The organism is Rhodococcus sp. MEB064, assembly GCF_000834565.1.
GTDB lineage: Bacteria > Actinomycetota > Actinomycetes > Mycobacteriales > Mycobacteriaceae > Rhodococcoides.
Genome location: NZ_JXQS01000008.1, coordinates 115,344 through 173,014 on the forward strand (window position 1 = coordinate 115,344; position 57,671 = coordinate 173,014).

55 protein-coding genes (2 of these 55 cut by a window edge) are annotated in these 57,671 nt (G+C 68.4%); 24 read left to right on the plus strand and 31 right to left on the minus strand.

Features of this window, described 5'->3' with window-relative positions:
- Both RU01_RS03825 and RU01_RS03830 read left to right on the plus strand, forming a co-directional pair.
- Positions 1–1,186: the 3' portion of a serine hydrolase domain-containing protein gene (locus RU01_RS03825; protein ID WP_042573174.1), read on the plus strand. Its footprint begins 122 nt before the window's first position; the window shows 1,186 of its 1,308 coding nt (coding positions 123–1,308); the start codon falls outside the window, past its left edge; the stop codon is at positions 1,184–1,186.
- A 36-nt stretch (positions 1,187–1,222) separates the two neighbouring features.
- Positions 1,223–1,876, plus strand: coding sequence for a PadR family transcriptional regulator (locus tag RU01_RS03830; protein WP_042573369.1), 654 nt, complete (start codon positions 1,223–1,225; stop codon positions 1,874–1,876).
- Between the two features lie 13 nt (positions 1,877–1,889).
- On the opposite strand, the gene RU01_RS03835 is transcribed toward RU01_RS03830, so the two are convergent.
- The 3 genes from RU01_RS03835 to RU01_RS03845 all read right to left on the minus strand — a co-directional run bounded on the left by RU01_RS03835 (position 1,890) and on the right by RU01_RS03845 (position 7,972).
- Positions 1,890–2,669: a DNA-formamidopyrimidine glycosylase family protein gene (locus RU01_RS03835; RefSeq protein WP_042573175.1), complete on the minus strand. Its 780-nt coding sequence runs from the start codon at positions 2,667–2,669 to the stop codon at positions 1,890–1,892.
- A 4-nt stretch (positions 2,670–2,673) separates the two neighbouring features.
- On the minus strand, positions 2,674–7,233 hold the full coding sequence (locus RU01_RS03840; protein ID WP_042573370.1) for an ATP-dependent helicase: 4,560 nt from the start codon (positions 7,231–7,233) through the stop codon (positions 2,674–2,676).
- Between the two features lie 136 nt (positions 7,234–7,369).
- Positions 7,370–7,972 (minus strand): hypothetical protein, encoded by a 603-nt coding sequence (locus tag RU01_RS03845; RefSeq protein ID WP_082042889.1) that lies wholly within the window; start codon positions 7,970–7,972, stop codon positions 7,370–7,372.
- A 71-nt stretch (positions 7,973–8,043) separates the two neighbouring features.
- Here RU01_RS03845 and RU01_RS03850 point away from each other — a divergent pair, with 71 nt between their 5' ends.
- The 3 genes from RU01_RS03850 to RU01_RS03860 are packed head-to-tail and all read left to right on the plus strand — an operon-like array spanning position 8,044 to position 10,443.
- Positions 8,044–9,198, plus strand: a complete 1,155-nt coding sequence (locus tag RU01_RS03850; RefSeq protein ID WP_042573176.1) for an NAD(P)H-binding protein — start codon at positions 8,044–8,046, stop codon at positions 9,196–9,198.
- A 34-nt stretch (positions 9,199–9,232) separates the two neighbouring features.
- On the plus strand, positions 9,233–9,943 hold the full coding sequence (locus RU01_RS03855) for a CPBP family intramembrane glutamic endopeptidase (protein ID WP_042573177.1): 711 nt from the start codon (positions 9,233–9,235) through the stop codon (positions 9,941–9,943).
- Between the two features lie 23 nt (positions 9,944–9,966).
- On the plus strand, positions 9,967–10,443 hold the full coding sequence (locus RU01_RS03860) for an Lrp/AsnC family transcriptional regulator (protein WP_042573178.1): 477 nt from the start codon (positions 9,967–9,969) through the stop codon (positions 10,441–10,443).
- On the opposite strand, the gene RU01_RS03865 is transcribed toward RU01_RS03860, so the two are convergent.
- The 3 genes from RU01_RS03865 to RU01_RS03875 are packed head-to-tail and all read right to left on the minus strand — an operon-like array spanning position 10,431 to position 15,320.
- Positions 10,431–13,133 (minus strand): molybdopterin-dependent oxidoreductase, encoded by a 2,703-nt coding sequence (locus RU01_RS03865; RefSeq protein WP_042573179.1) that lies wholly within the window; start codon positions 13,131–13,133, stop codon positions 10,431–10,433. The two genes, RU01_RS03860 and RU01_RS03865, sit on opposite strands and share 13 nt — an antisense overlap.
- Positions 13,130–13,939: an FAD binding domain-containing protein gene (locus RU01_RS03870; RefSeq protein WP_042573180.1), complete on the minus strand. Its 810-nt coding sequence runs from the start codon at positions 13,937–13,939 to the stop codon at positions 13,130–13,132. Before RU01_RS03870 ends, RU01_RS03865 begins: the two co-directional genes overlap by 4 nt.
- A gap of 4 nt (positions 13,940–13,943) precedes the next feature.
- Complete coding sequence (locus RU01_RS03875) at positions 13,944–15,320, minus strand: 8-oxoguanine deaminase (RefSeq protein ID WP_042573181.1); 1,377 nt, start codon at positions 15,318–15,320, stop codon at positions 13,944–13,946.
- A 141-nt stretch (positions 15,321–15,461) separates the two neighbouring features.
- Here RU01_RS03875 and RU01_RS03880 point away from each other — a divergent pair, with 141 nt between their 5' ends.
- Positions 15,462–17,015 carry a helix-turn-helix domain-containing protein gene (locus RU01_RS03880; protein WP_042573182.1) on the plus strand — a complete coding sequence of 518 codons (1,554 nt, stop codon included), beginning with the start codon at positions 15,462–15,464 and terminating at the stop codon, positions 17,013–17,015.
- Here RU01_RS03880 and pucL read toward each other — a convergent pair.
- The 5 genes from pucL to RU01_RS22740 form a co-directional block, all read right to left on the minus strand.
- Positions 16,997–17,917: a factor-independent urate hydroxylase gene (gene pucL / locus RU01_RS03885; protein ID WP_042573183.1), complete on the minus strand. Its 921-nt coding sequence runs from the start codon at positions 17,915–17,917 to the stop codon at positions 16,997–16,999. The two genes, RU01_RS03880 and pucL, sit on opposite strands and share 19 nt — an antisense overlap.
- Positions 17,918–17,921: 4 nt before the next feature.
- The gene (gene uraH, locus RU01_RS03890; RefSeq protein WP_042573184.1) at positions 17,922–18,245 is read right to left on the minus strand and encodes a hydroxyisourate hydrolase; all 324 of its coding nucleotides are present in this window, start codon (positions 18,243–18,245) and stop codon (positions 17,922–17,924) included.
- Positions 18,242–18,757 (minus strand): 2-oxo-4-hydroxy-4-carboxy-5-ureidoimidazoline decarboxylase, encoded by a 516-nt coding sequence (gene uraD / locus RU01_RS03895; RefSeq protein ID WP_269430091.1) that lies wholly within the window; start codon positions 18,755–18,757, stop codon positions 18,242–18,244. The genes uraH and uraD overlap by 4 nt, the downstream gene beginning before the upstream one ends.
- 24 nt (positions 18,758–18,781) lie before the next feature.
- Positions 18,782–20,686 carry a solute carrier family 23 protein gene (locus RU01_RS03900; protein ID WP_042573185.1) on the minus strand — a complete coding sequence of 635 codons (1,905 nt, stop codon included), beginning with the start codon at positions 20,684–20,686 and terminating at the stop codon, positions 18,782–18,784.
- 218 nt (positions 20,687–20,904) lie between these two features.
- Complete coding sequence (locus RU01_RS22740) at positions 20,905–21,201, minus strand: hypothetical protein (protein ID WP_156148784.1); 297 nt, start codon at positions 21,199–21,201, stop codon at positions 20,905–20,907.
- 95 nt (positions 21,202–21,296) lie between these two features.
- Between RU01_RS22740 and RU01_RS03905 the strand changes: the two genes are divergently transcribed.
- The 3 genes from RU01_RS03905 (at position 21,297) to RU01_RS03915 (ending at position 23,145) form a co-directional block, all read left to right on the plus strand.
- Positions 21,297–21,938: a pyridoxamine 5'-phosphate oxidase family protein gene (locus RU01_RS03905; protein WP_042573186.1), complete on the plus strand. Its 642-nt coding sequence runs from the start codon at positions 21,297–21,299 to the stop codon at positions 21,936–21,938.
- Between the two features lie 117 nt (positions 21,939–22,055).
- Complete coding sequence (locus RU01_RS03910) at positions 22,056–22,652, plus strand: nucleotidyltransferase family protein (RefSeq protein ID WP_042573187.1); 597 nt, start codon at positions 22,056–22,058, stop codon at positions 22,650–22,652.
- Complete coding sequence (locus tag RU01_RS03915; RefSeq protein WP_197074679.1) at positions 22,633–23,145, plus strand: class I SAM-dependent methyltransferase; 513 nt, start codon at positions 22,633–22,635, stop codon at positions 23,143–23,145. The genes RU01_RS03910 and RU01_RS03915 overlap by 20 nt, the downstream gene beginning before the upstream one ends.
- On the opposite strand, the gene RU01_RS03920 is transcribed toward RU01_RS03915, so the two are convergent.
- The 13 genes from RU01_RS03920 to RU01_RS03980 all read right to left on the minus strand — a co-directional run bounded on the left by RU01_RS03920 (position 23,139) and on the right by RU01_RS03980 (position 36,574).
- Positions 23,139–23,843, minus strand: coding sequence for a haloacid dehalogenase type II (locus tag RU01_RS03920; RefSeq protein WP_042573188.1), 705 nt, complete (start codon positions 23,841–23,843; stop codon positions 23,139–23,141). The genes RU01_RS03915 and RU01_RS03920 overlap by 7 nt on opposite strands.
- On the minus strand, positions 23,840–24,256 hold the full coding sequence (locus tag RU01_RS03925) for a DUF1707 SHOCT-like domain-containing protein (RefSeq protein ID WP_042573189.1): 417 nt from the start codon (positions 24,254–24,256) through the stop codon (positions 23,840–23,842). The genes RU01_RS03920 and RU01_RS03925 overlap by 4 nt, the downstream gene beginning before the upstream one ends.
- A gap of 36 nt (positions 24,257–24,292) precedes the next feature.
- Entirely contained in the window at positions 24,293–26,089 is a 1,797-nt protein-coding gene (locus RU01_RS03930; RefSeq protein ID WP_042573190.1) for an acetyl/propionyl/methylcrotonyl-CoA carboxylase subunit alpha, read from the minus strand.
- Positions 26,090–26,166: 77 nt separating this feature from the next.
- A complete protein-coding gene (locus RU01_RS03935; RefSeq protein ID WP_231568590.1) occupies positions 26,167–27,648 on the minus strand; it encodes a condensation domain-containing protein in 1,482 nt (493 codons plus the stop codon).
- An 85-nt stretch (positions 27,649–27,733) separates the two neighbouring features.
- Positions 27,734–28,153, minus strand: a complete 420-nt coding sequence (locus RU01_RS03940) for a SufE family protein (RefSeq protein ID WP_042573192.1) — start codon at positions 28,151–28,153, stop codon at positions 27,734–27,736.
- The gene (locus tag RU01_RS03945) at positions 28,150–29,040 is read right to left on the minus strand and encodes a sulfurtransferase (RefSeq protein ID WP_042573193.1); all 891 of its coding nucleotides are present in this window, start codon (positions 29,038–29,040) and stop codon (positions 28,150–28,152) included. Before RU01_RS03945 ends, RU01_RS03940 begins: the two co-directional genes overlap by 4 nt.
- A gap of 80 nt (positions 29,041–29,120) precedes the next feature.
- Positions 29,121–29,774 carry a Maf family protein gene (locus RU01_RS03950; RefSeq protein WP_042573194.1) on the minus strand — a complete coding sequence of 218 codons (654 nt, stop codon included), beginning with the start codon at positions 29,772–29,774 and terminating at the stop codon, positions 29,121–29,123.
- 5 nt (positions 29,775–29,779) lie between these two features.
- Complete coding sequence (locus RU01_RS03955) at positions 29,780–30,034, minus strand: acyl-CoA carboxylase subunit epsilon (protein ID WP_052493113.1); 255 nt, start codon at positions 30,032–30,034, stop codon at positions 29,780–29,782.
- A gap of 55 nt (positions 30,035–30,089) precedes the next feature.
- Positions 30,090–31,427 carry a condensation domain-containing protein gene (locus RU01_RS03960; RefSeq protein ID WP_156148786.1) on the minus strand — a complete coding sequence of 446 codons (1,338 nt, stop codon included), beginning with the start codon at positions 31,425–31,427 and terminating at the stop codon, positions 30,090–30,092.
- Positions 31,424–32,866, minus strand: a complete 1,443-nt coding sequence (locus tag RU01_RS03965) for a condensation domain-containing protein (RefSeq protein WP_042573197.1) — start codon at positions 32,864–32,866, stop codon at positions 31,424–31,426. The genes RU01_RS03960 and RU01_RS03965 overlap by 4 nt, the downstream gene beginning before the upstream one ends.
- On the minus strand, positions 32,863–34,320 hold the full coding sequence (locus RU01_RS03970; RefSeq protein ID WP_042573198.1) for a condensation domain-containing protein: 1,458 nt from the start codon (positions 34,318–34,320) through the stop codon (positions 32,863–32,865). Before RU01_RS03970 ends, RU01_RS03965 begins: the two co-directional genes overlap by 4 nt.
- Before the next feature lie 39 nt (positions 34,321–34,359).
- Positions 34,360–35,283: a glycosyltransferase gene (locus RU01_RS03975; RefSeq protein WP_082042868.1), complete on the minus strand. Its 924-nt coding sequence runs from the start codon at positions 35,281–35,283 to the stop codon at positions 34,360–34,362.
- Position 35,284: 1 nt separating this feature from the next.
- On the minus strand, positions 35,285–36,574 hold the full coding sequence (locus RU01_RS03980; RefSeq protein ID WP_042573199.1) for a glycosyltransferase: 1,290 nt from the start codon (positions 36,572–36,574) through the stop codon (positions 35,285–35,287).
- 451 nt (positions 36,575–37,025) lie between these two features.
- On the opposite strand from RU01_RS03980, the gene RU01_RS03985 reads away from it, so the two are divergent.
- Genes RU01_RS03985 through RU01_RS03995 form a run of 3 tightly spaced genes read left to right on the plus strand, consistent with a single transcriptional unit; the run spans position 37,026 to position 41,081 of the window.
- Entirely contained in the window at positions 37,026–38,345 is a 1,320-nt protein-coding gene (locus RU01_RS03985) for a glycosyltransferase (protein ID WP_042573200.1), read from the plus strand.
- Entirely contained in the window at positions 38,342–39,709 is a 1,368-nt protein-coding gene (locus RU01_RS03990; RefSeq protein WP_042573201.1) for a hypothetical protein, read from the plus strand. The genes RU01_RS03985 and RU01_RS03990 overlap by 4 nt, the downstream gene beginning before the upstream one ends.
- Entirely contained in the window at positions 39,696–41,081 is a 1,386-nt protein-coding gene (locus tag RU01_RS03995; RefSeq protein ID WP_042573202.1) for a hypothetical protein, read from the plus strand. Before RU01_RS03990 ends, RU01_RS03995 begins: the two co-directional genes overlap by 14 nt.
- Before the next feature lie 21 nt (positions 41,082–41,102).
- Here RU01_RS03995 and RU01_RS04000 read toward each other — a convergent pair whose 3' ends face one another.
- Positions 41,103–42,764: an acyl-CoA carboxylase subunit beta gene (locus tag RU01_RS04000; protein WP_042573203.1), complete on the minus strand. Its 1,662-nt coding sequence runs from the start codon at positions 42,762–42,764 to the stop codon at positions 41,103–41,105.
- Positions 42,765–42,884: 120 nt separating this feature from the next.
- Here RU01_RS04000 and RU01_RS04005 point away from each other — a divergent pair, with 120 nt between their 5' ends.
- The 4 genes from RU01_RS04005 to RU01_RS04020 are packed head-to-tail and all read left to right on the plus strand — an operon-like array spanning position 42,885 to position 46,365.
- Positions 42,885–43,766 carry a biotin--[acetyl-CoA-carboxylase] ligase gene (locus RU01_RS04005; RefSeq protein ID WP_042573204.1) on the plus strand — a complete coding sequence of 294 codons (882 nt, stop codon included), beginning with the start codon at positions 42,885–42,887 and terminating at the stop codon, positions 43,764–43,766.
- Positions 43,767–43,791: 25 nt separating this feature from the next.
- Positions 43,792–44,337: a PH domain-containing protein gene (locus RU01_RS04010; protein WP_042573205.1), complete on the plus strand. Its 546-nt coding sequence runs from the start codon at positions 43,792–43,794 to the stop codon at positions 44,335–44,337.
- Positions 44,338–44,346: 9 nt separating this feature from the next.
- Complete coding sequence (locus tag RU01_RS04015) at positions 44,347–45,030, plus strand: response regulator transcription factor (RefSeq protein WP_042573206.1); 684 nt, start codon at positions 44,347–44,349, stop codon at positions 45,028–45,030.
- 9 nt (positions 45,031–45,039) lie between these two features.
- The gene (locus tag RU01_RS04020) at positions 45,040–46,365 is read left to right on the plus strand and encodes a sensor histidine kinase (RefSeq protein WP_042573207.1); all 1,326 of its coding nucleotides are present in this window, start codon (positions 45,040–45,042) and stop codon (positions 46,363–46,365) included.
- Between the two features lie 16 nt (positions 46,366–46,381).
- Here RU01_RS04020 and RU01_RS04025 read toward each other — a convergent pair whose 3' ends face one another.
- Complete coding sequence (locus RU01_RS04025; RefSeq protein WP_042573208.1) at positions 46,382–46,963, minus strand: GtrA family protein; 582 nt, start codon at positions 46,961–46,963, stop codon at positions 46,382–46,384.
- 54 nt (positions 46,964–47,017) lie between these two features.
- Here RU01_RS04025 and RU01_RS04030 point away from each other — a divergent pair, with 54 nt between their 5' ends.
- Genes RU01_RS04030 through RU01_RS04050 form a run of 5 tightly spaced genes read left to right on the plus strand, consistent with a single transcriptional unit; the run spans position 47,018 to position 50,006 of the window.
- Positions 47,018–48,310: a 5-(carboxyamino)imidazole ribonucleotide synthase gene (locus tag RU01_RS04030; RefSeq protein WP_042573209.1), complete on the plus strand. Its 1,293-nt coding sequence runs from the start codon at positions 47,018–47,020 to the stop codon at positions 48,308–48,310.
- On the plus strand, positions 48,303–48,812 hold the full coding sequence (gene purE, locus RU01_RS04035; protein ID WP_042573210.1) for a 5-(carboxyamino)imidazole ribonucleotide mutase: 510 nt from the start codon (positions 48,303–48,305) through the stop codon (positions 48,810–48,812). Before RU01_RS04030 ends, purE begins: the two co-directional genes overlap by 8 nt.
- Entirely contained in the window at positions 48,809–49,237 is a 429-nt protein-coding gene (locus tag RU01_RS04040) for a fluoride efflux transporter FluC (RefSeq protein ID WP_042573211.1), read from the plus strand. Before purE ends, RU01_RS04040 begins: the two co-directional genes overlap by 4 nt.
- Positions 49,234–49,608, plus strand: coding sequence for a fluoride efflux transporter FluC (locus tag RU01_RS04045; RefSeq protein ID WP_042573212.1), 375 nt, complete (start codon positions 49,234–49,236; stop codon positions 49,606–49,608). Before RU01_RS04040 ends, RU01_RS04045 begins: the two co-directional genes overlap by 4 nt.
- A complete protein-coding gene (locus RU01_RS04050) occupies positions 49,605–50,006 on the plus strand; it encodes a hypothetical protein (RefSeq protein WP_231568591.1) in 402 nt (133 codons plus the stop codon). The genes RU01_RS04045 and RU01_RS04050 overlap by 4 nt, the downstream gene beginning before the upstream one ends.
- Here the strand turns inward: RU01_RS04050 and RU01_RS04055 are convergent.
- Both RU01_RS04055 and RU01_RS04060 read right to left on the minus strand, forming a co-directional pair.
- Positions 49,987–50,715, minus strand: coding sequence for a TIGR03089 family protein (locus tag RU01_RS04055; protein ID WP_156148787.1), 729 nt, complete (start codon positions 50,713–50,715; stop codon positions 49,987–49,989). The two genes, RU01_RS04050 and RU01_RS04055, sit on opposite strands and share 20 nt — an antisense overlap.
- 22 nt (positions 50,716–50,737) lie before the next feature.
- Positions 50,738–52,171: an LCP family protein gene (locus tag RU01_RS04060; protein ID WP_042573215.1), complete on the minus strand. Its 1,434-nt coding sequence runs from the start codon at positions 52,169–52,171 to the stop codon at positions 50,738–50,740.
- A gap of 351 nt (positions 52,172–52,522) precedes the next feature.
- On the opposite strand from RU01_RS04060, the gene rfbD reads away from it, so the two are divergent.
- The 3 genes from rfbD (at position 52,523) to RU01_RS04075 (ending at position 55,452) form a co-directional block, all read left to right on the plus strand.
- Positions 52,523–53,407 (plus strand): dTDP-4-dehydrorhamnose reductase, encoded by an 885-nt coding sequence (gene rfbD, locus RU01_RS04065; protein ID WP_042573216.1) that lies wholly within the window; start codon positions 52,523–52,525, stop codon positions 53,405–53,407.
- A 10-nt stretch (positions 53,408–53,417) separates the two neighbouring features.
- On the plus strand, positions 53,418–54,287 hold the full coding sequence (locus RU01_RS04070; protein ID WP_042573375.1) for a glycosyltransferase family 2 protein: 870 nt from the start codon (positions 53,418–53,420) through the stop codon (positions 54,285–54,287).
- Between the two features lie 88 nt (positions 54,288–54,375).
- The gene (locus tag RU01_RS04075; RefSeq protein ID WP_042573217.1) at positions 54,376–55,452 is read left to right on the plus strand and encodes a sugar phosphate nucleotidyltransferase; all 1,077 of its coding nucleotides are present in this window, start codon (positions 54,376–54,378) and stop codon (positions 55,450–55,452) included.
- On the opposite strand, the gene RU01_RS04080 is transcribed toward RU01_RS04075, so the two are convergent.
- The 3 genes in view from RU01_RS04080 to cofD are tightly spaced (each overlapping or abutting the next) and all read right to left on the minus strand, a layout consistent with a single transcriptional unit that may run on beyond the window.
- A complete protein-coding gene (locus RU01_RS04080; RefSeq protein ID WP_042573218.1) occupies positions 55,449–56,024 on the minus strand; it encodes an NUDIX hydrolase in 576 nt (191 codons plus the stop codon). The genes RU01_RS04075 and RU01_RS04080 overlap by 4 nt on opposite strands.
- The gene (locus RU01_RS04085; RefSeq protein ID WP_042573219.1) at positions 56,021–57,370 is read right to left on the minus strand and encodes a coenzyme F420-0:L-glutamate ligase; all 1,350 of its coding nucleotides are present in this window, start codon (positions 57,368–57,370) and stop codon (positions 56,021–56,023) included. The genes RU01_RS04080 and RU01_RS04085 overlap by 4 nt, the downstream gene beginning before the upstream one ends.
- Positions 57,367–57,671 carry the end of a 2-phospho-L-lactate transferase gene (gene cofD, locus RU01_RS23310; protein WP_042573220.1) on the minus strand. Its footprint extends 652 nt past the window's final position, so the window shows 305 of its 957 coding nt (coding positions 653–957); its start codon lies beyond the right edge, outside the window — the gene reads right to left on this strand; its stop codon occupies positions 57,367–57,369. Before cofD ends, RU01_RS04085 begins: the two co-directional genes overlap by 4 nt.

Below are 57,671 nucleotides of genomic sequence, written 5' to 3' on the forward strand. Positions count from 1 at the left end.
ATCGGCTCTCCTGCCACTCGATCCCGCAGCTCTCGATGCCATGGTCGAGGACGTCGCCACGACGTCGCGGGAGATCGGCATGGTCGTGCTGATCACCACGCCGGACGGTGAGTACGTCAAGACCTGGGGTTCGGTGGCGGCCGATCGGTCGGAGGCCCCGACTCTCGACACCAAGGTGCGGATCGGGTCGAACACGAAGACGTGGACGGGCACGGTCATCCTGCAGATGGTCCAGGAGGGGTTGCTGTCCGTCGACGATCCGGTGAGCAAGTTCCGACCCGATGTGCCGAACGGTGATGCCATCACGATCGGGCAGTTGCTCGACATGCGCAGTGGGCTCTACAGCTACACCCAGACCGTGGAGCTCAACGAGGCACTCGACACCGACCCCGGCCGGGTGTGGAGCGCCGAGGAACTCGTCGCACTGGGGCTGAGCAACCCGCCGAACTTCCCACCGGGAGAGGGCTACAGCTACTCCAACACCAACACCGTGCTGCTCGGACTGATCGCCGAGAAGCTCGACGGCAAGCCCATCGACCGGATCTTCCAGGACAGGCTCTTCGGTCCGCTGGCATTGGCGGGGACGTCGTATCCCGCCACCACCGATACGAGCATCCCGGCGCCGTTCACCCGCGGGTACAGCTACAGCGGCAATGTCGAAACTCTCGGGGAGGGCAAGGAAGCGCTGTCCCCGGACCGGATCGCTGCGATCGACGCCGGCTCGGTCCAGCCGAGGGACACCACGAACGACAACCCGTCGTGGACGAGTTCGGCCGGCCAGGGCATCTCGACGGCGAACGATCTGGCCACGTGGGTCCGGGCGTTGGTCAGGGGCGACCTGCTCGACGCGGACACCCAGACGGTGCGGATGGACAGTGTGCAGCCGACCGATCCCGACAACCCGTCCTCTGCCGGGTACGGCTACGGGCTCGCGCAGATGGGACCGATGTTCGGACACATCGGCGAGATGCCCGGGTACAACTCCTTCATGGGGTACGACCCGGTCAACGACCTGACGATGGTGGTCTGGGCGAACATGGCGCCCGGAACGGACGGGAGTGCGCCGGCGGCGGCGCTGGCCGGGTCGCTGGCGAAAGCCCTGTATGCGCAGCAGTCCGGGCCGTCTTCCGGCGCCGAGGACACAGCCGACGACATCGACGAGGTGGCGGAGGACACCGGCAAGTAGGCTCGCTACCGGGGGAGAAATCCAGAGGTGGAACCGGTGGCTCAGGGCGACCTCACCACGACGTCGTACGTCGTGCTCGGCATGTTGGTGTCGCGGGACCTGACCGCGTACGACATCTCGGAACTGTTCGGTCGTGGTGTCGGCGAACTGTGGCCTCGGGCGGGACGGCAGCACTACAACGCGCCGAAGAAGTTGCTCGAGCGCGGGCTGGTGACAGCGAGGGCCGATGCCGTGGGCGCGCGTCCCCGCACCGTCTACTCGATCACCGACGAGGGGCGCGCAGCCCTGACGGCGTGGCTGGCGGAGAGGTCCCGCCCGTCGGCCCTCGAGTTCGAGGGCATGATGCGGGTGCTGTTCGCCGACCAGGGCTCCCTCGAGGACCTGCGCGGCAACCTACGGACGATGCGGGAGCAGGCCGACGCCACCCGCAAACTCTTCGGGCGGCACGCCGTCACGCTGCGTGACACCACCGTCGCGACGTTTCCCGAACGTCAGCACCTGATGGCACTCGCCAATCGCTTCATGATCGGACACTTCTCGCACATCGTCGAGTGGAGCGACTGGGCGCTGGCGGAGATCGAGGACTGGCCGGACACCACGACTCCGGCCACCTCGCACCGCGATCGGACCGAGACGATGCTCGACGCCTCGGCGCGACTGGGTGCACCGGAGGTGCCCGAGAAATCGTGACCCGACAGTCGGTTCACGGAGCGGGTTGGCACCTCCGGCACCAGTAGATCTGCCGCTCCTCGAGAGGGTTGTCCCCGAGAAGTCCGTCGCGAATGCGTGTCCCGCAGCGACGACACGGCTTGTTCTCCCGGCCGTAGACCCAGAAGTGCCGGCCCGCGCGGAGATCCCCGGTGAAGGTGCGCGCGTTGCGGTTCTTGTTCGCCGTGATCGTGCGGTGCGACAGATCGATCATCTTCGCCAGGTTCCCCGCCGCGGAGACCGGCGTGTGCGGGTCCACTCCGCGGAGGAACAGGATCTCGTTGCGGTAGACGTTCCCGAGTCCGGCGATGACGCGCTGGTCGAGCAGAGCGAGGCCGATGGGTCGGTCGGGATCCGCTTCCAGGTTTCCGAGAGCGACGGCCGGATCCCACAGGGGCCCCAGCAGATCCGGCCCGAGATACCCGACCGCCTCCTCGACGGTATCCAGTATCTCGACGACACCGAGTTCGAATCCGACCGCGACTCGGTCATTCGTTCCCAGCACGATGCGCGCTTGGTAGGCAGGCCGTCGCCACGGTGTGTCCGGTTGGTAGACGTGCCACGCACCTTCCATCTTCAGATGGGAGTGGATGACTTTGCCGCCGACCTCGATGACGAGATGCTTTCCCGCCGACAGAACCGATTCCACTGTCTCGCCGGTGAAGTCGACCGTGGCGTAGCGCGGCACGCGGACATCACACGTGGTGAGGACCTTGCCGTCGAGTGCGTCGCGGAGACTGTTGGCCGTGCGCCAGACGGTGTCGCCTTCGGGCATGGAATCAGGCCCTGATCCGGAGGCCACGCGGCGTCGCCGAGAAGCCCGCCTCGGTGAGGATCGTCGCGAAGACGGAGCCGTGGATGTCGCTCCCGTCGGTGCGTTCGATCACCAGCTTGTCGACGGACCTGGTGGTCACCAACGACACGAGAGCCGACGCCGCGGTGACCAGCACGTCGCGCTCCTCGGTGAAGGTGAGCACCGTCTTGCCGCCGCGCTCGACGTACAGCACGAGTTCGCCGTCGACCATGACGACGAGGGCACCGGCCTTGCGTCCCGGACGGTGGCCCGAGGCGGCGTCCACGGGACTCTTGGGCCAGGGCAGTGCGGCGCCGTACGGGTTGGCGGGATCGGTCGCAGCAAGTGCCACGGCTCCGACAGGACGTTCGGACTCGCTGCGCAGTCGGTCGACGACGTCCGAGGTGGAGAACTGGGCGCCGCCGAGAGAGTCGACGAAATAGCCGCGTCGGGCCCGGCCGCTGTCCTCGAAGCCGGTGAGCACCTTGTAGACCCCGCCGAAGCCGCCGGGGACGCCCTCGTTCATGACGGAACCGCGGGTCACGACGCCGTACCGCTCGAGCAGGATGTCCGAGGTGGCATGTGCCCGGATGGTGGGGTCGGACTCCGCTTCGGGGAGCAGTGCCCACCGGCCACCCGCGGAGGGCGGGCCCGTTCGCGTCGGAAGGGAGGGTCGCGCGAAACGCTGGTAGGACCGTGCTCGCGGCGAGCGCCGCGCCGGGCGGTGGCTCGGTGCGGACCGGGTGGTGCCGTGCAGCAGCGAGCGCAGCGGAGCGAACGTGTCGTTGGTCAGGTGCCCGGTCCACACCAGATCCCACAGCGCCGCAACCAGAGTCGGGTCGTCGGCCGGCGCGCCGGACTCGGTCTGGTGCAGCTGCCCGACGGTGTCGGACAGCTGCCGGAAGAAGTACGCGCCGCCGCCCGAGAGCACCTGCAGCACGGTCTGCTGCAAGTCCGTCAGTTCGTCGTCCTTGGCGGGCGGCAGCGTGACCGGTGCGGCGTCGGCGGGATGGAGGCAGATCCACCCGTCCTTCGAGGAGATCGCGCCGTGGCCGGACCACACGACTTCGCCGGTAGCGGTCAGCTCGTCGAGCATCGCGGGGGAGTAGTCCCGCACACGCTGGGGCAGGATCAGCGATTCCCAGGCCGAGGCGGGCGCGGGGACGCCGGCGAGCTGGTCGATGACCGTGGCCACGCCGTCGAGTCCGCGGAGGGTGCCGCCGACGTGTTGCCAGCGCGGAAGGAAGCGGCCGAGGACGCCGGTGGACACGGGTTCGACGTCCTGGCGTGCGGCGGCGAGCGAACGCCGGCGGAGCCTGCGCAGCACCTCGGCGTCACACCACTCGCTGCCGGAACCGCCGGGCCGGAATTCCCCTTCCACCACGCGCTTCTGGGCGACGAGGCGCAGCAGCACGTCGCGGGCGACCGCCGACCCGATGCCGAAGCGGCCGGCGACGTCTGCGACCGAGAACGGACCGTGCGTGCGCGCGTAGCGGCTGACGAGGTCCCCGAGCGGGTCCTCGACGGGCTCGATGAACGCCGCCGGGGTGCCGATGGGCAACGGAACACCGAGGGCGTCACGGAGTCTGCTGGCGTCCTCGATGGCGACCCACCACTGCGACCCGGCGAACGAGACCTCGAGGGCGCGGCGCGCCGCGGTGAGCTCGCCCGCCCACTGCGCTGCGGAGCCGGGCGACTCGATGCGTGCCTCGATCTCCGCCGTCGTGAGCGGGCCGAGCAGGCGCAGCAGATCGGCCACGCCCTCCGCGTCACGTGCCTTGCGGTCGTCGACGAGGCGCTGCAGTTCCAGCTCGGTGTCGGTGACGACGTCGCCGTCGAGCAGGTCGCGCAGTTCGACGCGTCCGAGCAGCTCCGCCAGCAGCGAGGCGTCGAGAGACAGTGCGGCAGCGCGACGTTCGGCCAGCGGAGAGTCGCCCTCGTACATGAACTGGCCGACGTAGCTGAAGAGCAACGACGTGGCGAACGGTGACGGCGAGTCGGTCTCGACGTCGACGATGCGGATCTGGCGGCGCGCGATGCGGACGCACAGGTCTTCCAGCGCCGGCAGGTCGTAGACGTCCTGCAGGCACTCGCGCACCGTCTCGAGCAGGATGGGGAACGTGGGGTACTTCTTGGCCACGTCGAGAAGCTGCGCGGCGCGTTGACGCTGCTGCCAGAGTGGCGCTCGCTTTCCGGGGTTGCGGCGGGGGAGAAGCAGTGCGCGCGCGGCACATTCACGGAACCGCGATGCGAAGAGCGCGGAGCCACCGACCTGCTCGGTGACGATGTCGGTGATCTCGTCCTTCTCGAAGACGAACAGGTCCGGGCCCGGCGGCTCGTCGTCGGTGTCCGGGAGCCGCACGATGATGCCGTCGTCCGATGCCGTCGGTTGAGAGTCGATGCCGTACCGCTCGATGAGGCGGGCACCGATGGCGAGGGCCCACGGTGCGTGCACCTGCTGGCCGTAGGGGGAGTGCAGCACCAGGCGCCAGTCGCCCAGTTCGTCGCGGAACCGTTCGACGACCAACGTGCGATCGGTGGGCATGTGGCCCGTCGCCGTGCGCTGCTCGGTGAGCAGCGCGGACAGGTTGTTCACCGCGTTGACGTCGAGCCCACTCTCCTGCAGTCGGCCGCGCAGGGCGTCGTCGTCCGACGACTCGCGCAGGAACGCGCCCAGTGCCTCGCCGAGTTCGGCCGGGCGGCCGAGGCCGTCACCGTGCCAGAACGGAAGCCGGCCCGGTTGACCGTAGGCAGGGCTGACAAGCACACGGTCGTGGGTGATCTCCTCGATGCGCCAGCTGGTGGCACCGAGGGCGAACACGTCTCCGACGCGAGATTCGTAGACCATCTCCTCGTCGAGTTCGCCGACACGGCTGGCCTTCTCGCCGACCATGAACACGCCGAACAGTCCGCGGTCGGGAATGGCGCCGCCGGAGGTGACCGCAAGGCGCTGGGCGCCGGGGCGACCGGTGAGCGACCCGCCGTCGCGGTCCCAGACCAAACGTGGCCGCAGCTCGGCGAACTCGTCGGACGGGTACTTTCCCGACAGCAGGTCCAGCGTGGACTCGTAGGCGGACCGGGGGAGCGACCCGAAATTGCCGGTGCGCCTGACCATGTCGAACCACTCGTCGGCGTCGATGGGTTCGAGCGCGCACGCCGCCACGGTGTGCTGGGCCAGGATGTCGAGCGGATTGGCCGGCACCTTCAGCGCCTCGATGTGCCCGTCTGTCATCCGCTGCACGGTGACAGCACAGTGGATCAGGTCGGTGCGGTGCTTCGGGAACAGCACGCCGCGGGAGATCTCGCCGACCTGGTGGCCGGCGCGACCGACGCGCTGCAGACCACTGGCGACGGACGGCGGCGCCTCGACCTGCACCACCAGATCGACTGCGCCCATGTCGATCCCGAGTTCGAGGCTGCTGGTGGCCACGACGCATTTCAGTCGGCCGGACTTCAGGTCGTCCTCGATGAGCGCGCGCTGATCCTTGCTCACGCTGCCGTGGTGTGCCCGTGCCAGCAGTGGTTCGGCACCATGGACGACGTCGCCGGACGCGCCGATCTGCGAGGGCGGTGCGTGGTCGACGGGGGCGCCGTCACCGAGGCGTTCGGCGTAGATCTCGTTGAGCCGGGCGGTGAGTCGCTCCGAGAGCCGTCGGGAATTGGCGAAGACGATGGACGACCGGTGCTCCAGGACGAGGTCGACGATCTGCGCCTCGACATGCGGCCAGATGGACCCCTGCTGTGGGGCGGCCGACGCGGACCCCTCCTGCGGCTCGGTGGTGCCGAGTTCCGTCATGTCCTCGACCGGAACGCGCACCGAGAGGTCGAACGTCTTCGGCGACGGCGGGCACACGATGCTGATGGGTGCAGTCCCGGTGAGGAAGCGTCCCACCTCCTCGTGCGGACGGACGGTCGCGGACAGACCGATGCGCTGAGCGGGTTTGTCCAATCTCGCGTCGAGACGCTCCAGCGACAGCGCCAGATGCGCGCCGCGCTTGGTGCCGGCGACGGCATGCACCTCGTCGACGATGACGGTGTCGACGCGTTCGAGTGATTCCCGCGCCGCGGACGTCAGCATCAGGAACAACGATTCCGGTGTCGTGATGAGGATGTCCGGCGGCGTCTTGAGCATCAGACGACGATCGGCGGGGCTGGTGTCGCCGGAGCGCACGCCCACCGAGATCTCCGGCGGCGCGACCCCCTGCAACTTGGCCGTCTGGGTGATGCCGACCAACGGTGCGCGGAGGTTGCGCTCGACGTCGACAGCAAGGGCTTTCAACGGGGAGACGTACAGCACCCGGGTGCCCGGTGCCGTGTCCTCGGGATCACGGCTGACCAGCTTGTCCAGCGCCCACAGGAATGCTGACAGTGTTTTACCGGAGCCGGTGGGAGCGACGACCAAGGTGTGCGCGCCGCTGGAGATGGAGTCCCACGCGCCGATCTGCGCGGCGGTGGGAGCGGGGAAGGCACCGTCGAACCACGCACGCGTCGGAGCCGTGAATCGCGCGAGCACGTCCTCGGGCGACGGAGCGGTGGGGTTCTTCACCTCTCCATAGTGCACGGACCCACCGACACGGTTGCCGTGTGTGGTCCCCACCCCCCGCGAGTACGTCGATAAGGTCGCTGAGAAGGCCGGGATCACAGCACTCTGGACGTACTCGCGAGGTGTGGCGGCGCGACGATCAGTCGTGCAAGCGTTCCTCGCCGCGATTGCGGAAGAACTTGAAACCCGGGATACCGATGACGGCCTTGCGCACGTCCTTGGTGACCTCGAGCAATTCGTGGATCTCGGGGGACACCGTGTCGAGCGTGGCGAGGATCGGCATGATGCCCTCCATCCGCTGCACCAGCTCCGGCAGCTGGTCCACGAGCTTCACGGCCGCCTGAACCTCGGCCTCGGAGAAGTTGTCCACGAAGGTGCGGCCCAGCGGAATCGCGCGCTCGGTGATCGGTTCGAGTTCGGAAATCATCGCCAGCGCCTTGGACGAGGCCGACTCCGCCCCGACGATGACGCCCTGCGCGTCCTCGGTCGTGGCCGAGACCTTGCCGATGACGGTCTGAGCCTGGTCGGTGATGCGCTCGATCGCGGCGATCACCTCGTCGACACGCACGAACAGGTCGTCGATGCGCCGAGGCAGCTGGGCGACGAACGCGACGGTGTCGAGCGACCAGAGCACGGTGCCGCGGGCGAGTCCGAGCATGTTGCCGAGTGACGGTACGGGCAGCCGGACGGTGCGCACCGACAGATCGTTGTCGGGTGCTCGGTGTCGATCCACGTCGGCCATGAGCACAGTCTGCACGGTGACGCCTCTCACGCGGCGGTATGCGAGCGCACTGCACCCGTAATGTCGAGATCATGACTGCATTCGTGACCGGGGCCAGTGGCTACATCGGTTCTCGCCTCGTCGCTGCGCTGGTGAAAGACGGCGACGACGTGGTGGTGGGCTCCCGCACGCCGACGCGTCTGACGAATTTCGACTGGTACGACGACGTCCGCGCCGTGCGACTGGACGTCACGAGTGCCGACTCCTGCGCCGAGGCGCTGTCGTCCGGAGACATCGACGTGGCGTACTACCTGGTCCACGCGATCGGCGAGTCCGGATACCGGGCGACCGACCTGGCCTCCGCGCGCCATTTCGCCGAGGCCGCCAAGGCCGCGGGTGTACGCCGAATCGTCTATCTCGGCGGCTTCGTTCCCGAGGGCGAGAAGCTGTCCGAGCACCTTGCGAGCCGCGCCGAGGTGGGCGAGGCCCTGACCATCGACGGTATCGAGGTGGTCTGGCTGCGGGCAGCCATCGTCGTCGGCGCCGGGTCGACGTCGTTCGAGATGATCCGCTACCTGGCCGATCGGCTCCCGGTACTTCCCCTGCCGAGCTGGTTGAGCAAGCCCGTGCAGCCGATCGCCGTCGACGACGTCGTGCACTACCTGGTGGCAACCGCGTCGTCGGACGTCCCCGCCGGTGCCTACGACATCGCCGGACCGGAAATCCTGCCCTACAAGGACCTCGTGTTCGCCTATGTGCACGCCGCCGACCTGCACCGACTGGGTATCCCCACGCCGGGGATCCCGACGAAGCTGGCCGCGCTGGTCATCGGCCGACTCATTCCCGTCCCCGGCTTGCTGGCCGACGACCTGGTCCAGTCGCTGGTCAACTCGATGACCGCGTCGGAGAACCGCATCTCGGAGTTCGTACCGGAGCCGGAGGGTGGGCTGACCGGGGTCGACGATGCGATGCGGCGCAGCCTTCTCGGTGCGGCGACCCCCCGCGGGCTGGGCAAGACGCCCGACTCGCTCCGCCTGGTCGACTCCGACGCGGAGTGGACCGGCGGCGACGTCCGCAGCATCCGCCGCCGCGGCGCGGAACTGCTCACCGAGGACGGGTGGAAGCTGGCCGAGGCGTTGGGAGCGGGCGCCGTTCTGTACTCGTGGCCGGTCGCACCCGTCGTCCGCACCAATCTCGACGTGGTTGCGGGCGTGACGTCCCGGGTACGTTCCTTCCTGAAGCTCTGAAGCCCGACGACGCAACGAACCGGAGGAATGGTCCATGGTGTCCTGGCAGATGAGGGCCGAGTCCATCGTGCGCAACGCCTTGGTGGACAAGGTCGATCGTGATCATCACGAAACCGATCGGGCGTTCCTGCGTCGTCGGATCATCGTCGCGGTGGTCCTGGTCATCGGTGCCACCCTTCTCGGGGTGTCGCTGTCGACCGAGCCCGGCGACCCCATGTTCTACACACTCACGATTGCGCTGGCGTTCGTGTGGATCATCGGCGGCTTCCTCTCCGGACCGCTGCACCTGGGCAGGATCAACTTCCGCGGCACGCTCCGACGTCCGATCGTCACCCCCATCGCGATCGGACTCGCGGCGGGCGGAGTGTTCATCCTGGGCGCCCTGGTGGTCCGGGAAATTCCCCCGCTGCGGGACTTCACGGCCAACGTTCTCGATCATGCTCGCGTCGGACCGCTGGCACTGATCGTCTTCATCACCCTGTTCAACGGTGTCGCCGAGGAGATCTTTTTCCGCGGAGCACTGTTCTCCGCGATCGGGGTCAAGCGTCCCGTCGTCATCTCCACGATCGTCTACACGATCGCCACGCTGGCCACCGGCAACCCGATGCTCGGCTTCGCCGCGATCACCCTGGGATTCGTGCTGGGACTCGAACGCCGTGCATCCGGTGGCATCCTCGCCCCGATCCTCACGCACGTGGCGTGGTCGACGGTCATGGTGTTCGCGATGCCGCCCCTGTTCGCCTGACCGCGCATGGCAGGCTGTCACGCATGACGGGTGTCCGGGGTAAGGCCGCGAAGGCAACGGCCGCGCCGGACGATCTCGATCCCGTCGACCGCGTGCTGGTCGACGAGTTGATCGCCGACGGCCGTGCCACCCTCGCTCAACTCGCCGAGAAGGCCGGGCTGTCGGTGTCCGCCGTGCAGAGCCGTGTCCGCCGACTGGAAACGTCCAATGTCATCCTGGGCTACACCGCGCGTGTAGATCGCGAGGCGATCGGGCAGCTGCTCTCGGCGTTCGTTGCGATCACACCGCTCGATCCGACGGCACCGGACGACGCACCCGCACGTCTGCGACATCTGCCCGAAGTGGAGGCGTGTCATTCCGTCGCCGGTGAGGACAGCTACGTCCTCCTGGTGCGGGTGGCGTCACCGCGGGACCTCGAACGCCTGCTGCAGCAGATCCGCACGACTGCCAATGTGCAGACGCGCAGCACCATCATCCTGCAGACCTTCTACGACTCTTGAGAGCGCAACGCTCGCCAGACCCGGTCCGCCGACATCGGGAGCTCGTGCATCCGCACGCCCGTCGCGTCGGCGATGGCGTTGGCCAGAGCGGGGGCGACGGGGTTGTACGGAGATTCGCTCATCGACTTCGCGCCCAGCGGTCCGAGCGCGTCGTACGTGTCGGCGAACAGGACGCGGGTCGCGGGAATGTCCGCGATCTGCGGGACGTGATAGTTCCGCAGCGATGCAGTGGTGACCCGGCCCGCGTCGTCGATACGCATCTCCTCGTACAGCGCGGCGCCGAGTGCCTGTGCGACACCACCTTCCACCTGCCCGCGGCATTGGACAGGGTTCATGACCGTGCCCGCGTCCACTGCCTGCACCGACGTCAGGATCTCCACTCGACCCGACTCGGGGTCCACCGCGACGCGGAAGCCGTGCACGTTGAACACCACCGAGCGGGGCGACCCCCCGTGATACCCCTCGGCGATCAACGGCCCGTCGTGAGCGGAGACGATGTCGTCCAGTGAGACGAGGGTTTCCGACACGGTGACGCCCTCCGGGCCGAGCACACACTCTCCGGGCAGAGCACCCGATCGGGCTGCCGCCGCGTCGATCACCATCGTGCGCAACGCTTCTGCCGCCAGTGCGACAGCCTTGCCCGCTACGACGGTGCCGGCCGATCCGAACGCGCCGGTGTCGTGCGAGGTGACGTCGGTGTCGGACTGCGCGATCTCGATGCGATCGACGGTCGTGTTCAGGATCGACGCCGCGATCTGGCCGTGCACCGTCGTGGTCCCGTTGCCGAACTCCGCGGTGCCGACCCGCACGAGGTAGCGCGCACCCGGCAGAGCCGTCACGGATGCGTCGGACACATGTCCCCTCGGCGGAACAGTGGCGTTCATCCCGATCGCGAAGCCGACCCCCACGGACCACCCGGGGGGTGGTTCGGGGCCGGGGTCGTCCGCGAAGGCCCGATCGACCAGATCGAGGCACTGGTCGAGTCCGTAGCTGCCGAACAGCAGGTCGCCGTCGAGGGGGTGTGCAGCGACGAACGGATCGCCGGGGACCACGACGTTACGACGCCGGAATTCCAGGGGGTCGATATGCAGCTTCCGGGCGAGGGCGTCGAGCGCGGATTCGACGGCGAATCCGGTCTGCCCCACCCCGTAGCCACGGAACGCACCGGAGGGAATGTTGTTGGTGTACACCGCCTTCGCGTCGACGCGCTTGGCGTCGCATCGGTACAGCGCGACCGAGTCGGTCGAGTGATGCATGACGCCGGGACTGTGGTTGCCGTAGGCGCCCGCATCGCTGAGAACGTCGAGCGTCAGGGCGGTCAGCATGCCGTCCGCAGTGGCAGCGGCCGTCACCGACACCTCCATGGGATGCCGACACGGCGCGACGGTGAACTGATCGGCCCTACTGAATTCGAGTTGTACCGGCCGCCGCACGGTGAGTGCGGCCAGTACGACCAGATCCTCGGTCAGCATTTCCTGTTTGGCGCCGAAACCTCCGCCGACGCGGGTGGCGAACACCCGGACCGACGCGGGGTCGAGGCCGAAGACGTGGCACAACTCGTCCCGGACGAGGAACGGGACCTGCGAGCTGGTGCGCACGGTCAGCCGTCCGTCGTCGGCGAACCACGCCATCGACGCGTGTGTCTCGAGGTGCGTGTGCTGGACGCGCGCGGTGTGCCAGGTTCCGGTGACCACGGCGTCGGCGGCACGTATCGCGGCGTCGACGTTGCCGGTGGTGCCGTGTACCTCGGCCACGATGTTGCGGTCGGGGTCGGCGATCCGGGCGTCGGGCGACGCACCCGCGTGCACCGTCGGGGCACCGGGCGCGAGGGCGTCCCTCGGATGGAAGACGGCGGGTAGGACGTCGTAGACGACGCGGAGTCGGCGTCGTCCTTCCTCGGCCGCGTCGACGGACTCCGCGATCACCGCCGCCACACGCTGGCCGACGTAGCGCACGACCGAGTCGAGAACCCTGGTGTCGTCGGGATCGTCCTCACGAGACTCGTGGCGGGCGGTGGAGAACGCGACGTCGGGAGCATCCTCGTGCGTGAGGACGGCCACCACACCGTCGACGGCGAGCGCCTCCGACGTGTCGATGGAGACGATGCGCGCACTGGCGTGGGGGCTCCCGAGAACGGACAGGTGCAGGATTCCCGGCATCGCCACGTCGAGCGTGTAGGGCTCGGTTCCGGTGACGATGCGGGCACTCGCCGGGGCGGCGACGGACCGCCCGCACGCCGGGCCCTCGGTCGACTTGTCGATGGTGCGCACCCCCGTCACCGCGTCGGCAATCGCGCGATACCCGGTGCAGCGACACAGGTTGCCCTTCAGGGACGTGTCGAGGTCGCGGGTCTGTGACTCGTCGAGAGCGGACGCGGTGACGACCATGCCGGCCGTGCAGAAGCCGCACTGGAAGCCGGCCGCGTCGACGAAGCGCTGCTGCACCGGATGCATGTCGTCCGGTGTGCCCAGCCCGGCCACCGTGGTGACCTCGTGGCCCTCGGCGCGGTAGGCGGGGACGATGCACGAATGGACTGCACGCCCGTCGAGCAGTACCGAGCAGGCCCCGCAGTCACCCGCGTCGCACCCCTTCTTGACGTCGAACCGCTCGATGTCGCGCAGAGCGGTCCGGAGGCACTGACCCGGCCGCGGAGACATCTCGACGGCCTCGCCGTTGACGGTCACCTTCATGACAACTCCTCACAGATCTGCTGTGCGAGAACACCACTGACGTGTCGACGCCAGTCGGGCGCGCCATGGACGTCGTCGTACCAGGCATCGGCGGGCACGGCGTCCCGGACCCAGGTCGCGGCATCGAGGGGGAGCGTCGAGGCCCGTAGCTGGATCGGACGGTCGGTGGCCGCGGTGATGGTCAGGACGACGGATCCGTCCGCGTCGAGGCGTCCGATCACGACGGCGCCGGACCGCCCGCGCGGGGCGAGAGAAATTCTGCGGCAGGCGATCCGGGATCGCAGAACACTGTCGGCGATGTCGACTCTGCGGATGACCTCGCCTGTCGCCAATGAGGTGCGTTGTGCACCGACGACCAACTCCGCCACTGGAATTCTGCGCTCCTCGCCGTCCGGAGTCCAGACGAACGCGACACCGTCCAGACCGGCGACGAGCGAGGTCATCGCGCCGGCCGGAAGACCCAACGCGATGTTCCCGCCGACCGTGGCGAACTGCTGAACCTTCCAGGATGCGAGGAGTGCATCGGCGCAGAGCCCGACCGCGGACCCCAGATGCGACCACCGGTCCGGCCACGTCGCGCGACGGAGCTCGTCGACCGTGCAGGTCGCGCCGATCTCCAGGTGACCGTTGTGGACGACGATCGACGGCCAGCCGAGGTCGGACAGATCGACCAGACGTCGGACACCCACCTGAGGTTCGGAGAACACCCAGGTCCCACCCGCGACGATCGACGTCCGATCGTCGATCGTCGTCAGGTCGTTGCGGGACCTGGCTCGAACGACGTCCCGGACCGTGTTCAGATCCATGGCTTCACCGCCCTGCCTTGGCCACCAGCGCCGTATGCGCGGCGGCGACCTGGCCGGCCACCGTGTCTTCGTCCACCGTGACGACGACGCCCTTCTCGACGACCGTGCGGCCGTGGACGAACAGTCGCTCGAGAGGTGGGCGGTCGCCGAGCACCAGCGCAGCCACCGGATCCGTGATGCCCGCATGAGCGATCCCGTCGATCCGCCACAGGGCGAGGTCGGCCACCTTGCCCACCTCGAGCGACCCGATCTCGTTCTCACGGCCGAGGACTCGCGCACCGCCGATGGTGGCGAGCTCGAGACTCTCCCTCACCGTCATCGCCCGTGGGCCACCCCGCGCCCGCGCGAACAGTGCAGCGTGGTGCGCCTCTTCGAGAATGCTGCACGACTCGTTGCTGGCGGCACCGTCGACGCCGAGCCCCAGGGGAACCCGAGCGTCGATCAGATCGCGTGCTCGGGCGATGCCGGCGCCCAGCCGTGCGTTGGACGTGGGGCAGTGGGCCGCCCCGGTTCCGGTGGCCGCCATGGTCGCGATCGCGGCGTCATCGAGGTGCACGGCGTGCGCGTACCAGACGTCGGGCCCGACCCACCCCACGGATTCCATGTACTGCACGGGCGTCATACCGAAGTTGCTGCGGCAGAACTCCTCCTCGTCCAGCGTCTCGGCGAGGTGTGTGTGCAACCGGACGCCGAGCTCGCGCGCCAGCGTCGCCGACTCGCGAAGGAGATCGGCCGTGACGGAGAACGGTGAGCACGGCGCGAGGGCGATCTGCAGCATCGATCCGAAGGACGGGTCGTGCCAGCGCTCGACCGCGGCGGTGCTCGCGGCCAGGATCGCATCGAGCGACTCCACGACGTTGTCCGGTGGCAGGCCACCCTGACTGTGTCCCAGATCCATCGATCCGCGCGTCGGGTGGAACCGCAGACCGACCGTCCGCGCGGCGTCGATCTCGGCGCCCAACACGTCGCCGCCGTCGTGGGGGAAGACGTAGAGGTGGTCGGTGGTGGTGGTGCATCCGGTGGCGGCCAGTCGGGCCAGTCCACCCGTCGCGGCGACCCGGACCGAGTCGGCGTCGATGCCGGCCCACACCGGATACAGCGTCGTCAACCACTCGAAGAGCGTCGAGTCGGCCGCCAGACCGCGAGTGATCCATTGATAGAGATGGTGGTGCGTGTTCACCAGACCGGGAGTCAGGACGCAGCCGCGGCCGTCCACCACGACGGCGTCGTCACGCGAAATACCGTCGAGCGCAGGTGGGTCACCGGGGCCCAGAGCGGCGATCAGTCCGTCCTCGACCAGGAGCCATCCCGTCGGCCACTCGGACCGAGCAGGGTCCACGGTGATCACGTGGGCGCCCGTGATGAGAATGCGCTCCGGCACGTCGGTACTCCTGTCCTCGCTGTGACACCGAGTCAACACCGTGTCGGCCGCCTGCGCAGGACGCGCGCCGACGAAACGTGGCCGAAACGATCGCCGCTTATTGTCGGATCCTCCAACGGCGATGTGGACAGGTGAACGGGTGTGTTGATCCAGGACGTGCTCGACGTACGAGAGCTCGCGCTGCGGCGCGTCGTCGGTACCGACGATCAATTCGCTCGGGCCGTGCGGTGGGCCTTCGCGACCGACCTCACGGACCCGTCCCGCTACATCGTGGGTGGCGAGCTGGTCGTCACCGGCATGGTGTGGCGCCGAGCGCCGGAGGACAGTGATGCTTTCGTGGCGTCCGTCGTCGCGGCCGGCGCGGTGGCGCTCGCGGCGGGTGACGAGGTGTTCGGCTGCGTCCCCGACGATGTGGTCCGAGCCTGCGAGAAGTATTCGCTCCCGCTGCTGGCGGTGCCGTCGTCGGTCGCGTTCGCCGACGTCATCGAGGCCGTCACCAGCCGCGTGACCGGCGATCGGGTGGCGCGCCTGTCCGCCAGTCTGGCCCGCCAGCACCGATTGCTCACCGCGGTCGCCGACGGCCGCGCGCTCGCCGACCTCACACAGGAGACAGCGCGGGACACCGGGGTGACGTGCAGGATCATCACGGCGGTGGGACGGTCCGTGGTGTCCGCCGAGCCGTTGACCACGGAGGCGGTGGACGCTCTCGTTCGCACTGCGGCGCAGGGTGTTCCGTGCAGCGTGGTAGCGAGGGACACGGTGCGGTCGGTGCTGCCCGTCGGGTCGAGTTTCGGTCACCGCGCGACAGCCTGGTACCTCGTCGTCGACGGTGACCACGAGCGGATGGACCCGCAGGTTCTCGACACGCTCGCTCAGCTGGCCAGTATCGCGGCCCTCGATCGGGTGCGGCACGACGACGGCGCCCGGGTTCTGCGCACCATGGCCGACCAGGCGGCGGACCTTCTCGTCGCCGGGGCGGGGGAACACGCGCTGGACCGTGTCCGACAGATCGGGGTCGACCTGACAGGCGATGTCGTGGCCTTGGCCGCGACGTCGGATCTGCCGATCGAGGTACTGGCCGCGGTGCTCACCGATGCGGTGCGGACGTCGGTCGGCGGCGCGGTGAGCGTGGGTGTCACCGACGGGGACGTCGTGATCGGCGTCGTCGGATTGCCGCCGGGGGGCACGACCACCCGCGTGGCCGACGATCTGACCCGAGCGTTGGGACGACTGGGAGACGTTGTGACCGGGAGCATCGCCGTGGGCGTGGGTACGGCGTCCGAGGCCGCTGCCCTCGTCGGGTGCGTGCAGTCGGCGCAACACGCACGCGAGGTCGCCGCGGCGTCGGCCGACCGCATCGCGGTGCGGACCAGCGCGGACACCGGATCGGCCGCCGTTCTGCTCTCGGTGGTCCCGGACGGACTGCGCGCCGCCTACGCCCGGCGGGTGCTCGGCGCGGTGATCGAGCACGACACCCGCACGGACGCAGGACTTCTGGACACGCTGCGGGCATACCTCGACCACGACGGTTCCTGGAGTCGCACGGCCGACGCCCTCCACGTGCACGTCAACACGGTGCGATACCGCATCGGACGGGTGGAGGCGCTGACGGACCGAGACCTGGGGACGACGGAGGACCGCACCGACGTCTTCGTCGCGTTGGCCGTGCTGGGGCCTCAGCCGACGACGCTGTAACCCCGCCAGGCGGATCCTGCGTCGGGGGCGTCGTCTCGTTCGACGGTCGCCTGGATGAGTCCGTAAGGGCGGTCGTCGGCGTGGAACACCTCGCCGTTGTTCTCGACGCCGAACCGGTCGAGGTCGTAGAGGAAGTGGTGCTTGTTCGGTGCACTCATCCGGAGCTCCGCGATGAACGGGAATGCCTCCAGCGCAGCGCGTCCCATCGCGAAGAGTGTCTGCTGCAACGCGAGCGACTGCAGTGTCGCGAACTGCTCGATCATCACCGCCTTGACGCCGGCGTACACCTCGTCCCACGCCACGTCGGTGGTGGTGTAGCGCCACCGGGCCTCGAGCGAGGTGGCCATGACGCGGTCGTGGGTCGGCGCGAGCACGGTGTAGGAGTCCTCGAGGAACCCTGCGAACTCGGATCCCGTCGACTTCAGAATGACGAGGTCCTTGAAACCCGCAGTGACCCAGGTCTTCTGCTCCGCTCCGCTGCCCGCCACGGTGACCGAGGCGACCCGCGTCTCCTGACCCTTGCGTACCCACGTGTGATCGTGCGGACGGCCGTCGACGGTGACGCGCTCCCACGCGTACTCCTCCAACTCGATCCGCGCCTCCGTCACCGGCTCGACATCGTCGACGAAATGCCGTGCCAGATCGAGGCCGTACGACTCGAGATGTAGCAGGCCCTTCTCCTTCGCGTACGAATAGGCGGTCTGCTTCTGCGTGTCCGTCGGCAGGACGGCGCCCTGATCACCGACCAGATGGGCGGCGGAGAAATCACCCCGCAGTGCCGACGACACGGAGATGTCACGGATCTCGTGGCGGGCGGTGTCGCGATAGATGCGCACCACCCGGTTCTCGGCCTTGCCGTACTGGTTTGCTCCCAGGACGATGTTTCCGGTCAGGTCGGTCATGGCGTCAGCTTCCTCGATAGGTGGAGTACGCGAACGGAGACAACAACAGCGGAACATGGTGGTGCGCATCGACGTCGCGGACGGTGAAGGTGATGGACACCTCGGGGTAGAAGGTCTGCGTCCCGGACTGTTCGAAGTACGCGGCGGTGTCGAACACCAGCGTGTAGACACCGGCAAGGGCGTCGTCGGGCAGCAGTTCCTTGGCGCGCCCCTCCTCGTCGGTGATCCCCGTGGTGACCACGTCGCCGTGCTCGTCGACCACCGCCAGACCTACCCCCGTCGCCGGGGTTCCGTGCACCGCGTCGAGGACGTGGGTGCTGACACTCACAGTTCGGTCCGCTCGGTCAGCATGCGGGTCAACCTGATTCGATTGATCTTCGCCAGTTCTGTTCTCATCACGCGCCTCTCCGTCTCCGGATCGTTGTCGAGCCTCTCGGTGAGGATAGCGAGAAGCTCCGTCGCCGGTCGGCCGGTCGCACACACCAGGTACACGTGGCCGAACTTCTCCTCGTAGGTCCGGTTACCAACCGCGAGCGCGTCCTTGACACTCTGGTCCGCCTCGCTCACCGCGGCCTGCTCGCGCTGCGACGACGAGCCGGCGGTCACCGACGCACCGATGCGCGGATGACCGTCGAGAGCCCGGTCGATCTCGGTCTCGGACAACTCCACCAACTCGCTGTCGGCGCGGTCGAGAAGGGCTTCGGCGCTGTCGAAGGGGCGACCCGCCGCGACTCGGCGCGCCCAGATGGGCGACGAACAGCATTCGAACAGTGCGTGCATCGCGGCGCGATCGGTCGACCGGTTGAACGCGTCGAGCCCGAGTGCTTCGTGCAGGAACACGGGCGTTCCCTTCTGTGGTGGGGATCAGGACAGGTCGTTCAGTCTGCCGAAGCGCGCCGCGGCGATCGGGTTCGCATCGGCGACCAGGTCGTCGAACCGGTGATTCGCGATCTTCGCGACCTCGATCATCGCGAACGACCGCTCCGCGCCGGGCGAGTTCTCCATCCGTGACCACCCGTTGGCGAGCACCCTGTCGTAGTGCTCGGTCTCGGCGGCACAGATGACGAGGGGGAAGCTGAAGTGATCGCGGTAGGCGGTAGCAAGGTCGACAACCGAGCGATGCTCCTCGTCGCCGAGGTGCGCGAGCGAGACGTGGTCCTTGGCGAACGCCTCACCCGTGTCGTCCTCGCTACCCAGATCGGGGAAGGCGCTGATCAGCTCGACCTGCTCTTCCGTGGTTCCCGCGAGCAGGGAATCCTGGAACGCCTCCCGTAGTGCATGGGCATCCGCGAAGGGCCGCTGCTCGTATGCGCGACGCACCACCCAGTCGGATCCCTGCACGACGTCGCCGAAGGTCTCCGAGAACGCGTCGAGGCTCATCTCGTTGACGGCATCGAGAGTGATCGAGTCGCCGGGGGAGCCGGCCACCGTCGCACCGCGCGAGCCGCCCACGTGGAAGAACAGGATGTTGAGCACGATCGCGGTGAATGCACCGAGCACGATGCCGCTCGAGAACAGCAGCTCGAGCCAGCTCGGGACTCCCTCCGAGACGGTCGGCTGAATGGTGACCAGCAGGGCGAGGCCGAGACTGGTCGCGACGATGATGAGGTTGCGGTGATCGGTGAAGTCCACCTTCGACAGCGTCTGGATGCCCACAACCGCCACGGTGGCGAAGAGCGCCAACGCGGCGCCGCCCAGGACGGGTGACGGAATGGACGCGACCACCGCCGCCGTCTTCGGCAGCAGGCCCAGGACGATCATGATGGCACCGGCGGCGGCGACCACCCACCGGCTGCGCACGCGCGTCAGGCGCACCAGACCCACGTTCTCCGAGAAGGCCGTGTACGGGAACGAGTTGAAGGAACCGCCGATCACCGTGGCCACGCCGTCGGCACGCAGGGTGGCGGCGATGTCGTCCTTCGTGATCCGCTTGCCGACGATCTCACCCGTGGCGAAGACGCTGCCCGTCGACTCGACCGCCGTGATCATCAGGACCACGATCATCGAGATGATGGCGATGACGCTGAATTTGGGCGCACCGAACAGGAACGGCTGGGTGAACCCGACCCACGAGGCCTCGGAGACGCCGTCGAACGTCATGTCGCCCAACACGTACGCGGTGGCGCTGCCGATGACGAGCCCGAGCAGTACGGCGATGGTGGCGGTGAAGCCGCGGAAGAACCGCTGGATCAGCACGATGATCACCAGGGTGCCGATCGCGTAGGCCATCCAGCGACCGTTCGTCGGATCCTGTTCGTGCGTCGCAGGATTGGTGACGGCATCGTTCACGGCCACCGGCAGCAGCGCGATACCGATGATGGCGATGACCGTGCCGGTCACCACCGGCGGGAAGAACCTCAGCAGCCTGCTGAACCACGGGGCGATGAGGAACGTGAACAGCCCCGCCACGATGACGGCGCCGTACACGTACAGCAGGCCCTCGGTTCCGCCGCCGTTCGCCATCGCGATCGCGATGACGGGGCTGACGCCGGCGAACGTGACGCCCTGCAGAAGCGGCAGTTTCACACCGATCTTCCGGAAGCCGACCGCCTGGATGATCGAGGCGATGCCACACGTGAAGAGGTCGGCGTTGATCAGGTGGATCAACTGCTCGTTGGTGAGGCCGATGGCCCCACCGATGATGATCGGGACCAGCACCGCCCCGGCGTAGAACGCGACGACGTGTTGGAACCCGTAGGCCGCCAGCTTGTGGGCGGGGAGAACCTCGTCGACGGGGTGGCGCCGTGTGACGGCGGAGCGAACAGTCATGAGTGGGACCTGGTTCCAGGCGAGGGCCGTAGGGGCCTGTGGCGGTGCCCTGCGACGGTGCAGGGCGGCGAGTGACCGGAGTGCGGTGCGATCAGAATCCGCCATGCCGGGCCACCCCGCCAGTCGAGACCGCACAAAGTCGGGTCACCGGTTCGCGCTGGTCGTTGGGTGATCCGCCAACGGGTGGTGAAGGGACGCGCAGTCTCCCTGGCCGAAACTCAGAATGCCACGCCCACCCCAACTCCACCTCCACCGCCGCGGTAAACAAGAAAATGGTGAACTTGTACGAGTACGGGTACCCGAGTCTTCTTACCGAATCCGCCGCCGAGTTGCGCCTCTCCTTCCAGTACGAAGACGACCCATTTCATTCCGAAGTGCATCTTTCGGCCGCCAGGTGTTTCGAGTGACATGAATTCTGGGTTCGCATCAAGGAGCTTCACCGGTTCGAACTTCTCCGGTTTCTCGAAATTGACGCCTATTTCCTGACCCACGAATTGCTGAATTATCTGATGCATCGAAGTTCCTGTTCTGAGCGCGGATGTGAGGGTTGCGGGCGATGATGCCACGCCCCGAAGGTCACGAGCCGAGATCGATGGCAGAGTGACGGGCGATGAGCAACCACTACCACCATCTGGTCTTCGGAGCCTCGACGCTCGCACGGCAGCGTGAGAAGGGCAGTTACACGGCCTATGGTGCGCAGACGGAACGCGGCGACGACGGACCCGACGAACTCGACGGCCGCGAGAAGGTGATCATCCGCGCGGCGGACCAGTTCTACCTGTCGACGGTCACCGAGACCGGATGGCCCTACGTCCAGTACCGCAGCGGGCCGGCCGGGTTCCTGCAGGTGCTCGACGACCACACACTCGCGTTCGCCGACTTCGCCGGGAACAACCAGTTTGTGACGGCCGGCAATCTCGATGCGAACGATCGTGTGGCGCTGATCGTCGTGGACTACCCGCGCCGCCAGCGCGTGAAGATCTACGGGCGCGCGACGGTGGTCGAGGGGAGTGCGGACCCGGCGTTGCTCGAGCGACTCCGGCAGGTACCCGGCGGCACCGTCGAATCGCGGTGCGAACGCAGCGTCGTGATCTCCGTCGAAGCGATCGACTGGAACTGCACCCGCAGCATCATCCCGCGCTACGACCAGGACTACGTGAGCAGGATGGGGGCGCTCTACGAGCGTGACGCCGCGGCGCGGGAGAAGGTGCTGCTCGAGCGCATCGCCGAGCTCGAGGCGCGGCTGGAGTAGATGGCGCCCGGGAGATGGGGTTTTTGCTCCTCTCGGCGGCGACAGCAGCGGGATCCCGTCGACAATCAGCGCGACAGGAGCAGAAACTCCACCGTCCGGGGTGCCATAGTGGCAGGTATGACCTCGATCGGTGTGGTGCTCGCGGCGGGTGCGGGCACCCGCTACGGCGAACCGAAGATCCTGGCGCACGAGGGGCTGTGGCTCAGGCTCGCCGTCCGTGCACTGCGGGAGGGTGGCTGCGACGAGGTGCTGGTCGTCGTGGGTGCGGCGGCACCCGAGATGCCTGCCGGCGCGCAGTGCGTGGTGAACGACGAGTGGCGTACCGGCATGGGCAGCTCGGTCCGGGTGGGCCTGCAGGCATGTGCGACGACCGACGCCGACAAGGCCGTACTGCACCTGGTGGACACCCCCGACATCGGCGGCGACGTGGTCGGGCGCGTCATCGAGGCATCGCTCTCCACGGGTCTGGCGCGAGCGACGTTCGACGGCCGGCCGGGACACCCCGTCGTGCTTGCGCGGCACTGGTGGCCGCAGGCGGCCGGTGCCGCGGACGGAGACCGGGGAGCGCGGTCATTCCTGGCCGACAATCCCGACGTCGTCCTCGTCGACTGCAGCGATCTGGCGACCGGCCGCGACCACGACCACCGCAGCGACGGTTACGAAATGCCCGGGGTGGGCACACGAACCCATGCCGATGAGTTCGACAGAGGGTAAGAGCTGGATCCGTGACCGAGTGACCGCGCTGGGGGCCGACAGCCCGGTGACCGTGCTCGACATCGGGCCGGGGGTGGGAACGTACGCCAAACTGCTTGCCGGGCCCGCGGTCTCGCACATCACGGGCGTCGAGATCTGGCAGCCGTACGTCGACACGTACCGACTGCACGACTATTACGACGAGATCGTCATCGGTGATGCACGCAAGGTCGACCTACCGGCTGCGGACGTGGTGATCATCGGTGACGTCGCCGAGCACATGACCGAGGCGGACGCTCTCGCGCTGTGGGAGAAGTGTTCTGCTGCTGCGCGCCGCGCGGTGTACCTCTCCATTCCGATCGTCCATTACCCCCAGCACGAGATCGAGGGCAACCCGCACGAGATCCATGTCGACGAGGACTGGAATCACGAGCGCGTGCTGTCCACCTTCGCCGGGCTCGGTGACTGGGAAACGGGTTCCGAAGTGGGCGTGTACGAGCGGATCATTCACTGACGCAGCAGGACTCCGAGTTCGAGTAGATCGTCGACGACGTAGTTCCAGTCGTCGGTCGGCTCGGACGACGACTGTTCCGGGCCGTGTTCACGAGGTCGCCTGACGAAGGCGGTCCGCAGTCCGCACCCACGCGCGGCGGCGAGGTCGTCGTTGTGTGTGGCGACCATCAGACACTGGTCCGGTGCCAGGTCGAGGACCGCCGCCGTGCGGAGGTAGGACTCGGGCGTCGGTTTATATGCCCGCACCACCTCGGCCCCGAGGATCGCGTCCCACGGCAGGCCGGCATTCTTCGCCATGTCGAGCAGCAGCGAGATGTTGCCGTTCGACAGCGGTGCCACGATGACGGATTCGCGGATCGCCGAGATGCCGGCCACCGAGTCGGGCCATGGCGGAAGCCTGTGCCACGCACGGTTGAGGTCCTCGGCCGCATCGGTGGGCAACGCGCACTCGAGCAGGAGTTCCAGCAGACTTTCCCGATGGAGGACGTCGAGTGCGGTGAACTCGCGCCGACCCTCCCTGATCGGCTGCATCGACGGCTGATACTTCGCCCGCCACCTGTCCGCGAACTTTCCGGTATCGATGTCGGTCCGGTCCGGCGCATGGTTGTCGAGCCAGGTTCGGGTGGACGATGCGATGCCGCCGCGCCAGTCGACGACCGTTCCGAAGACGTCGAAGAGTGCCGCTCGAATCGCCGTCACGAGTCGTCCTTGCGGCCCGCATACAGGATCGCACCGGCGGCGGGGACGGCCAGGAACCACAGCCATGACCCGGTGACGAAGAAGAGCACGAGCGCTGCGAGCGGCATGATGCCCATCGCCACGGCTCGATAGTCCCGTCCACCGCTCACCGCGGGTACGTGTCCCGACGACGCGATCACCGGGCTCGAGTCGGGTGACGTCGGCTGGTCGGAGTGCAGCATCGCGGATCCACCCGGAAGGTCGCGGAACAGGGGCACGAGTTCCCCGCGCGTCACTGCTGCCGATACGGCAGCCGATCGTTCGTCGAACTCCGAGGTGCCCAACCGTCCCGCAGCGAAATGCTCGCTCAGCAACGAGAAAGCCCGCTCCCGTTCGGCGGTTCCGATTCTCACGTCAGGACTGTCGTCAGCCATGAGAGGAGCCTAACGGGGGCGGGCTGTCTCGGTGGATCACTTCAGTTCTGCGAGGACCGTTCCCTGGGTGATGGCGGAGCCGGGCTCGACGGACAGGCCGGTGACGACGCCGTCCTTGTGGGCGGTGACGGGGTTCTCCATCTTCATCGCTTCGAGGACGGCGATGAGGTCTCCGGCGACGACTTCCTGGCCTTCGGTGACGGCGACCTTGACGACGGTGCCCTGCATGGGTGCGGTGACGGCGTCACCGGACGCAGCTGCGCCGCCGGCGCCGCCGCGGGTGCGCGGCTTGGGCTTGCGGCGGATCGCGCCACCGTTGCCGGCACCACCACCGCCGCCGAGGGAGAACTGGCCGGGCAGGGAGACCTCGACACGGCGGCCACCGACCTCGACGACCACGTTCTGTCGGGGTCCGTTCTCGTCGTCCTCGATGGGGGCGCCGGCGGTGAACGGTTCGACGGTGTTGTCCCACTCGGTCTCGATCCACCGGGTGTGGACGTCGAAGGACTGACCGTCGCCGATGAAGGCGGGGTCGGAGACGACGGCGCGGTGGAACGGGATGACGGTGGCGAGTCCCTCCACCTTGAACTCGGCGAGGGCGCGACGCGAGCGGGCGAGGGCTTCCTCGCGGGTGGCGCCGGTGACGATGAGCTTGGCGAGCATGGAGTCGAACTGGCCGCCGATGACGGAGCCGGACTCGACACCGGAGTCGACGCGCACGCCGGGGCCCTCGGGGGCGATGAAGGTGGTGACCGGTCCGGGAGCGGGGAGGAAGCCGCGGCCGGCGTCTTCGCCGTTGATGCGGAACTCGAAGGAGTGTCCGCGCGGGGTGGGGTCCTCGGTGATGGAGAGTTCGTCGCCGTTGGCGATGCGGAACTGCTGCAGGACGAGGTCGATGCCGGAGGTTTCCTCGGTGACGGGGTGTTCGACCTGCAGGCGGGTGTTGACTTCGAGGAAGGAGACGAGTCCGTCCTGGCCGACGAGGTATTCGACGGTGCCGGCGCCGTAGTAGCCGGCTTCCTTACAGATGGCCTTGGCGGAGGCGTGGATCTCGGCGCGCTGGTCGTCGGTGAGGAACGGTGCGGGGGCTTCCTCGACGAGCTTCTGGAAGCGGCGCTGCAGGGAGCAGTCGCGGGTGCCGGCGACGACGACGTTGCCGTGCTGGTCGGCGATGACCTGCGCTTCGACGTGGCGGGGCTTGTCGAGGTAGCGCTCGACGAAGCATTCGCCGCGGCCGAAGGCGGAGACCGCTTCGCGGGTGGCGGAGTCGAAGAGCTCGGGGATTTCCTCGCGGGTGCGGGCGACCTTCATGCCGCGTCCGCCGCCGCCGAAGGCGGCCTTGATGGCGATGGGGAGGCCGTGCTCGTCGGCGAAGGCGAGGATCTCGTCGGCGTCCTTGACGGGCTCGGACGTGCCGGGCACGGAGGGGGCCTTCGCGCGGGTGGCGATGTGGCGGGCGGTGACCTTGTCGCCGAGGTCGCGGATGGACTGCGGGGACGGTCCGATCCAGATCAGGCCGGCGTCGAGGACGGCCTGGGCGAAGTCGGCGTTCTCGGAGAGGAAGCCGTAGCCGGGGTGGATGGCGTCGGCGCCGGACTTGGCGGCGGCGTCGATGATCTTGTCGATCGCGAGGTAGGACTCGGCGGAGGTCTGACCGCCGAGGGCGAAGGCTTCGTCGGCGAGGCGGACGAAGGGTGCGTCGGCGTCGGGTTCTGCGTAGACGGCGACGGAGGTGTAGCCGGCGTCGGCCGCAGCTCGGATCACGCGAACCGCTATCTCGCCCCGATTGGCGACGAGAACTTTACTGATGCGGGCAGTGGCGTGGCTGGGCACGAAGCCTCCTGTGAGGGTCGGATAGGCCGTCGCGAGGTATCGCTCCGGCGGGCATACGCGGGTTCTCGCCCACGAGATTAGATGGACATCCTTGTTTCGGAGTCTAGGTGGGGTGTTTCCGGCGCGTGCACCAGGTATGTCCCCGTGCTCGCGACCGCGGTCAGCACGGCCCTCAGCTCGCCGACGAACCGGTGCACCGCGGCGGCAGCGACCTCGGTGCCGGCGAACCGTGAGGAGATGTTGACGCCCTGCGGCGTGCGATGGATCCACAGGTAGACGTCGTGGTCGTACTTCTTGCTGCGGAGAGCTCGCGCGTTGATGTCGGGCCACGTGCGGGCGTCCGGAGCGAAGCGGACGTCCATGAACGACACGACGAACCGCGGCAGCACGTCGACGCCGGTGGCATCGGCGATCAGATCGAACGGCACCTTCGATACCGGTTTGGTACGGGCCAGTTCCGATCCGGCGCGCACGACCAGGTCGCCGAACGATTCACCGTCGGCGACGTCGAACGCGAGCGGAGCGACCCCGACGAACCATCCGAGGGATGCGGCCCACGACGGGTCGTGCCGGGTGTGCATCGGGGTGACGGTCCGGAAGCGGGGTGCCCCCGACACGGCGTAGGACGCCGCGCCCATCGCCGCCATCAAGCCGGCGAGGAACCCGGGCCCCGTCTTACGGCATGCGACGGTGAACGACTCGGCTTCCTCCGGCGTCATGATCCAGGCGGACAGCCCGTTCTGCGGGACCCGGACCTCGGGAGCGGGGCCGATGTCCAGAGGGAACGACGGGAACTGCCCGCCGTTCTCGGCGAGGAATCGAGACCACTCCACAGCGGCGTCGTGTGTGTGATCGACGCCGCTGCACAGGGTGCGTTCGAGTTCACCGAAATCGAGGTAGCTGCCGGTGGGGAACAGACCGGCGTGGACGCCGGTCGTCTCCTCCTCGTACAGCCGGGTCAACTCGTGCGCGATGAGCACGATGGAGAGACCGTCGATGATCGAGTGGTCGGCCGCGAAGAACACCGTGACGTGGTCGGGAACGTCGTCGGTCGAACGGGGCTCGAGGGTCACGAACGCGTACGACGGCCACACCAGCGGCGAGGTGTACTCGTCGAACAGATGCTGGAGATGTTCGTACACCTCGTCGGCGCGCGTGCACTCGTCCTGCTGGATCACCCATATGTCGGTGGCACCCACGGGGGCCGTGACCCGCGACAGAACCCCGCTGTCCGGATCGATCGTGGCATTGGAGCGCATGCCCTCGTGGCGGTCGATCCACGCCAGGACAGCCCGCCGGAACGCCGCCTTGTCCAGGGTGCCGGGGATGTCGAACGCCGTTCCGAGCCACGACTCGCGGCCGGCGGACGGATCGGCGATGGTCCGCCGCAGGTGGGCTTCGTGAACGAACGACGTGGGCCGGTCGTCCTCGAGCCACCCGGCGTCCTCGGGGGTGGAGGCATGCGGTCCGACGCTGGGAATCCACTCGGTGATGGTGCCTGCCGGGATCGGGTAGTCGACCAGCTCGGTGAACTCCACTTTCGGGACTGCCCCTCCCACACCCGGCGCGCGACCCCTGACGGACTGCGCTCTCGGTACCTCAGTCTACCGCCGAGACCGAGATTGTCAGTACATATCGACGCTCTCAGCCGCGAAGATGCTTCTTGACCCGACTCAACATCGCCGACATTCCGCGCAGCCGTAGAGGACTCACCGTGTCGGCGAGCCCCAACTCGGTGTAGAAGTCGTCCGGTACCCCGAGGATGTCGTCCGCCGGCAGGCCGTCGAGCCCCTGCGCGAGGATCGACGCGAACCCGCGGGTGGTCGGTGCCTCCGGCGGAGCGCTGAAGAACAGCCGCACCGCCGAACGGTCGGACGAGTCGACGGACAGGAACAGCGGCGACTGGCACTCCGGCACCGGCTCCATCGCCGCCTGCTCGAGTCCGGCAGGAAGCGCGGGGAGTTCGTTGCTGAACTCGAGCAGCAGAGTGATCTTGTCCTGACCCTCGACGGCCCCGAAGTCCTCGACGATCTCCGCGAGGGGAGCGGGAAGAGCGCCGGTCACTGCAGTACCCCGGTCTCCTCGCCGCGGGCGATGGGTGTGCGGACCGCGTTGCCCCACTCCGTCCACGAACCGTCGTAGTTGCGGACGTTCGAGTATCCGAGGAGGTGCGTGAGTACGAACCAGGTGTGGCTCGAGCGCTCGCCGATGCGGCAGTAGGCGATGACCTCGGCGTCGGACGACACGTCGGCGTACACCTCGTCGAGCTGGTCGCGGGACTTGAAGCGTCCGTCGGGAGCTGCGGCCTTCGCCCACGGGATGCTCACTGCGGACGGGATGTGACCGCCGCGCAAGGCGCCCTCGTCCGGGTAGTCGGGCATGTGGGTGCGCTCGCCCGTGTACTCGGCGGGGGACCGGACGTCGACCAGCGGTCCCGATCCGAGGTGGGCGAGGACGTCGTCCTTGAACGCGCGGATCGCAGCGTCGTCGCGCTCGACGACGGGGTAGCTGCCGGAGACGGATGTCTCGGGGACGTCGAGCGTGGTGTCCCGGTTCTCCGCCAGCCAGGCGTCGCGACCTCCGTCGAGCAACCGCACGTCCTCGTGGCCGAACAGGGTGAAGACCCAGAGGGCGTAGGCGGCCCACCAGTTGCTCTTGTCGCCGTAGATGACGACGGTGTCCTCGCGGGAAATTCCCTTGCGGTTCATCAGATCGGCGAACGCTGCGCCGTCGACGTAGTCGCGAGTGACCGGGTCGTTGAGGTCGAGGTGCCAGTCGATCTTGACGGCGCCGGGGATGTGGCCGACGTCGTAGAGCAGGACGTCCTCGTCGGATTCGACGACCTTGAGCCCCGGTGTGCCGATGTTGGCGGACAGCCACTGCGTCGTGACGAGCCGCTCGGGGTGCGCGAACGACGCGAAGGCGGGGTGGGGATCTGGCGCGACGGGCACGTGCGACTCCTGAGATTGTCAGCGATGGTCGGCCGAGGCCGGGTGTCGCTTCCGATCCTAGGTCGCGCGCCGGTCGGGTGTCAGTCGCCCGATGCCCGCGTCGCGGCCCAGAGCTCGGCCACGGACACGCCGACCTCCGCGAGCAGCCTGCGGACCAGGGGCAGGCCGATGCCGATCACGGACGACGGATCGCCCTCGATGCCGTCGACGAACCACCCGCCGAGGCCGTCGAGTGTGAACGCCCCCGCGACCGTCATCGGTTCACCGGAGTGCAGGTATGCCTCGAGGTCCGCCGGATCCGGAGTCGAGAAGTGCACGACGGTGGAGCAGTGCGCCGAGCTTCGGGCCGTGACCACGCCGTCGTCGACACGCAGGACGCAGTGGCCTGTCAGCAGGCTTCCGCTGTTCCCCGCCATCACCGCCCAGCGTTGTCGGGCGACCTCGATGTCGTGGGGTTTGCCGACCAGCTCGCCGCCGATGGCCAGCATCGAATCGCAGCCGACGATCACGACGGTGCCGACGGCGAGATCGCTGTCCAGGGAGTCGGCGATCACAGCGGCCTTGGCAGCAGCGAGCTCGGTGACGACGACGGAGTCCGGGGAGGAATCGGGAAGCGCGGCGGCGACTGCATCCTCGTCGACATCGGAGACACGCACGACGGGGTCCATGCCGGCAGCACGCAGCACGGCCAGCCGTGCGGGGGATCGGGAGGCCAGAACGAGACGAACGGCCATCGGGGTCAGCGGACTCCGGAACCGAAGGCGTACGGCGAGAAGGCCGTGTCCGGCCGGTGCATCGTCTCCGGCCGACCCCAGTGGTCCCGGACGGGAACCTCGGCGGGCCCGCTGTCCGCGGCTGCGGCGGACAGGACGGCGACCAAAGCCGCGAGATCCTCGTCGGTGGGGTTGCCGCGTTCGACGCGCAGGAACGGCGCAGCGACCGCATCGTCCGTGACGGGCCGGTCGTTCTCGGGCCGATCGTCCGCTTCACTCACCGATGTTCTCCTCGCGTCGTCCGGATTCGGGATCTGTCCGTGTCCGGTGCCGACTTTATGTCACTGCCAGCGCGGGCAGGCTCGCGGTGCACGCCGCGATGTGCTCGCGGACGACGCGCAGAAAGCTCTCGACGGTTCTGCAGGCCGTCGGGTTGTCGGGGAACCGCGATCGCAGAGCGATCCCCTCCACGGTCCGAGAGATCCAGAACTGGGCGTCGTCGGCGACCGTCACGTTCGAGATGTGATGGGCATCCACCGCGCGCATCTCCTCGTGGCCGGGTAGCCGTCGGTAGTCCACGTACGAGACCATGAAGACGTTCTTGCGAGGCCGGTTCAGGCCACCGGCGGCTTCGACGACGCGGGGGATCGGCACAGCGCCCAGGTCGACCGCGCGGCGTAGGTCGGGTCCGGTCCGACGGATGGTGGCAAGCATGTCGTTCTCGACGACGACGTCGAGAGGTGCGTTGGTGACGAACCACCCGACGGCGGACCGCCACGCGTCGATCGTGCGGGTGTGCAACGGGAAGAGCAGTGGCAGTGTCGAACCGCCGCCCAGATCGCGCACTGCGTGCGCCATCGCGGAGAGCACCCCGGCGTACAGGCTCGCGCCCTCGTCCCGGCAGCAGGCTTCGAACGAGGCGGCCTCGTCCGTCGACATCAGCGTGTCCACGCGGATGGCGCAGCGGTCGGTCCTTCCCGGCGGCACGCCGAGATCCAGCGGGAACTGAGGTGGGGCGCCGCCGCGGGCGCGGAGGAAGTCCACCCAGGACACCACCCGCGGATCATCGAGGCGGACCGCGGCAGAGGTGGATTCGAGCAGGCAGTAGTCGACGAAGCTTCCGGGATCCGCGTCGTCCACGGTGTCCCCGAGATACACACGACGGATCTCGTCGATGACGACGGCAAGGGAGTACGCGTCGACGTGGGCGTGGTCGAACGCGGCGACGACGGTCGACGTGTCGGACCTGTCGATCGCGGCGAACGTGAACGCGGGGGCCGAGAACGGTTCGCACGCTTCTCTCGACGCGCTCCGCAGGACCTCGCGCGCTCGGGTCGACGTGGTGACGGCGACGTCCGTCCCGCGCAGCAGTCCCAGGGCGTCCCGGCCGTGCACGACGCGGGACATACCGTCGGGAGTACGCACGAATCCGGTTCGCAGCGACTCGTGACGGCTGATCAGGGCGGCGAGCGCGCGTTCGAGGGCGGCGACGTCGACGGGGCCGAACACGTCGAAAGCCGCTGCGAGCCAGGTGCTTCCGTCCTCGGTGTCGGCGAGGTGGGCACTCTGATTGAAGGACGGTGGAACGTCCGAGGGACGCGGCGGCTCGGCGGCGTGCACGGTCCACTGCATGACCGTGCCCGGTCGAGGCGACCAGTCGTCGATGCCGATCACCCGCACTGGACGGACTCCCGTGTCTCGCCGAGGACGTACGCGCCGTCACGGGCGATCGTGCGCAGAACTGTCCGCAGATGGTGGTGGTAGCGCGAGACCTGCTCCTGCGCGAACGGAGTCGCGGGGGTCTGCGAGCCGAGGTAGAAGTGACGCTCGTCTCGGTTGAACCACATCGAGGCGTTCGAGGTGCGGCCTTCTCCGGTGAAGAGGATCGCGGAGCGGTCGGCCTCCGACCCGTGGCTGGGGAACCATCGGAAGTCGATGTAGGACAACAGGTGCGGACTCGATGCCACGCCGGCTCCTCCTGCTCCCGATTCCACGAGGAGCTGCAGCACACGTCCGATCGGTGCTGCAGCCGTGGCTTTGGTACGACGGTACGCCTCCACTGCCCGCCCGATCACGGCGTCGAAATCGGGTGCCCCCACCACCGGGAACGTCACGGGTGCGAAGTTGCAGAACCATCCCTGCGACAGGGCGAAGTCGCCGAGGTGCCGAGTTCCCAGCACGGTGATACCGGCGTAGACGTCGCGTCCCGCGAGTTCGTGGTCGGTGATGGCCACGGCTGCGAAGAGTCCGGTGACGAACTTGCCACCCGCGGCGCGGCAGACGTCCTCGAATGCTGCGGCTTCCTCGGCGTCGAGCAGGTCCATCTCGATCGGCTCGACAGGTGCGGTCTCGCCCGGCGCCAAGCCCAGGTCGAGAGGGAACGACGGCATCGACCCGCCGTGCGAGGTGACGACATCGGTCCACTCCGCCATCTCCGGGGAGTCCGGGCCGATACCGCGTGCGATGTCGTTCTCGATGCCGACGTAGTCGACGAAGCTCCCCGTCCATGCTGAGAGGTCGGTGGCCGGTGTGCCGGTGATCTCCGCACGGTAGAGGTCCGCGAGTTCCGAGAGGACGATGACCTGGGACGCGCCGTCGGAGAACGCGTGATCGGCGCCGTAGTACAAGGTGAAACTGCCGGCGCGGGACACAGCGCCGAAGGCCACCGCGGGCCAGCTCAGGGGAGTGGCGTCCCGGGACAACCGGGCGCGCACGTAGTCGAGGAACTCCTCCTGCTCGGCGAAACTACCCGCGGTCCGAGCCTCCAGCCGGACGGCGTCGAGCGGAACCCGGCGCCGGACGACGGACCCGTCCGACACGTCGAAGCTGGTCCGGAGGGCGTCGTGCCGCACCAGGAAGGCCTCGAAAGCGCGTGTCAGGGCGTCGATGTCGAGGTCGCCGGCGATCTCCGTGGCCGAACCGAGGTACGCGGTGTGGACGGCGCCGCGATCCGCAGCGCTCTTCACCCCGCGGACATGGTTCTCCTGCAGGAACGACGGGGGCACCGGGTCCGCGGCGGCTGCCTCCACGAGCGGGACGACGTCCGGATGCGGATGCCATTCGATCAGGGTGCCCGGTTGCGGTGCCCAGTTGCGCAAGGCGGTGATGATCATGCGCGCACGCTCTCGACGACGGTCTGCGGCGCTGTCCGCTCCAGCGGTCCGGCTCCGACGACGTCGTGAAGCACTGCCTGCAGCCGGGAGACGAACGCATGTACCCGGTCGACGGCGATCTCGTGTCCGGGAAAACGCGCCGAGACGTTCAGCCCTCGCGGTGTTCGCAGGATCCAGAGGTACACCTCGTCGCGTGAGGCGGTGGCGCTGCGCAGGGTGCGGGTGTTCCACAACGGCCACGACTCGGCATCGGGGGTGTGGCGCAGATCCAGGTAGGACACCACGAACTGCGGCACCGAATCGATGCCCAGCAGTCGAGCTACCTTCGAGTACGGCTGTCGGGCATAGCCTTTCACCGCATCCAGACCGGCGACGGCCCTGTGCAGCGCATCGGTGAAATCGGACTGCGGGTCGATGTGGACGTCGACAGGGACCACACCGACGTACCACCCGATCGACTCTGCGAAGCGCGGCTCGAAACGAGTGTGCATCGGCATGGCGAAACGCAGGCGTCGGGTGCCCGTCAGATCGCGCGTCGCGAGAGTCATGGCTGCCACGAGCGCTGCGGTCATCGATGCGCCGTCGGATCGGCTGCGCCGAGCCAGGTCGTCGGTGAGATCCGCCGACAGTATGTCCGTCGACAGACTGCTCTGGCGTGCAGCGCAGGGTCGGTCGGTCGAGACATCGAGCGGGAAGCGCGGAAACCCGGTCTCGCCGAGGAAGGACGACCACGTCTGCACGACCTCGTGGTCGACGGTGAGGCCGTCGCCCGTCCGACGGTCCAGCACACTGAAGTCGACATGGCTCGCGGTCTCGGCCAGTCGTGGATCCCGACCGTGCACCTCGAATTCGTAGAGTCGTCGTAGCTCGCTGACCGCCAGCAGCATCGAGTAGGCATCCATGACCGAGTGGTCGGCACCGAAGACGAGCAGGAACTTCTCGCCCGGCTCGTCGGTGACGAGGATGTCGTCGACCGTTGCGACGAGGCAGTGGGGCCAGCGGAAGGGCGAGAGAGTGCGCCCGAAGAAGGACACCACGTGGTCGTGGACATCGGAGCCCGAGCGCCGTCGTCCGACGACTCGCGGCACCACATCGACGGCGTCCGCCGCGACGGTCGAGCGGCTCAGCCGGACCGACCCGTCGGACTCGGTACCGTCCGCGGACACGGTCGAGCGGAAGGTTTCGTGTCGCGAGGTCCACGTCGTCAGCGCACGTCGCAGCAGGACGGGGTCGTAGCGCTCGTGGATCTCGAACACCGCACCGATCCACGACGCGCCGACGTCCTCCGACGTGCCGGTGGCCGCTTTGGCCAGGCTGTGTCGGCAATGCTCCTCGTGCGTATAGGCGAGCGGGCGGTGGTCCTCGCTCCAGCGATCGGCCGACGTGACGGCCGGGATCCATTCGGTGACCACTCCACGCGGAAGCGGGTAGTCGGCGAGTTCGGTGAACTTCATGGTCGTCTCACATCCGTTCGGGTCGAGATGACGCTCGCGTCAGGGCATCGCGCGATCGACGCGCGGCCGCAGGACGCCGGCCGGCGAGAAGGTTCCGGTGTCCTTGTCGTAGGCGCGGATCATGATCAGGCGACAGGCATGCAGAACGGACACGGCCGGGACGTAGAGAGTCAGCGCACCCAGCGCCAGCGAATATCGGCGGTGCAGGAGCAGGGTTCTGGGCAGACAGGCCATGTAGCGGACGAAGGACCGCATTCCCGATTCCATGCGTCGCGGCGACACACCGACAGTGATCGACGGCAGGAAGGCATTGCGCCCTCCTGTCTCCTGGACGCACAGCCCCATGTCGACATCCTCGAAGACGTCGCGTCGCAGGGACACGCCGTCGCGAATCGCCTTCCACGTCTCCTGACGCAGAATCATGTTGGAGCCGTAGAGGACCGGTACGTCCCGTACCTCGGGCGTCGACGGTGTGCGTCGCGCCAACGGGGACAGTCGACTCTTCAGCCGTGCTGCGGCGTCGCCGTAGGGCAGGTCGTACGCCTCGCCGCGACCACAGGCTGCGGCCCAGGCGCCGTCGATGTCGTCCTCGAAGAAGGCCAGAACGGTGGCCGCCCAGTCCGGGGGAACCCGGGTGTCCGCGTCGATGCGGGCGACGATGTCCCCGGACGCGGCGTCGAGCCCGGCGTTGCGCGCGAACACCAGTCCTTGCTGCGTCTCCGTCATGTAGCGGATCTCGGGGTGATCGGCTGCACGACGCTTGACGATGTCTCCGGTGTCGTCCGTCGAATTGTTGTCGACGACGATGATCTCGGTGATGCAGTCCAGTTGCTCGCACAGCAGGTCGAGGCACAGGCCGATGCAGTCGGCCTCGTCGAACGCCGGTACGACCACGGAGAGAGACCGGCTGAACATGGGCACGGCGTCGCCGTCGCCCGGGGAGGAGTAGGTGGCCCTCGGCATGTCAGGTCACTCGCAATCGTGGTGTGTGGGCGGTGGCATGGTCGACCAGATCGGCGCACCGGTCCACCGCGTCGGCCGCGGGGACCAACCTCGTGGCCAGAGTCGTTGCGGTGTCGCGTGTCCGAGGGTCGAGAACAACGGTCAGCGCTGCATCGAGTCGGGTGTCGGTGATGGCCGACGCGGGGACGGCGGCACCCACACCGGCCGCGACGACACGCCGTCCCCACATCGGCTGGTCCGCGCCTACGTGGCACACCAGCGTGGGTCGGCCCGCACGGAGCCCGGCTGCGGTCGACCCGGCTCCACCGTGATGAACGACGGCCTCGCACAGGGGAAACAGGGCCGTGTGGTCGACGCTTCCGATGGTCACGACGTCCGCCGACTCGCGCGAGCCGATGTCGGCCCAGCCTCCGGCGATCACGACACGGCGTCCTGCGCGGCGCACCGCCGAGACGATCGTGTCCACGGTGGCGGGGCCGCCGGGTACGGACATACTGCCGAAGCCGACGTACACGGGTGCGGGTCCCGACCGCAGCCAGGCTCGGAGATCTTCGGGCAGGGGCTCCCTACCGTCGTCCATCGCACGCCGGGTGGCCTCGTCGGGCCCGAGAAATCCTGTGAGCGGACGACGAGATCCCCACTCGCTGTCGAGGCCGGGGAACAGTTCGGCGTCGTAGGCCTGTATTTCGGTCACACCCGAACGTGCCAGTCCGACAGCGATGCTGGTCGACATCGGAGCGAGCCCGAGTTCGCGTCGAAGTCGGTTGTCGGCGCGTCGAGACGCCAGTCGCAGGATGCGGTCCAGCGCCGTCCAGCCGGCACGGTGCATCCACGGAGGACTCCACCGGGGGAGGGGGAGGATCGAGACGCTGCCGTTACGACGCACCGGGCAGAAATGCACCGGTACGTACGGGACGCCGCGGAGATCGGCCACGTCGAGCGCACTTTCCTGCCCGACGCTTCCGCCGATGATCGCCGCGGAATCCTCTGTGTACGTGAGCAGTTGCCGACGGGCGAGACGACCTCCGCCGACGGTCATCTCCGTGATCGCGGCGAGTCGACGGATCGGGTTGCGCGAGTTCATGTCCCGCTCGACCACAGGCGACGCGAGGAGTTGCGCGGTGTCCACTCCGCAGGGCCGGGCGTCGAGCCCCGAGCGTGACGCGAACTCGACCATGTTGGGCGGTACGGCGAGAACCACGTCGTGGCCTCGTCTTTCGAGTTCCACACCCAGTGCGATACCGGGCTGGACGTCTCCTCTGCTTCCGTGGAAGGCCAATGTCAACTTCATCTCTCGCGCCCCCCTCCGCATCTCGGCGACACATCATGACCTTCGCGAACTGTCTGGGGACGACCATTGCAGAGATGTGGGGACCTCGCCAATCGTGACGTCGCACCCCACAGTTGCAGGCGAGGGTGACGAGTGTCTCCTTCTCCGAGTTGCGGATGCGTCGGTGAGGACATGGCACGGACGTACGGCACCGTGACCTCGCGGTTCACGCAATACGGCTGTCGGACATACCAATAGGGATGTCGCGACACTTGTGACGCAGGATCGGAGCAGCCGTGCGATCCTGTGGTCGGTACGAAAACCGGTCGGTTACCCAGACTCGCCCACATGGGCTACGAATGGAATCGAACAAGCGCGCCGTGGAGTGCGCCAACCATTGTCGACGTGTTCATCTGCCGGTCATGTCCGCCGAGAACGCCGTGACGAGATCGATGATCGAGGGGGTCGCGCAGTGCAGATCGTGATGGCCGTCAGCGGCACCAGGGGCGATGTCCAGCCCGCCGTGGTGCTCGGGGCGGAACTCGCCCTGCGCGGTCACGCAGTGGTGATGGCCGTCCCTCCCAACCTCGTCTCCTTCGCACGCGGAGCAGGTCTCGAGACAGTCCCGTTCGGGTACGACACCCGTGAACACATGAACTCGGACCTGGTCCGTCACGGCGTCTCGCAGGGGTCCGTGGCCGACCGCGCACGGGCGGTCGCCCGATTGTGGAACTTCGGGTGGGATCAGATGGTGCGGGAGCTGACCGACGTGATGGACTCCGTTCGGCCCGACGTCCTGCTGACCGGTATCACTACCGAGCAGATCGCGTTGCCGCTCGCGCAGCGGTTCGGCGCCGGGCTGGTCGCGGTGCATCACGCACCGGTGCGGTCGAACTCGCGGTACTCGCCGATTCCCGGTGCGGAATCCCTGCCGCGCGTCGTGACACCCCTCGCGTGGTCCGTCGTCGACACAGCGCTGTGGGCGGCAACGTGCCATCGGGAGAACGTGCTGCGCCGCGGACTCGGCCTCGGAACCGTGTCGACACCTCTGCCGCGTCGGATGGCGGAGTACGGGGCGATAGAGATCCAGGCCTACGACCCCGCCTTCTGCCCGGACCTGCAGCGTGACTGGGCGCAGACGAGGCCCTTCGCAGGATTCCTGGACATGCCGTCCGCGCTCCGTGCGACCGCCGACCCCGGCACCGTGACGGCGGAACTCGAGACCTGGCTCGCTGCCGGTCCGCCGCCCGTATACGTGGGGTTCGGGTCGATGCCCGTGAAAGATCCCGCAGCGATGGTCGCGGCCGTCCGACAGGCATGCGATCGCTCGGGAGTCCGGGCGCTCGTCAGCGTCGGATGGAACGACGCGGGCGGCTTCTCCGACGACGCGGGCTGGACGGACGACGGGGGACACCTGCTGGTCGGCGGCTCGCTGGACCACGAGGCGGTGTTCCCACGGTGCCGAGCGGTAATCCATCACGGCGGCGCCGGGAGTACGGCCGCCGGCATCCGCGCCGGCAAGCCCACCGTCGTGTGCTCGGTGGCCTCGGATCAACCGTTCTGGGGGCGTCGCATCGTCGAACAGTCGTGCGGCGCCACTCTTCCCGCGTCGTCCGTCACGGCCGACACGATGGATCGTGCTCTGCGCGTAGCTCTCTCGCCGGACGCACAGGAAGCAGCACGCGCCCTGTCGGACGCCATGATCCCGCCGGAGGTCGCCGCGGCGCGCGCTGCGGACCTCGTGGAGTCGGCCACCCGCCGTACCGAGGCGCAGTCCGGAGCCTCGACATGACCAGACTCCAGGACCAGGACTTCACCTACTGGTTCCTGTCCGAGGCGTTCGGGTGGGACGTCGTGCTCCAACTCGTGTGGACGTGGCCGCAGGGGTTGCCGGAAGACGATATTCACGCTGTCGTCTCCGTGTTGTCCGACGGCCCACTCCATCGGAGGATCGTCCGGTCACGGGTACCACTGGCCAGGCCGAGGTGGGAACGCTCGCCCGTCACTCCCGCTGCACGGGTCGACGACGAGCCGATCGATGACGACGCCGTCGAGGCGTGGGCACGTCGGGAACTCGAGACGGTGGACCTCGATGCCGAGGAGGGACGGTGCTGGGCAGTCCGGTCGGTGCGCACTCGATCCGGCGGCACGGCCCTGTCACTGACCTGTCTGCATCTGGTGGCGGACGGTCGATCCATGACGGCGGCGGCAGTGTCGGCGGGCGTGTCGATCACCGGACGCGAGAGCTCGTCGCCGCAGGCCCGCCGGTTGCCGCTCGTGGTCGACGACGTCGTCGACGCCGTGGGCCAGATCGTCGGTGCGGCCGGGGGTGTCGGCCGCGCGGTGGTCGCCGCACTGCGCCCCGGTGGGAGCCGTCCCACCGACGACTGTCTCACCGACGACCGTCTCACCGAAGATACTGCGACACCGCCGATCACGCGCACACCCGCGCACGTCAGGGCGCCTCGCGCAGAACCCGCCTGGGCCACCGTCACGGTCGACCTGGACTCGTGGGATGCGGCAGCGCACCGGCACGGTGGAACTCGGAACTCGTTGTTCGTGGCGGTCGTCGCAGGCGCGCTCTACTCCACCGGCTACGCCGACGACGGGCTGCCGGTGAAAGTCGGCATACCCATGAGCCTGCGCCGAGACACCGGCGACGATCGCGCGAACGCGACCGGCGGTGTGTCGATCGTGTTGACCGAGCGGCCTGTCGCGGGCGGAGACCTCACGCACATCCGAGGACTGTGCCGCGACGCGTTCGCCGCGTTGTCCGCCGGTCGTCGACCCGCCATGATCCACCTGCAGCCGCTGCTGCAGATCTTGCCGCTGTCGGTGGTCACCGCACTGGTGATGTCGGGGGAGAACGGCATGCCGGATGTAGTCGCATCCAACCTCGGACGTGCCGACGGACTCCTCGACATCGGCTCGGTGCCGGCGTCGAAGGTCGCGTTCCGGGGCACGGCCCAACACGTCGATCCGGACGGGACCCGGCGCTTCGGAGAAGGAGTTCAGTCGTGGTACCTGGAATCGGACGGCCGGGCCACCTTCGCGGTGGCGGGATTCGACGAATCGCGTGTCGGCTCGGCTCGGGCCCTCACAGTCGCGTTGTCCGGAGAGCTGACGGATTGGGGTGTGCAGCATGAGTTCTGGTGATTTCGTCGCGGATCGGGTCGCCGGCGCCGACGAGTCCTACGCGCTGGCGGAGCGGCTGTTCGGGTGGACCGCCCCGATCCAGTACATGTGGATCTTCCCCGCGGACCCCGGAGCCGACGTCGTGGCGACGCTCGTCGATGCGCTCGCGGCGGGGTCGTTCGATCGGAAGGTGAAGGCTGCGTCCGTTCCGCTCGCTCACGACCGCTGGGTACGAGCCCGCCGGCCCGCTCCGTTGCGCATCGAACCGGGCACCATCGACGACGCCGCTGTGGGCGACTGGATGGATGAGCGCCTCCGGGCGGTCGATCTCGATCCGAGAGCCGGCCGAGGGTTCACCGTCGAGTGCGCGCACACGACGTCGGGTCGCTTCGTGATGGCCCTGCTGGTGTCGCACATGATCGCCGATGGCCAGGCGGTGTACGCGGCACTCGACGCGGCGAGGACTGGTCGCGCGCGGTCCTTGCTTCCCGACGCGGAGGACGTATCGGGATGGAGAGGGGTGCGCGACGACGTGCGTGACGTCGGTGCCCAGGTTCCTGCCGTGCTCACCTCGCTCGCGGTCATCGGGCGAGCCGCTGTACGCGCGGGTGCGTCGGCACTTCGACAGTCGCTGCTCGACCGATCCGCCGCGACCGAGGTCACTGTTCCGACGTCCTCGCCGACGACCGAGCCGACCGTCTGCCCACGTGATTCCGAGACGACGCTGGCAGTGGTCGACCTCGACCGCGCGCAGTGGGCCCGACGAGCAGCCGACCTCGGCGGAACGCCCAACAGTCTCTTCACCGCGATCCTCGGTGGTCTCCTGCGGTCGACCGGCTACCCGATGGGGCCGGAGGGCACGCGCATCTGCATCGCGGTGAGCAACAGAACCGACGGAGACGAGCGAGCCAACGCGTCGGGCGGCGTGTGGATCCGAGTCCCCGGTCCCATCGGACCCGAGAGGGGTCTCGGCGAGATCCGGGCGTCGAGCAAAGCGGCGTTCGCCGCCAACGCTGCTGCGGACGATTCCGTTCAGCGACACCTGCAGCCGGTGGCCCGACTACTGCCGGACCGCGTGCTGGGGACGATGATGACATCCGTCCCGGGTCCGGACACGACGGTGAGCAACCTGGGCTCGGCTCCGCAGAGCGCACTGGAACTCGGCGACCAGGTCGCCGAATCCTTCGCCATCCGCGCGATCATGCAGGGTCGAGACGCCGCCGAGCGTCGACAGCAGGGACCCGCCATTGCGGCATGGGCCGTGGAATACGGCGACAAGGTCACCGTCACCGTGTTCGGCATCCACCCGGACTACGCGGGCGATACCGACACGGTCCGCGCACTGGTATCCGCCGAGCTCACCCGATGGTCGCTGGACCACTCGTTCTGGTGAGCGTCGGCGGAACCCGTGGCATCAGAGCGGGATGTTGCCGTGCTTCTTCGGGGGCAGGGTGACCATCTTGCGTTCGAGTAGGCGCAGTGCGGTGACGATCTGTCCTCGGGTGTGGCTCGGGGGGATGACGGCGTCGACGTAGCCGCGTTCGGCGGCGACGTACGGGTTGACAAGGGTGTCCTCGTACTCGTTCTGCAGCTCGAGACGCAGCGCGTCGACGTCGTCACCGTTCTTGGCTGCTTCGAGGAGTCGCTTGCGGTAGACGAAGCCGACGGCGCCGGAGGCGCCCATGACGGCGATCTGGGCGGTGGGCCAGGCGAGGTTGAGGTCGGCGCCCATGTGCTTGGACCCCATGACGTCGTAGGCGCCGCCGTAGGCCTTGCGGGTGATGACGGTGATCTTGCCGACGGTGGCCTCGCCGTAGGCGTAGAGCAGTTTCGCGCCGCGGCGGATGATGCCGTTGAACTCCTGGTCGGTGCCGGGCAGGAAGCCGGGGACGTCGACGAGGGTGATGATCGGGATGTTGAAGCAGTCGCAGGTGCGCACGAACCGGGCGGCCTTCTCGGAGGCGTCGATGTCGAGGGTGCCGGCGAACGCGGTGGGCTGGTTGGCGACGATGCCGACGCTGCGCCCGTCGACGCGGCCGAACCCGACGATGATGTTGCGGGCCCGCCCTTCCTGCACCTCGAGGAACTCGTCGTCGTCGAGGATGCGGCGGATGACCTCGTGCATGTCGTACGGGGTGTTCGGCGAGTCCGGGATCAGGGTGTCGAGTTCGAGGTCCTCGGCGGTGAGGTTGTCGGCGATGGCGCCGTCGATGGGGTCCGAGGGTGCCATGCGGGGCGGTGTGGCCTGGTTGTTGGAGGGGAGGTAGCCGAGGAGGTCGCGGACGTAGTCGAGGGCGTCCTGTTCGCCGGAGGCGACGTAGTGGGCGACGCCGGACTTCTCCATGTGGGTGTGGGCGCCGCCGAGGTCTTCCATGGTGACGTTCTCGCCGGTGACGGTCTTGATGACGTCGGGTCCGGTGACGAACATCTGGGAGGTCTTGTCGACCATGACGACGAAGTCGGTCAGCGCCGGGGAGTAGACGTGTCCGCCGGCGGCGGGTCCCATGATCAGGGAGATCTGGGGGACGACGCCGGACATGCGGACGTTGCGGTGGAAGATCTCGCCGTAGAGGCCGAGGGAGACGACGCCTTCCTGGATGCGGGCACCGGCGCCCTCGTTGATGCCGACGAGGGGGCGTCCGGTCTTGAGGGCGAGGTCCATGACCTTGACGATCTTCTCGCCGTAGATCTCGCCGAGGCTGCCGCCGAAGACGGTGGCGTCCTGGGAGAACACGCAGATGTCGCGGCCGTCGACGGTGCCGTAGCCGGTGACGACGCCGTCGCCGAAGGGGCGGTTGTCGGCGAGGCCGAAGTTGACGGAGCGGTGGCGGGCGAGGGCGTCGAGTTCGACGAACGAGCCCTCGTCGAGCAGGGCGGTGATGCGTTCGCGGGCGGTGAGCTTGCCCTTGGCGTGCACCTTCTCCACAGCTGCTTCGCCCATGGGCTGCTCGGCCTGGGCCTGGCGTGCGGCGAGCTCGGCCAGCTTTCCGGCAGTGGTGTGGATGTCGGGAGCGGCAGCCCCCGTCTCTTCCCGAGCCACTGATTCCTGCGCGGACGCATCCTGAACACTCGTCATAGACCAGCACTGTATCGACGTCTCGCCCCGGAATGCGGGAGGGGTCGCCTCGGCTCGTCGTGTGCTGCTCGTGAGACTTCGCGGCGGGTGGGCGTGAGAGTGCCTCTCTATGCTCGCCCCATGTGGGAAAACCTGGACAGGCCTCCGCTCGACGCGCGCGCCATCAGCCGCGCACTCGTCGACGGTCCGCGCGGGTCGTGGTCGCGAGTCGACGTCGTCGGGCGCACCGGGTCCACCAACGCGGACCTGCTGGCAGCGTCAGCCACCGCGGCCGACCGCACCGCGCTGATCGCCGACGTCCAGGACCACGGTCGGGGCCGTCACTCGAGGTCCTTCACCGCGCCCGCGGGTTCGCAGGTCATCGTGTCGGCGCTGCTGAAACTGCCCGGGATCGCCCCCGAGTCCGTGGGATGGTTGCCCCTGCTCACCGGAATCGTGGTCGTGGACGTCGTTCGATCCGTCTCCGAGGTGGATGCGGTTCTGAAGTGGCCCAACGACGTCCTGATTCGCGAGGACGACACCTCGGTTGCGGCCTCCGGGGACACCCGGCGTCGCGGGGGCAAGGTCGCCGGCATCCTGGTGGAGGTCGCGTCGACCCACCCTGTCGTGACGGCCGTGTCGGGTGTGGGCATCAACGTCAGTCTCACCGAGTCCGAGCTGCCGGTGCCCACGGCGACGTCCTTGCAGCTCGCGGGCGCCACCGTGATCGACCGCAGCACGCTGGTGCGTGCGTTCCTGCGGGCCATGGGGTCGGCCATGGACGAGTGGCGGGACACGGGGTGGGACACCGCACCACTCGCCGATCTGTACCGGACCCGGTGCGATACCCTCGGCCGCCGCGTACGGGTGAGCATGCCCGGCGACGTCGAGTTGCTGGGACGTGCCACGGACATCGATCGGCACGGCCGCATCGTCGTGGTGCCGGAGTCGGGTGATTCCACGCCTGTCGCCGTATCGGCGGGCGACGTGACCCACCTCCGGGCCGTCGACGACCCGGCCTGACACGGACGACAACGAAGGAGGACCGATGGCTTTCCCTCAGGACGCGCTGGGGCACGAGGAAGAACTCGTCCTCCACCGTCACCCGCACTGGAAGATGTTGGTGCTACCGGTGCTGACGTTCCTGGTGATCACCACCCTGGCGGGCTTCGGCGCCGGCGTGCTCGAACGGTCGCTGGAGTCCACTGCTCGGACCGCCGCACTGCTGGCGCTGCTCGCGCTCTGGGCGGCCGTGATCGTGTGGCGGACACTCACACCGGTGCTGCGGTGGAAATCGACCCACTTCGTCGTCACCGACCGCCGGGTCCTGGTTCGCCAGGGCATCCTGTCCCATTCCGGCATCGACATCCCCGTCCGACGGGTGTCCAACGTCCAGTTCCGGCACGGTCTCGTGGACAGAATGCTCAAGACGGGCACTCTGGTCATCGTCGCCAGTTCCGACGACCCCCTCGAGTTCGACGACATTCCCGACGTCGAGCGGGTGCACTCGTTGCTCTACCACCAGGTCTTCGACGCCCAGAATCACGGCGGGTACGACGACGGAGAGAACTTCGGCCCGGCGCGCACTACGTAGGGTGGTCCGGTGACCGAAGTACTGCTCGCCGAAGACGATGAAGCCATCGCGACACCGCTGTCCCGTGCCCTGGGCCGTGAGGGGTACACGGTGACGGTCGAGCAGACCGGACCCGCTGCTCTCGAACGCGCCCTGCAGGGGTCGTTCGACCTGCTGATCCTCGATCTGGGTCTGCCCGGAATGGACGGCCTCGAAGTGTGCCGTCAGATCCGCGCGACCCGGTCGGACCTGGCCGTTCTCATGCTCACCGCGCGGACCGACGAAGTGGACTTCGTCGTCGGACTCGACGCCGGTGCCGACGACTACGTCAGCAAACCGTTCCGCGTCGCCGAGCTGATGGCGCGTGTCCGCGCACTGTTGCGCCGACGAGGTCCCGCGTCGGAGGACGGGGTGATCGAGGTCGGTGGACTGCGACTCGAACCCGCCGCCCGCCGTGTCCTCCTGGACGGTCACGAGATACCGCTGGCCAACAAGGAGTACGAGCTGCTCAAGATTCTTCTCGACCACGCCGGGCAGGTGGTCTCCCGCGAGACCATCCTGCGGGAGGTGTGGGGAGATGTGGAACTGCGCGGTTCCAAGACCCTCGACATGCACATGTCGTGGCTGCGACGGAAGATCGGCGACGAGGGCACGGTTGCCGAGCGTCGCATCGCCACGGTGCGCGGTGTCGGCTTCCGAATCAACACGGACTGACGGCCGCGCATGAGGCGTCGCATCCTGCAGTCGATCCTCGCGGTCGTCATCCTCACGGGAATGTTGCTCGGGATCCCGCTGACGTACACCGCCTGGTTGTGGGTCGAGGACTTCACCCGCGGGGATCTGCGGACCCGCCTCGAGCGCATGGCGTCGGAGATCATCGACCAGGAGGGTGGCGACGGCCGCGTCGACGGCGGACTGGACACGGCGTCACTGAGGCTGGTCGTCCCGATGGGTGGCCGACTCGTCGTTGTGTACCCCACACCGGAGAACCCGGCGTCGCGGATGGACATCGGGGTTCCCTCCGTCGAGGACCCGATCGAGGAGTCGCTGTCGATGGGAACCTCCGGGTCGCTGCTGCTCGAGGTGCCGTCCGCGCAGATGCGGACCGCGCAGAAGCAGGCAGTCGGTGCCGTGGCCCTCGTCGTTCTGGCCTCCATCGCGTCGGGAACCGTCGTCGCCGTCCTCACCGCCCGCAGGCTCGCGAACCCACTTCTGCACGTCGCGGGTCGAGCCGCGCGACTCGCGGAGGGCGACTTCCGGACGGACCCGACGCGATACGGCATCGCCGAACTCGATCGCGTCTCCGACGTTCTCGACTCGGCGTCGGTGGAGATCGTGGGTCGGCTGCAGCGTGAGCACTCGTTGGTCGCCGACGTCTCCCACCAGTTGCGCAGTCGGTTGACGGCCGTACGGCTGAGACTCGACGAACTGTCGGAACATCCCGACCCGGAGGTGGTGACCGAGGCCAACGAGGCGATGGCGCAGGTGGATCGGTTGACCACCGCGATCGACGACCTGGTGCGCTCGTCCCGAAGCGACGGCGCCGCCGATGCGTCGACCGTGCGAGTGCGCGGTGAACTCGAGCCGGTGATCGACGATTGGCGACGCCCGTTCGCCGAGGCCCATCGAGACATCGTGCTCAGCGGAGATTCCGCGGTGACGGCGATGGTGACCGGTTCACGTCTGCGGGAAGCGGTCTCGGTTCTGGTGCACAACGCTCTCGATCACGGCGACGGACGGTGCGTCGTCTCGGTGCGGCTCGTGGGGGAGGGCAGGGCCGCCTCGCGGGACGGAGCGCGTCCGTCCGTGTGCGTCGAGGTCGCCGACGAAGGGTCGGGCGTCAGCGACACTCTGGCACCGCACATCTTCGATCGCGGATTCTCCGGGGCCGGGTCCACCGGCGTCGGACTCGCGCTCGCCCGCGCCCTGGTGGAAGCGGACGGCGGGCGACTCGAACTTCAACGACGACGTCCGGCTCTGTTCGCTGTCTTCCTTCCCGCGGCGCGGGACGCGCAGGTCGTCATGTCCGGAGTGGCCGAGCCGCGCTAGAGGCAGCGTCTCCGCGTCAGCTGTGGCCGAGGAACTGGGTCTGCTCGTCGTCCGGGTCGACGGTGTCGGGATCCTCGTCCGGGGGATCGAGCGGGTTGGCGATGATGCCGCGCCCGTTCTCGTCCGGAAATGCGAACCGGCGCAGGGCCCAGAAACGGAAGACCATCTGCAGCAGATTGCCGATGACGTAGTTCAGCACGAAGTCGATGATGATGAGCGCGGTCAGGCTGGCCTGACCCTCGCGGACGTCGAAGACATTGTTCGCGATCCAGAGCGGCGCCGCCGCCAGGATGACGCCGATACCGCTGATGGTGAAGAACAGCAGGGCTTCGTGGTGGCGTTCGCGCCCGCCGCGGTTCTTGAACGACCACTCACGGTTGAGGATGTAGCTCAGGATCGTGGCCATGACGCCGGAGAAGATCTTCGCGACCACGGGCTTCGACTCGAGGACGGTCAGGCTCAGCGAGTAGAAGATGACGAGGTCGAACACCATCGTGGTCGCACCGACGATGGCGAACTTGATCAGCTCCGAATGGCGGAGAGCCATGTTCCGGAAAGGCTGCGGGATACCGGCAACCACACGGTCGATCAGAGGCACGGTCAGTCACTTTACGAAGAGCAGTGCACAAACACTAATCGGACTCGTGACACCATGTACGCCGTGACAGCAGAGGATTCGCCGAATTCGGACATCACCGTGCAACCGCCGCGCGAGGACCCCCCACGGGACCGCACGACGAGAATGCCGGTGGTAGCGATGATCGGTGGAGGTCAGCTGGCGCGCATGACGCATCAGGCCGCTATCGAACTCGGCCAGACCCTGCGCGTGCTGTCCGCCGGCCCCGATGAGCCCGCGGCGCGGGTCAGCGCCGACGTCGTGATCGGTGAGCACACGGATCTCGCGGCGCTGCGCGCCGTCGCAGCGGGTGCCGACGCGCTGACCTTCGATCACGAGCACGTTCCAACGGAACACCTCGACGTCCTCGTCTCCGAGGGAATCAACGTCCAACCGCCGCCCGACGCGTTGATCTTCGCTCAGGACAAGTTGCGCATGCGCACACGACTCCGTGAGCTCGGCTTGCCCGTTCCCGATTTCGCCCAGGTGACGTCGGTCGAGGACGTCGTGGCGTTCGGGGAGGCGCAGAACTGGCGCATCGTGATCAAGGCGATCCGGGGCGGGTACGACGGCCGCGGTGTCTGGATGCCCGACACGGCGCAGGACGCAGAGGCCGTGGTCTCCGAGCAACTCGCAGCCGGGGTTCCGCTGATGGTGGAGCAACGCGTGGAGATGGCACGGGAACTGTCCGCGATGGTCGCGCGATCCCCGTTCGGGCAGGGCGCCACATGGCCGGTGGTCGAGACCGTGCAGCGGTCCGGACAGTGCGCCGTCGTGATCGCGCCCGCTCCGGGCCTGTCCGACGATCTGGCGGCCGAGGCCGAACACATCGCCTTGACGGTCGCCTCACAGCTGGGCGTCGTGGGCGTCATGGCGGTGGAGATGTTCGAGAAGGTCGACGGCACGCTGTCGATCAACGAACTGGCGATGCGGCCTCACAACTCCGGCCACTGGACCCAGGACGGCGCGCGGACCTCACAGTTCGAGCAGCACCTCAGGGCGGTGTTGGACTACCCGTTGGGCGACTGCGCGCCCCTGGCGCCGGTGACCGTCATGGCCAACGTGCTGGGTGCGCCGGAGCAGCCGACGTCGTCGATGGACGAGCGCGTGCACCATCTCTTCGCCCGTATGCCCGACGCCAAGGTTCACCTCTACGACAAGGGTGAGCGCAAGGACCGCAAGATCGGTCACGTGAACATCGTCGGCCCGATCACCGGGTCGGCGAGCAGTGCCGAGCACGTGGCGGAGGTGCGCGAACGCGCCGAACGCGCCGCGCACTGGCTGTCGCACGGTATCTGGACCGACGGATGGGATCCGCATCATGGCTGAGAGCACTGCCGTTCGCGTCGGCATCATCATGGGCAGCGACTCCGACTGGCCGGTGATGGAGGCGGCCGCCGAAGCCGTCGCCGAGTTCGGGGTTCGATTCGAGGTCGGTGTCGTCTCGGCCCACCGCACCCCGCAGCGCATGCTCGACTACGCGCGGGAGGCGTCGGGGCGGGGCATCCAGGTGATCATCGCCGGCGCCGGCGGGGCCGCACATCTGCCCGGCATGGTGGCATCGGCAACGCCCCTGCCGGTGATCGGTGTCCCGGTTCCGCTGAAGTACCTGGACGGCATGGATTCCCTGCTGTCGATCGTGCAGATGCCGGCCGGTGTCCCGGTGGCCACCGTGTCCATCGGCGGCGCGCGCAACGCGGGCCTTCTCGCCGTACGCATTCTGGGAGCGGCCGATCCCGTTCTGCGCGAACGTATGTCGGAGTTCCAGCGAGGACTCGAGCAGATGGTCCTGCAGAAGGACGACGCGCTGCGACGGTCGCTTCTCGAGTGACGACGCGGCCCGTGCACCGAGATGTCGGCGCGCTCGGTCTCGTCCTCCTCGGCGGTGCGGCGGGAACCGCGGCGCGATTCGGCGTGGAGCGCGGATGGCCCACGGCCGCCGGCGAATGGCCCTGGGCCACCTTTACCGTGAACATCGTCGGCGCCGTCGTGCTCGGAATGCTCCTGCAGGCGTTGATCGGCGCCGGCCCGGACACTGGTGTCCGTCGGCGCATCAGGCTGCTGGTGGGCAGCGGCTTCTGCGGGGCTTTCACGACGTACTCCACCCTCGCGCTCGAGACGGTGACCTCCGTACGTGCCGACGCTCCCGTACTGGCCGCGTTGTACGTGCTGATCTCGCTGTCGGTCGGTGTGTGCGCGGTGTTCGTCGGAATCATTGTGGGCCACAGACTCTCTCGACTAGGGGAGCAGCGATGACGTCTCTCGCTCTGCTCCTGACCGTCACGGCCGCGGGCGCCGTGGGAGCCGTGACGCGCGTCGTCGTCGAATCGATGGTCGGCACGCGGTGGCGAGGCGTCCCCCTCGCCGTTCCGCTGATCAACGTGTCCGGGTCGGCAGCGCTCGGCGTGCTGGCCGGCCTGGTCCTGTTCCGAGGTGCCCCCGACACGCTCACCACGATCGTCGGGACCGGCTTCTGCGGCGGCTTCACGACGTTCTCCACGGCGATGGTCAACGCGGTACGTCTGGTGCAGGACGGCCGTACCCGCGCGGCCCTCGTCTCCGTCTCCGCCACAGCGGGGCTCTCCGTCGGAGCCTGCGCGCTGGGTATGGCGGTGACGGCGCTGTGACGCCTCCTCGACCGTCGGTGCGGACGGTGTCACGGGGGAGTCGTCAGGTCACGGCGGTCACCTGGCTCGCGCTTGGTTGGGCGCGTCTGTGGGGAGCGAGAATCAGTCTGGACGAACCGTCGTCCCTCCTGGTGTGCGAGGGCATGAGGTGGGGCTTCGCACGCGGCGGAACCTGCGTCGGCGCAGCGTTCCTGACCGGCACCGTGTTGCGGGATCCGGGCCGACGCCGCGCCATGCTGACTCACGAGTCGGTGCACGCCGACCAGTGGGCGCGTTACGGCGTGTCGTTCGTCGTCCGATATCTGCGTGAGGAGTTCCGTCACCCCGGAGCGGCGAATCGCTTCGAGATCGAGGCCGGGCTGGGCGACGGCGGCTACCTCACCCGGCGACGGTCGTGACCTTCTCCGTGGCGACGCGGCGATCCAACGCGGCCGGGTCCAGCGCCGTCACCTGAACCAACGAGGCACCCGCGGCGAGCACCGCCAGCAGCCCGTCGATCAGACCCTCGGGGTCGTCCCAGGTGCCCGTCGCCAACACGCGGTCCTCGGCAGTGAGTCCCCGGGCGCCTGCCCGGCCGTGTGCATCCGCGAGGACGTCCTCGACGGAACGGCCGTGCAGCGCAGGACCCGAACCCGCCGGAACGAACTGGTCACCGTGCACGCGGACGGACGTCGCGTAGTCGGTGACACCGAGAGGCAGGCCGTCGATCGGCCGACCGAAGGGATCGAGGGACAGCGCAGCGACCTCGCGCGCGTCGGCAGCGTCCACCCCGGAGGCGGTCACCAGCGCGACGGCCGCGTCGGGATCGGATCCCAGGACGACGTCGGCGCCGGCCCACCATGCCCCCAGCAGCACCGATGCGGTCTGCCAGTGTGCGGGTAGGGCGACGCTGACAACGTCGCCGGGCGAGACGCCCAGTTCGTCGCGGAGAAGGTTCGCGGTCTTGGCCGCCCAGTTCGCCAGGGTGACGGCCGACAGTTCGATGCGTTCCCCGGTCGAGTCGTCGTAGTACGTGATGCAAGGACCGGCAGCGTCGGCTGCGAGGATCGGCGCGAGCAGGTGATCGGTGAGGGTCGCACCGCGGCCCGGGGACGGCATCTGAGACATGCCGTCGACTCTAGTGACTCGGTCAGTTCACGCACTGAGGGCCGGCGGCACCGGCGTCGATCGGGTTCGCCGCCGCGGGTGCCGGAGTGGCCGTGTCCCCTGCCGGGGACACACCCGGCAGGGCAGACGGCTCACCGGAACTCGACGGCGTGTAGCCGGACGCCAGCACCACTCGGACCGTGCCGGCAGGAAGGGAGTCGTCCGTCGCCGTGGTGTCGGCACCCACTCGCGCCGCGACGGCCGTCGCGGCGTCACCGTCGGACGACCCGGCGTACACCGTTGTCTCGGTCACACTGTCGCCCTCGTTGTTGCCGACCTGTCCGGCGACGAATCCCTCGGAGCTCAGCGTGTCCGACACCGACGACGCCAAGCCGTCGACACCGCTGTCGTTCGCCACGTCGACCGTCACGGACGAGGCATCGATGTCGGGAATGCTCGGCGTGGTCGTGGTGCTCTCGGGCGGAGCCGCGTCGCCGATCAGGCCTCGCACCCACGCCTGCACCTCGACCGGGTTCACCGCGACGATGGACTCGCCGTAGTCGGTGACACCGTTGATGTCCGCGACGGGGATCGTGTCGAACGTCACCGCGCCGCCGGCAACGTCCTGCAGCTTGGTGGCGAAGTCCAGGACATCCCAGTCGTCGTCGATGGTGACCGACCGCTGCACGGCAGACCCGAGTTGTCCCAGAGTGCCGGGGTTGCTCAGCGTCCTGGCACTCAACACCTTGCGGACCAGCGACGCCATGAACACCTGCTGGCGAACGATCCTGTCGAGATCGCCGCGCGGAAGATCGTGCCGCTGGCGGACGAAGCTCAACGCGTCGGCGCCGGACAATGTCTGCTGACCGGCCGCGAACCGAGCGCCGGACAGGGGCTCGTCCACCGGAGCGTTCAGGCAGACGTCGACTCCGCCCACCGCGTCGGTCAGCAGCACGAATCCCAGCAGGCCCACCTCCGCGTAGTGGTCGACGGTGACCCCGGTCAGACCGGCGACCGAGTCGATGAGTGCCTTCCGCCCGGCCAGCGTCGACTCGCTGTCGGCTTCCGCGTCGGGAACGCCGCTCTCCACCAGTTCGAGACGCTTCTCTTCCTTGGTGGCGCCGTACGCCGCGTTGATCTTGCTGTCGCCGATACCCGGCACCGCGACGTAGGAGTCGCGCGGAATCGAGATGGCGGACGCCGAGGAGCCGTCGTTCGGCACTCGGATCAGGATGATCGTGTCGGTGTTGTTCGCCACCTCGTCGCCGGCCCTCAGGGAGTCCAGTTCCCCCTGGGACAGAGCGTTCCCGTGTGCGTCCGTGCGGCTGTCCGTGCCGACGAGCAGGATGTCGACCGCTCCGTCGGCGCCGTTGCCCAGACCCAGATTCGACACCGTCGCCAGATTGCTGCGCAGCGAGTCGATGCTCTGCCAGGCGACGCCCGTCACCAGCAGCGCGCCCGCCGAGAACAACGCCACGGCGATGCGACCGGCACGCGACGAGCCGGCCGCCGCGGCTCCCGACCTCGGCGGCTTCGTCGGTCGATGACTGGTGGGAACGCGCTCGTGGCGTCGCCCGCGTTCGCTGCGGGGTTCCGACGTCCTGCGGGGATCCGAGGTTCTGCGGGGATCGGAGGACCTGCGGGGATCGGCATTCCTGCGGGAATCGGATGCGCTGCGGGGTCGTCGCTCGGCACCGCGCGATGTCCGGGAGCTGTACGGATCGCGCGGTGTCCCGGGGCCCGTCACAGAATCCGTCACGCTTCACAGGCTAACGGCAGCATCGCCGTGCCCGGCGCAAGCGGACACGGCGTGCCACACTCGATCGCTGTGAGTAGAGACGCAGAGTCGGGCACCCGAATCGTGATCACGGGGGCCGGGGGACAGCTGGGCAGGCAGATCCTTGCCCGAGCCGACGTGGTCGGTCGTGCGGGCGCCGAGGTCCGGGGATACGGCTCGGCCGAGCTCGACATCACCGACCCCTCGTCGATCGCGGCGGCCGTGACACCGGGAAGTGTCGTCGTCAACTGCGCCGCACACACGGCGGTGGATGCTGCCGAATCCGAGGAGGACCGGGCAGCTCTGCTCAACGAGATCGGCCCGCGACTGCTGGCCGAACGCTGTGCGGAGGTCGGAGCCCGACTCCTCCACGTGTCCACCGACTACGTCTTCGCCGGCGCGGCCTCCACTCCGTACGAACCGACCGATGCCACCGGGCCCACGACGGCCTACGGCCGCACCAAACTGGCGGGGGAGCGCGCCGTACTCGCCGCGCTGCCCACCGCGACCGTCGTCCGGACGGCGTGGGTCTACACCGGCACGGGATCCGACTTCGTCGCGACGATGCTCCGCCTCGAGCGTGAGCGCGACACGCTCGACGTCGTCGACGACCAGGTGGGATCGCCCACCTACTCGGCCGACCTCGCGGACGCGCTCCTCGAGGCCGCGGGACGATCGGATCTCCCCCCGATCCTGCACGCGACCAATGCGGGAACTGCGTCGTGGTTCGACCTCGCGCGTGCGGCGTTCACCGGTGTGGGAGCAGATCCCGAGAGAATCCGTCCCTGCGGCAGCGACCGGTATGTCCGGCCCGCGCGCAGGCCCGCGTACTCGGTGTTGTCGCCCGTGGCGTGGAGCGATGCGGGGCTCACCCCGCTGCGTCCGTGGCGTGACGGTTTGTCCGCCGCGCTCGAGGCTCGGTCGCTCGCCCAGTAGGGTGACCGGCGTGAGTGCGCCCCTGGCCGTCGTGACGGTGACCTATTCGCCCGGTGAGCATCTGCAGACGTTCCTCGAGTCCCTGACCGCGGCGACGACGCGGCCGGTGACGGTGATTCTCGCCGACAACGGTTCCACCGACGGCACGCCCGAGGCCGCTGCGTCGGCGTACGAGAACGTCACGTTGTTCCGCACCGGTGAGAACATCGGCTACGGCGGCGCCGCCAATCGTGCTGTCGCGGAGATCGATCCTTCGATCGAGTTCGTCATGGTGGTCAATCCCGACGTGTCGTTCTCGCCGGGGTCGATCGACGCGCTCCTCGACGCTGCGGAGCGCTGGCCCCGCGCAGGGTCGCTGGGTCCGCTGATCCTCGAACCGGACGGCTCGCGGTATCCGTCGGCCCGACGCGTTCCCGATCTGACGTCCGGGTCACTGCACGCCGTGCTCGGCGGCGTCTGGCCCGCCAATCCCTGGACGCAGCGCTACCGGCAGGACACCGAGGAAGTCAGCGAGCGTTCCGTCGGATGGCTGTCGGGGTCGTGCCTGCTGCTCCGACGCGCTGCGTACGACTCGGTGAACGGGTTCGACTCGCGGTACTTCATGTACATGGAGGACGTCGACCTCGGCGACCGGCTGGGCAAGGCCGGTTGGCAGAACGTGTACGTCCCCAGCGCCGTCGTGACGCACGCGAAGGGTCACGCAGCGGGGCGCCATCCCGAGTCGATGTTGCCCGCACACCACGAGAGCGCGTACCGCTTCCAAGCAGACCGCCACCCCCGGAAGTGGCAAGCTCCACTCCGATGGACACTCCGTGCGGGTCTTGCGGTGCGTTCGAAGGTGGTCGTGGCGGCTGCATTGCGCACTCGCGACGACGCCTGAGCGTTTCTCCGCCGTCGCCACCCCGGTGTCGGTCCAAGATGTGTCGGTCGAAGATCCACGTTCGTGTCAACAGGGAAGGCCATACGAGATGACCGGTTCGGCGACAGATGCCGTTGTCCTGGTGGGAGGAAAGGGCACGCGACTGCGGCCGTTGACTCTCTCCGCACCCAAGCCCATGCTGCCCACCGCGGGTCTGCCGTTCCTGACGCACCTGTTGGCGCGTATCAAGTCGGCAGGAATCGACCACGTAGTGCTCGGGACGTCGTTCAAGGCCGAGGTCTTCGAGGAGTATTTCGGAGACGGGAGCGGGCTCGGCCTCGAGCTGGAGTACGTGTTCGAGGAAGAGCCGATGGGAACCGGCGGCGGTATCCGGAACGTCCTTCCGCGTCTGCGCGCCGACAACGTGATGGTCTTCAACGGAGACGTCCTGGGCGGCACGGATCTTCGCGGCGTGCTGGACACTCATCGCACGACCGAGGCCGACGTGACCCTGCACCTCGTCCGGGTCGGTGACCCCCGCGCGTTCGGTTGCGTCCCCACGGACGAGAACGGACGCGTCACCGCGTTCCTGGAGAAGACCCAGGATCCGCCCACCGATCAGATCAATGCCGGCTGCTACGTCTTCACGCGCGAGATCATCGAGGGCATTCCGTCCGACCGGCCCGTCTCGGTCGAGAGGGAAGTCTTCCCCGCACTCCTCGCCGACGACAAGCGCGTGTTCGGACACGTCGACGCGGCCTACTGGCGCGACATGGGTACGCCCGAGGACTTCGTCAAGGGATCCGCCGACCTCGTCCGCGGCATCGCGCCGTCGCCTGCGCTCGACGGCCCCCGAGGTGAGTCGTTGGTGCATCCGGGCGCAGGAGTGGCGCCCGGCGCACTGTTGATCGGCGGGACCGTCGTCGGCCGCGGCGCCGAGGTGGGTGCCGGGGCACGTCTGGACGGCGCCGTGCTGTTCGACGGTGCCCGCGTGGAAGCCGGGGCCGTCGTCGAACGGTCGATTCTCGGCTTCGGCGCTCGTATCGGACCGCGGGCACTGGTGCGCGACGCTGTCATCGGCGACGGCGCGAACATCGGCGCCCGCTGCGAACTGCTGCGTGGTGCACGGGTGTGGCCGGGAGTCACCCTTCCCGACGGCGGCGTCCGCTTCTCGACCGACGTCTAGCGGCGTCGTTCGGCGCGAGTGATCATCTCGCGCAACACCTCTCGCTCGGCGCCTTCCTCCCCGTCCGGGAGGTCGTCGACGGGCCACCAGCGGAGATCGTTCGATTCCGCGCTGCGCACGATGTGAGCGTCGTTGGCTGCGCGGACCACGAACCGCAGGTCGAGATGACGGGTGGGTACACCCAGCGAACACGTGATCGGGTGCGTGTGGATGGACAGCAACTCGGGTTCGAGAATCAGGTCCTCGACGCCGCTCTCCTCCCGCGCTTCCCGCAACGCGGCGTCCCGCACGGTCGCGTCCTCGGGTTCGCAGTGGCCGCCCAGCTGCAGCCAACGACCGACCCGCGGGTGCAGTGTCAGGAGCACGTGGCACCCGTCCCGATCGAGGACAAGTGCCGACGCCGTGATGTGTCCGGCTACGTTCTCCCGTAGGCACCCCTTGGGTGCGCTGTCGAGGAACGCGAGCATGGTGTGCCGCATGGTGTCGTCGTGGGGATCGTCGGTGTCCCACGTGCGGAGGATGTCCACGGCGGACCCGTGCAGGGTCCCGGGCGCGCTCGTTCGCTCGGTCACAGCACCACGAGCGCGGCGCCGGGTGTGGTGGAGGCGCGAGGAGCCGGCGCCGTCCGAGGATGGCCGACGGCGATCGCACCGGCCGGCTGCCACTCGTCGGGCAGTCCCAGCTGCGTCCGCACGACATCCGCGGCGAAGATCGTGGAACCGACCCAGCAACTTCCGAGGCCGCGGGCGGCGAGCGAGACCAGCAGGGCCTGGACCGATGCCCCGGCCGCGACCGTGAACATCGTCGCCTCCGCAGCGCTGCGCTCGGCATCCGGATAGTCGTGCGCGTCCTCGAGGACGACGAACGCGAGCAGTAGTTCCGGGGCATCGCGCAGGAGATCGCCCCGGGCCAGCCGAGCCGCGACGGACTCCGCACTCTTCCCGTCCCGCTCGAGATCCTCGCGCCACCGTGCCGCCATCGCGTCGAGAAGTGCCGTGCGCACCGAGGGCGTTCGCACCGCGACGTACCGCATCGGGTGCGAGTGGTGGGGTGCGGGCGCGCTGAGCGCATCGGTCACGGCCGCATCGACGGTCACGGGATCCACCGGTGCGGAATCGAAGTCGCGAACGGAGCGTCGAGCGGACACCGCGCCGATCGCGCCGCGACGCCACGCCTCCTCGGTACCGAGCCAGAACAGATCGTCCTCGCCGGGGCGGACCAGGTCACGTGCCGACGACCCGTCGTCGACCATGTCGAGTCCTCGGACCACGGCGACGGGAACGGAGCCGAGCTTCCCCTTGACCAGGTCACCGGCAGAGGCGAGTTCGTCGGCGAGAGCGACCTCGGTCACCAGCAGATCGTTGCCCTGGCTGTCGCGGCCGCCGGCGTACTTGTGCAGCACGGGCAGGCCGGCGGATCCGATGGCGTTGTCGGTCTGTCCGTTGCGCCAGGCTCGACCCATGGTGTCCGTGACGACGACGGCGACGCGGACGCCGAGCGTGCGCAGGACTCCGTCGCGCAGAGCGCGCGCCGATGCGTCCGGGTCCTCGGGCAGCAGCGCGAGTTCGGAGGTGGCCACGTTGGATCCGTCGATGCCGGAGGCCGCTTGCACGATGCCGAGCTTGTTCTCCGTGATGAGCGTGCGCCCACGCTGTGCCAGGACACGGACGGCCTCCTGCTCGACCAGCTTGCGTCTGAGGGCATCTCGCTCCTCGGCGTCCACCGGTGCGGACACGAGGCGTCCCTCGACCTTGGACAGGATCTTGCTGGTGACCACGAGGACGTCGCCGTCCACGAGCCACGGAGCCGCCGTGGTCAGGGCCGCGACGAGATCGTCGCCGGGACGGAACTCGGGCAGCCCCGCGACGGGAACGATCTCGAGGGAACCGCCGGGCGCGTGATCGCCGGGTGTCGTCACAGAACACCCGCGGCGTCGAGTGCGGCCTCGACCATCTTCGCCGTCACGGACGGTTCCGTCATCAGCAGCGGCACCGCGCGGACGTCGACGCCGGGGACGTCGGCAGTGTCGGTCTCGTGGATCAACCAGGCGTCCAGGATGCCGGCCGCCGATCGTGCGCCGTAGTGCCGACCGATCGCTTCCGCGGTCGTCTCGACACCGATGACGCTGAGGCATTCGTCGGCCATTCCTCGGAGAGGTTTGCCGTCGATGACGGGGGAGAGGCCGACCACCTTGGCGGAGGTCGTGCGCAACGCCGAGC

Coding starts and splice junctions, on each gene's coding strand:
- RU01_RS03970 (WP_042573198.1), bottom strand. CDS start 34,320: ATGAAGTTCACCGAACTCGCCGACTACCCGCTTCCGCGTGGAGTGGTC.
- pucL (WP_042573183.1), bottom strand. CDS start 17,917: ATGACCGACCTGACCGGAAACATCGTCCTGGGAGCAAACCAGTACGGC.
- RU01_RS03845 (WP_082042889.1), bottom strand. CDS start 7,972: ATGGCCGACGTGGATCGACACCGAGCACCCGACAACGATCTGTCGGTG.
- RU01_RS04005 (WP_042573204.1), top strand. CDS start 42,885: ATGTGGGAAAACCTGGACAGGCCTCCGCTCGACGCGCGCGCCATCAGC.
- RU01_RS03950 (WP_042573194.1), bottom strand. CDS start 29,774: ATGGCCGTTCGTCTCGTTCTGGCCTCCCGATCCCCCGCACGGCTGGCC.
- RU01_RS04020 (WP_042573207.1), top strand. CDS start 45,040: ATGAGGCGTCGCATCCTGCAGTCGATCCTCGCGGTCGTCATCCTCACG.
- RU01_RS04055 (WP_156148787.1), bottom strand. CDS start 50,715: ATGTCTCAGATGCCGTCCCCGGGCCGCGGTGCGACCCTCACCGATCAC.
- RU01_RS04075 (WP_042573217.1), top strand. CDS start 54,376: ATGACCGGTTCGGCGACAGATGCCGTTGTCCTGGTGGGAGGAAAGGGC.
- RU01_RS03835 (WP_042573175.1), bottom strand. CDS start 2,669: ATGCCCGAAGGCGACACCGTCTGGCGCACGGCCAACAGTCTCCGCGAC.
- RU01_RS03990 (WP_042573201.1), top strand. CDS start 38,342: ATGACCAGACTCCAGGACCAGGACTTCACCTACTGGTTCCTGTCCGAG.
- RU01_RS03975 (WP_082042868.1), bottom strand. CDS start 35,283: ATGCCGAGGGCCACCTACTCCTCCCCGGGCGACGGCGACGCCGTGCCC.
- RU01_RS03850 (WP_042573176.1), top strand. CDS start 8,044: ATGACTGCATTCGTGACCGGGGCCAGTGGCTACATCGGTTCTCGCCTC.
- RU01_RS03980 (WP_042573199.1), bottom strand. CDS start 36,574: ATGAAGTTGACATTGGCCTTCCACGGAAGCAGAGGAGACGTCCAGCCC.
- RU01_RS03910 (WP_042573187.1), top strand. CDS start 22,056: ATGACCTCGATCGGTGTGGTGCTCGCGGCGGGTGCGGGCACCCGCTAC.
- RU01_RS03905 (WP_042573186.1), top strand. CDS start 21,297: ATGAGCAACCACTACCACCATCTGGTCTTCGGAGCCTCGACGCTCGCA.
- RU01_RS03870 (WP_042573180.1), bottom strand. CDS start 13,939: ATGGATCTGAACACGGTCCGGGACGTCGTTCGAGCCAGGTCCCGCAAC.
- RU01_RS04000 (WP_042573203.1), bottom strand. CDS start 42,764: ATGACGAGTGTTCAGGATGCGTCCGCGCAGGAATCAGTGGCTCGGGAA.
- RU01_RS03995 (WP_042573202.1), top strand. CDS start 39,696: ATGAGTTCTGGTGATTTCGTCGCGGATCGGGTCGCCGGCGCCGACGAG.
- RU01_RS03900 (WP_042573185.1), bottom strand. CDS start 20,686: ATGACTGTTCGCTCCGCCGTCACACGGCGCCACCCCGTCGACGAGGTT.
- RU01_RS22740 (WP_156148784.1), bottom strand. CDS start 21,201: ATGCATCAGATAATTCAGCAATTCGTGGGTCAGGAAATAGGCGTCAAT.
- RU01_RS03925 (WP_042573189.1), bottom strand. CDS start 24,256: ATGGCTGACGACAGTCCTGACGTGAGAATCGGAACCGCCGAACGGGAG.
- RU01_RS04010 (WP_042573205.1), top strand. CDS start 43,792: ATGGCTTTCCCTCAGGACGCGCTGGGGCACGAGGAAGAACTCGTCCTC.
- RU01_RS03860 (WP_042573178.1), top strand. CDS start 9,967: ATGACGGGTGTCCGGGGTAAGGCCGCGAAGGCAACGGCCGCGCCGGAC.
- RU01_RS03915 (WP_197074679.1), top strand. CDS start 22,633: ATGAGTTCGACAGAGGGTAAGAGCTGGATCCGTGACCGAGTGACCGCG.
- RU01_RS03965 (WP_042573197.1), bottom strand. CDS start 32,866: ATGATCATCACCGCCTTGCGCAACTGGGCACCGCAACCGGGCACCCTG.
- RU01_RS03865 (WP_042573179.1), bottom strand. CDS start 13,133: ATGAAGGTGACCGTCAACGGCGAGGCCGTCGAGATGTCTCCGCGGCCG.
- RU01_RS03855 (WP_042573177.1), top strand. CDS start 9,233: ATGGTGTCCTGGCAGATGAGGGCCGAGTCCATCGTGCGCAACGCCTTG.
- purE (WP_042573210.1), top strand. CDS start 48,303: ATGGCTGAGAGCACTGCCGTTCGCGTCGGCATCATCATGGGCAGCGAC.
- RU01_RS04045 (WP_042573212.1), top strand. CDS start 49,234: ATGACGTCTCTCGCTCTGCTCCTGACCGTCACGGCCGCGGGCGCCGTG.
- RU01_RS04030 (WP_042573209.1), top strand. CDS start 47,018: ATGTACGCCGTGACAGCAGAGGATTCGCCGAATTCGGACATCACCGTG.